Source organism: Pleionea mediterranea (assembly GCF_003148745.1).
GTDB lineage: Bacteria > Pseudomonadota > Gammaproteobacteria > Enterobacterales > Kangiellaceae > Pleionea > Pleionea mediterranea.
Genome location: NZ_QGGU01000013.1, coordinates 35,954 through 93,170 on the forward strand (window position 1 = coordinate 35,954; position 57,217 = coordinate 93,170).

Annotated in this window: 63 protein-coding genes and 2 riboswitches (1 of these 65 only partly in view); of the genes, 33 read left to right on the plus strand and 30 right to left on the minus strand. The window is 43.0% G+C overall.

Annotation, left to right across the window (positions count from 1 at the left end):
• The 11 genes from C8D97_RS18610 to C8D97_RS15980 form a co-directional block, all read right to left on the minus strand.
• On the minus strand, window positions 1–106 hold a 106-nt coding region (locus tag C8D97_RS18610; RefSeq protein WP_210204975.1), incomplete at its 3' end, for a histidine phosphatase family protein.
• Between the two features lie 54 nt (window positions 107–160).
• Entirely contained in the window at window positions 161–2,023 is a 1,863-nt protein-coding gene (locus tag C8D97_RS15935) for a TonB-dependent receptor domain-containing protein (protein ID WP_109764796.1), read from the minus strand.
• A gap of 67 nt (window positions 2,024–2,090) precedes the next feature.
• A riboswitch (cobalamin riboswitch) is annotated at window positions 2,091–2,244 on the minus strand.
• A 103-nt stretch (window positions 2,245–2,347) separates the two neighbouring features.
• Window positions 2,348–3,211 carry a cobalamin-binding protein gene (locus C8D97_RS15940; protein WP_109764797.1) on the minus strand — a complete coding sequence of 288 codons (864 nt, stop codon included), beginning with the start codon at window positions 3,209–3,211 and terminating at the stop codon, window positions 2,348–2,350.
• The gene (gene cobO, locus C8D97_RS15945) at window positions 3,208–3,801 is read right to left on the minus strand and encodes a cob(I)yrinic acid a,c-diamide adenosyltransferase (protein WP_109764798.1); all 594 of its coding nucleotides are present in this window, start codon (window positions 3,799–3,801) and stop codon (window positions 3,208–3,210) included. Before cobO ends, C8D97_RS15940 begins: the two co-directional genes overlap by 4 nt.
• 12 nt (window positions 3,802–3,813) lie before the next feature.
• The gene (locus tag C8D97_RS15950; RefSeq protein WP_109764799.1) at window positions 3,814–5,310 is read right to left on the minus strand and encodes a cobyric acid synthase; all 1,497 of its coding nucleotides are present in this window, start codon (window positions 5,308–5,310) and stop codon (window positions 3,814–3,816) included.
• The gene (locus C8D97_RS15955; protein WP_109764800.1) at window positions 5,303–5,977 is read right to left on the minus strand and encodes a histidine phosphatase family protein; all 675 of its coding nucleotides are present in this window, start codon (window positions 5,975–5,977) and stop codon (window positions 5,303–5,305) included. Before C8D97_RS15955 ends, C8D97_RS15950 begins: the two co-directional genes overlap by 8 nt.
• A gap of 4 nt (window positions 5,978–5,981) precedes the next feature.
• Window positions 5,982–6,503 carry a bifunctional adenosylcobinamide kinase/adenosylcobinamide-phosphate guanylyltransferase gene (gene cobU / locus C8D97_RS15960; protein WP_109764801.1) on the minus strand — a complete coding sequence of 174 codons (522 nt, stop codon included), beginning with the start codon at window positions 6,501–6,503 and terminating at the stop codon, window positions 5,982–5,984.
• Complete coding sequence (locus C8D97_RS15965) at window positions 6,500–7,333, minus strand: adenosylcobinamide-GDP ribazoletransferase (protein ID WP_109764802.1); 834 nt, start codon at window positions 7,331–7,333, stop codon at window positions 6,500–6,502. Before C8D97_RS15965 ends, cobU begins: the two co-directional genes overlap by 4 nt.
• On the minus strand, window positions 7,333–8,559 hold the full coding sequence (cobT, locus tag C8D97_RS15970) for a nicotinate-nucleotide--dimethylbenzimidazole phosphoribosyltransferase (protein WP_109764803.1): 1,227 nt from the start codon (window positions 8,557–8,559) through the stop codon (window positions 7,333–7,335). The genes C8D97_RS15965 and cobT overlap by 1 nt, the downstream gene beginning before the upstream one ends.
• 24 nt (window positions 8,560–8,583) lie before the next feature.
• Entirely contained in the window at window positions 8,584–9,621 is a 1,038-nt protein-coding gene (locus tag C8D97_RS15975) for a FecCD family ABC transporter permease (RefSeq protein ID WP_109764804.1), read from the minus strand.
• The gene (locus tag C8D97_RS15980) at window positions 9,618–10,478 is read right to left on the minus strand and encodes an ABC transporter ATP-binding protein (protein WP_210204972.1); all 861 of its coding nucleotides are present in this window, start codon (window positions 10,476–10,478) and stop codon (window positions 9,618–9,620) included. The genes C8D97_RS15975 and C8D97_RS15980 overlap by 4 nt, the downstream gene beginning before the upstream one ends.
• A 138-nt stretch (window positions 10,479–10,616) precedes the next feature.
• A riboswitch (cobalamin riboswitch) is annotated at window positions 10,617–10,795 on the minus strand.
• Between the two features lie 241 nt (window positions 10,796–11,036).
• Between C8D97_RS15980 and C8D97_RS15985 the strand changes: the two genes are divergently transcribed.
• From C8D97_RS15985 to C8D97_RS18215, 12 genes are all read left to right on the plus strand, one after another.
• Entirely contained in the window at window positions 11,037–11,393 is a 357-nt protein-coding gene (locus C8D97_RS15985; protein ID WP_146196168.1) for a hypothetical protein, read from the plus strand.
• A gap of 159 nt (window positions 11,394–11,552) precedes the next feature.
• Window positions 11,553–12,179 carry a hypothetical protein gene (locus C8D97_RS15990; RefSeq protein ID WP_109764806.1) on the plus strand — a complete coding sequence of 209 codons (627 nt, stop codon included), beginning with the start codon at window positions 11,553–11,555 and terminating at the stop codon, window positions 12,177–12,179.
• A 281-nt stretch (window positions 12,180–12,460) separates the two neighbouring features.
• Window positions 12,461–14,686 carry a trypsin-like serine peptidase gene (locus C8D97_RS15995; protein WP_109764807.1) on the plus strand — a complete coding sequence of 742 codons (2,226 nt, stop codon included), beginning with the start codon at window positions 12,461–12,463 and terminating at the stop codon, window positions 14,684–14,686.
• A 3-nt stretch (window positions 14,687–14,689) separates the two neighbouring features.
• Window positions 14,690–15,073: a hypothetical protein gene (locus C8D97_RS16000; RefSeq protein WP_109764808.1), complete on the plus strand. Its 384-nt coding sequence runs from the start codon at window positions 14,690–14,692 to the stop codon at window positions 15,071–15,073.
• A 148-nt stretch (window positions 15,074–15,221) separates the two neighbouring features.
• Complete coding sequence (locus C8D97_RS18210; RefSeq protein WP_170115277.1) at window positions 15,222–15,383, plus strand: hypothetical protein; 162 nt, start codon at window positions 15,222–15,224, stop codon at window positions 15,381–15,383.
• A 23-nt stretch (window positions 15,384–15,406) separates the two neighbouring features.
• The gene (locus C8D97_RS16010) at window positions 15,407–15,910 is read left to right on the plus strand and encodes a DUF695 domain-containing protein (RefSeq protein ID WP_109764810.1); all 504 of its coding nucleotides are present in this window, start codon (window positions 15,407–15,409) and stop codon (window positions 15,908–15,910) included.
• Window positions 15,911–15,978: 68 nt separating this feature from the next.
• Window positions 15,979–16,827: a hypothetical protein gene (locus C8D97_RS16015; RefSeq protein ID WP_109764811.1), complete on the plus strand. Its 849-nt coding sequence runs from the start codon at window positions 15,979–15,981 to the stop codon at window positions 16,825–16,827.
• Window positions 16,824–17,303 (plus strand): pilin, encoded by a 480-nt coding sequence (locus C8D97_RS16020; protein WP_109764812.1) that lies wholly within the window; start codon window positions 16,824–16,826, stop codon window positions 17,301–17,303. The genes C8D97_RS16015 and C8D97_RS16020 overlap by 4 nt, the downstream gene beginning before the upstream one ends.
• Before the next feature lie 120 nt (window positions 17,304–17,423).
• A complete protein-coding gene (locus tag C8D97_RS16025; RefSeq protein ID WP_170115278.1) occupies window positions 17,424–18,812 on the plus strand; it encodes an ankyrin repeat domain-containing protein in 1,389 nt (462 codons plus the stop codon).
• A gap of 61 nt (window positions 18,813–18,873) precedes the next feature.
• Entirely contained in the window at window positions 18,874–19,206 is a 333-nt protein-coding gene (locus C8D97_RS16030) for a YnfA family protein (protein WP_109764814.1), read from the plus strand.
• 517 nt (window positions 19,207–19,723) lie between these two features.
• Window positions 19,724–20,449 (plus strand): hypothetical protein, encoded by a 726-nt coding sequence (locus tag C8D97_RS16035; protein WP_109764815.1) that lies wholly within the window; start codon window positions 19,724–19,726, stop codon window positions 20,447–20,449.
• Window positions 20,450–20,462: 13 nt separating this feature from the next.
• A complete protein-coding gene (locus tag C8D97_RS18215; protein ID WP_170115279.1) occupies window positions 20,463–20,621 on the plus strand; it encodes a hypothetical protein in 159 nt (52 codons plus the stop codon).
• A 353-nt stretch (window positions 20,622–20,974) separates the two neighbouring features.
• Here C8D97_RS18215 and C8D97_RS16040 read toward each other — a convergent pair whose 3' ends face one another.
• The 5 genes from C8D97_RS16040 to C8D97_RS16060 are packed head-to-tail and all read right to left on the minus strand — an operon-like array spanning window position 20,975 to window position 23,535.
• Window positions 20,975–21,544, minus strand: a complete 570-nt coding sequence (locus C8D97_RS16040) for a thioredoxin family protein (RefSeq protein WP_109764816.1) — start codon at window positions 21,542–21,544, stop codon at window positions 20,975–20,977.
• Between the two features lies 1 nt (window position 21,545).
• Window positions 21,546–22,298 carry a M23 family metallopeptidase gene (locus tag C8D97_RS18470; protein ID WP_245411479.1) on the minus strand — a complete coding sequence of 251 codons (753 nt, stop codon included), beginning with the start codon at window positions 22,296–22,298 and terminating at the stop codon, window positions 21,546–21,548.
• Window positions 22,298–22,672 (minus strand): VOC family protein, encoded by a 375-nt coding sequence (locus tag C8D97_RS16050; protein ID WP_109764817.1) that lies wholly within the window; start codon window positions 22,670–22,672, stop codon window positions 22,298–22,300. Before C8D97_RS16050 ends, C8D97_RS18470 begins: the two co-directional genes overlap by 1 nt.
• Before the next feature lie 55 nt (window positions 22,673–22,727).
• Entirely contained in the window at window positions 22,728–22,958 is a 231-nt protein-coding gene (locus C8D97_RS16055; RefSeq protein WP_109764818.1) for a hypothetical protein, read from the minus strand.
• Between the two features lie 28 nt (window positions 22,959–22,986).
• Window positions 22,987–23,535, minus strand: a complete 549-nt coding sequence (locus C8D97_RS16060) for a DUF1285 domain-containing protein (protein ID WP_109764819.1) — start codon at window positions 23,533–23,535, stop codon at window positions 22,987–22,989.
• Between the two features lie 150 nt (window positions 23,536–23,685).
• On the opposite strand from C8D97_RS16060, the gene C8D97_RS16065 reads away from it, so the two are divergent.
• A complete protein-coding gene (locus tag C8D97_RS16065; protein ID WP_109764820.1) occupies window positions 23,686–24,909 on the plus strand; it encodes an alkane 1-monooxygenase in 1,224 nt (407 codons plus the stop codon).
• On the opposite strand, the gene tusA is transcribed toward C8D97_RS16065, so the two are convergent.
• Together tusA and C8D97_RS16075 are read right to left on the minus strand one after the other, a co-directional pair.
• Entirely contained in the window at window positions 24,910–25,140 is a 231-nt protein-coding gene (gene tusA, locus C8D97_RS16070; protein ID WP_109764821.1) for a sulfurtransferase TusA, read from the minus strand.
• 53 nt (window positions 25,141–25,193) lie between these two features.
• A complete protein-coding gene (locus tag C8D97_RS16075) occupies window positions 25,194–25,664 on the minus strand; it encodes a Spy/CpxP family protein refolding chaperone (RefSeq protein ID WP_146196169.1) in 471 nt (156 codons plus the stop codon).
• A 282-nt stretch (window positions 25,665–25,946) separates the two neighbouring features.
• Here C8D97_RS16075 and C8D97_RS16080 point away from each other — a divergent pair, with 282 nt between their 5' ends.
• Together C8D97_RS16080 and C8D97_RS16085 are read left to right on the plus strand one after the other, a co-directional pair.
• On the plus strand, window positions 25,947–27,287 hold the full coding sequence (locus C8D97_RS16080) for a M16 family metallopeptidase (protein WP_210204973.1): 1,341 nt from the start codon (window positions 25,947–25,949) through the stop codon (window positions 27,285–27,287).
• Window positions 27,271–28,653 carry a M16 family metallopeptidase gene (locus C8D97_RS16085; protein WP_109764823.1) on the plus strand — a complete coding sequence of 461 codons (1,383 nt, stop codon included), beginning with the start codon at window positions 27,271–27,273 and terminating at the stop codon, window positions 28,651–28,653. Before C8D97_RS16080 ends, C8D97_RS16085 begins: the two co-directional genes overlap by 17 nt.
• 1,006 nt (window positions 28,654–29,659) lie before the next feature.
• Here the strand turns inward: C8D97_RS16085 and fadA are convergent.
• A complete protein-coding gene (gene fadA / locus C8D97_RS16090) occupies window positions 29,660–30,820 on the minus strand; it encodes an acetyl-CoA C-acyltransferase FadA (RefSeq protein WP_109764824.1) in 1,161 nt (386 codons plus the stop codon).
• A 35-nt stretch (window positions 30,821–30,855) separates the two neighbouring features.
• Window positions 30,856–33,000, minus strand: a complete 2,145-nt coding sequence (fadB, locus tag C8D97_RS16095) for a fatty acid oxidation complex subunit alpha FadB (protein WP_109764825.1) — start codon at window positions 32,998–33,000, stop codon at window positions 30,856–30,858.
• 361 nt (window positions 33,001–33,361) lie between these two features.
• Here fadB and pepQ point away from each other — a divergent pair, with 361 nt between their 5' ends.
• The 8 genes from pepQ (at window position 33,362) to C8D97_RS16135 (ending at window position 38,763) form a co-directional block, all read left to right on the plus strand.
• Window positions 33,362–34,687 carry a Xaa-Pro dipeptidase gene (pepQ, locus tag C8D97_RS16100; RefSeq protein WP_109764826.1) on the plus strand — a complete coding sequence of 442 codons (1,326 nt, stop codon included), beginning with the start codon at window positions 33,362–33,364 and terminating at the stop codon, window positions 34,685–34,687.
• A gap of 159 nt (window positions 34,688–34,846) precedes the next feature.
• Entirely contained in the window at window positions 34,847–35,458 is a 612-nt protein-coding gene (locus tag C8D97_RS16105; protein ID WP_109764827.1) for a YigZ family protein, read from the plus strand.
• Entirely contained in the window at window positions 35,440–35,814 is a 375-nt protein-coding gene (locus C8D97_RS16110) for a SirB2 family protein (protein WP_109764828.1), read from the plus strand. The genes C8D97_RS16105 and C8D97_RS16110 overlap by 19 nt, the downstream gene beginning before the upstream one ends.
• 67 nt (window positions 35,815–35,881) lie before the next feature.
• Window positions 35,882–36,091: a hypothetical protein gene (locus C8D97_RS16115; RefSeq protein ID WP_109764829.1), complete on the plus strand. Its 210-nt coding sequence runs from the start codon at window positions 35,882–35,884 to the stop codon at window positions 36,089–36,091.
• Window positions 36,092–36,140: 49 nt separating this feature from the next.
• Complete coding sequence (locus C8D97_RS16120) at window positions 36,141–36,608, plus strand: hypothetical protein (protein ID WP_109764830.1); 468 nt, start codon at window positions 36,141–36,143, stop codon at window positions 36,606–36,608.
• Between the two features lie 26 nt (window positions 36,609–36,634).
• Window positions 36,635–37,441 carry an SEL1-like repeat protein gene (locus tag C8D97_RS16125; RefSeq protein ID WP_109764831.1) on the plus strand — a complete coding sequence of 269 codons (807 nt, stop codon included), beginning with the start codon at window positions 36,635–36,637 and terminating at the stop codon, window positions 37,439–37,441.
• 41 nt (window positions 37,442–37,482) lie between these two features.
• Window positions 37,483–37,947, plus strand: coding sequence for a DUF4262 domain-containing protein (locus tag C8D97_RS16130; protein ID WP_109764832.1), 465 nt, complete (start codon window positions 37,483–37,485; stop codon window positions 37,945–37,947).
• 162 nt (window positions 37,948–38,109) lie between these two features.
• Window positions 38,110–38,763, plus strand: a complete 654-nt coding sequence (locus C8D97_RS16135) for a hypothetical protein (protein ID WP_109764833.1) — start codon at window positions 38,110–38,112, stop codon at window positions 38,761–38,763.
• Window positions 38,764–38,804: 41 nt separating this feature from the next.
• Here the strand turns inward: C8D97_RS16135 and C8D97_RS16140 are convergent, their stop codons facing one another.
• The 4 genes from C8D97_RS16140 to C8D97_RS16155 all read right to left on the minus strand — a co-directional run bounded on the left by C8D97_RS16140 (window position 38,805) and on the right by C8D97_RS16155 (window position 41,921).
• Window positions 38,805–39,272: a methylated-DNA--[protein]-cysteine S-methyltransferase gene (locus C8D97_RS16140; RefSeq protein WP_109764834.1), complete on the minus strand. Its 468-nt coding sequence runs from the start codon at window positions 39,270–39,272 to the stop codon at window positions 38,805–38,807.
• A gap of 69 nt (window positions 39,273–39,341) precedes the next feature.
• On the minus strand, window positions 39,342–40,772 hold the full coding sequence (locus tag C8D97_RS16145; protein WP_109764835.1) for a DNA-3-methyladenine glycosylase 2 family protein: 1,431 nt from the start codon (window positions 40,770–40,772) through the stop codon (window positions 39,342–39,344).
• A 215-nt stretch (window positions 40,773–40,987) separates the two neighbouring features.
• Window positions 40,988–41,143, minus strand: coding sequence for a hypothetical protein (locus tag C8D97_RS18220; RefSeq protein ID WP_170115280.1), 156 nt, complete (start codon window positions 41,141–41,143; stop codon window positions 40,988–40,990).
• A gap of 91 nt (window positions 41,144–41,234) precedes the next feature.
• Window positions 41,235–41,921 (minus strand): DUF2987 domain-containing protein, encoded by a 687-nt coding sequence (locus C8D97_RS16155; RefSeq protein WP_170115281.1) that lies wholly within the window; start codon window positions 41,919–41,921, stop codon window positions 41,235–41,237.
• A 285-nt stretch (window positions 41,922–42,206) separates the two neighbouring features.
• On the opposite strand from C8D97_RS16155, the gene C8D97_RS16160 reads away from it, so the two are divergent.
• The 3 genes from C8D97_RS16160 (at window position 42,207) to C8D97_RS16170 (ending at window position 44,163) form a co-directional block, all read left to right on the plus strand.
• Window positions 42,207–42,914 carry a hypothetical protein gene (locus C8D97_RS16160; RefSeq protein WP_109764838.1) on the plus strand — a complete coding sequence of 236 codons (708 nt, stop codon included), beginning with the start codon at window positions 42,207–42,209 and terminating at the stop codon, window positions 42,912–42,914.
• A 176-nt stretch (window positions 42,915–43,090) separates the two neighbouring features.
• A complete protein-coding gene (locus C8D97_RS16165) occupies window positions 43,091–43,588 on the plus strand; it encodes a hypothetical protein (RefSeq protein WP_109764839.1) in 498 nt (165 codons plus the stop codon).
• A gap of 143 nt (window positions 43,589–43,731) precedes the next feature.
• Window positions 43,732–44,163 carry a hypothetical protein gene (locus C8D97_RS16170; protein ID WP_109764840.1) on the plus strand — a complete coding sequence of 144 codons (432 nt, stop codon included), beginning with the start codon at window positions 43,732–43,734 and terminating at the stop codon, window positions 44,161–44,163.
• A 592-nt stretch (window positions 44,164–44,755) separates the two neighbouring features.
• Here the strand turns inward: C8D97_RS16170 and C8D97_RS16175 are convergent.
• From C8D97_RS16175 to C8D97_RS16200, 5 genes are all read right to left on the minus strand, one after another.
• Window positions 44,756–46,123, minus strand: coding sequence for a GTPase/DUF3482 domain-containing protein (locus tag C8D97_RS16175; protein WP_109764841.1), 1,368 nt, complete (start codon window positions 46,121–46,123; stop codon window positions 44,756–44,758).
• Window positions 46,116–47,258, minus strand: a complete 1,143-nt coding sequence (locus C8D97_RS16180; RefSeq protein WP_170115282.1) for a DUF2868 domain-containing protein — start codon at window positions 47,256–47,258, stop codon at window positions 46,116–46,118. Before C8D97_RS16180 ends, C8D97_RS16175 begins: the two co-directional genes overlap by 8 nt.
• Before the next feature lie 305 nt (window positions 47,259–47,563).
• The gene (locus C8D97_RS16185) at window positions 47,564–49,945 is read right to left on the minus strand and encodes an amino acid permease (RefSeq protein ID WP_109764843.1); all 2,382 of its coding nucleotides are present in this window, start codon (window positions 49,943–49,945) and stop codon (window positions 47,564–47,566) included.
• Between the two features lie 980 nt (window positions 49,946–50,925).
• The gene (locus tag C8D97_RS16195) at window positions 50,926–51,804 is read right to left on the minus strand and encodes a pirin family protein (RefSeq protein ID WP_342587794.1); all 879 of its coding nucleotides are present in this window, start codon (window positions 51,802–51,804) and stop codon (window positions 50,926–50,928) included.
• A gap of 86 nt (window positions 51,805–51,890) precedes the next feature.
• Entirely contained in the window at window positions 51,891–52,508 is a 618-nt protein-coding gene (locus tag C8D97_RS16200; RefSeq protein WP_109764846.1) for an FMN-dependent NADH-azoreductase, read from the minus strand.
• Window positions 52,509–52,648: 140 nt separating this feature from the next.
• Here C8D97_RS16200 and C8D97_RS16205 point away from each other — a divergent pair, with 140 nt between their 5' ends.
• The 7 genes from C8D97_RS16205 (at window position 52,649) to C8D97_RS16235 (ending at window position 57,103) form a co-directional block, all read left to right on the plus strand.
• Window positions 52,649–53,575, plus strand: coding sequence for a LysR family transcriptional regulator (locus C8D97_RS16205; protein ID WP_109764847.1), 927 nt, complete (start codon window positions 52,649–52,651; stop codon window positions 53,573–53,575).
• The gene (gene murI / locus C8D97_RS16210; protein ID WP_109764848.1) at window positions 53,572–54,354 is read left to right on the plus strand and encodes a glutamate racemase; all 783 of its coding nucleotides are present in this window, start codon (window positions 53,572–53,574) and stop codon (window positions 54,352–54,354) included. The genes C8D97_RS16205 and murI overlap by 4 nt, the downstream gene beginning before the upstream one ends.
• Before the next feature lie 65 nt (window positions 54,355–54,419).
• Entirely contained in the window at window positions 54,420–55,010 is a 591-nt protein-coding gene (locus C8D97_RS16215) for an MBL fold metallo-hydrolase (protein ID WP_109764849.1), read from the plus strand.
• Between the two features lie 151 nt (window positions 55,011–55,161).
• Complete coding sequence (locus C8D97_RS16220) at window positions 55,162–55,725, plus strand: VF530 family protein (RefSeq protein ID WP_109764850.1); 564 nt, start codon at window positions 55,162–55,164, stop codon at window positions 55,723–55,725.
• Window positions 55,726–55,780: 55 nt separating this feature from the next.
• Complete coding sequence (locus tag C8D97_RS16225) at window positions 55,781–56,296, plus strand: hypothetical protein (RefSeq protein ID WP_109764851.1); 516 nt, start codon at window positions 55,781–55,783, stop codon at window positions 56,294–56,296.
• 2 nt (window positions 56,297–56,298) lie between these two features.
• Complete coding sequence (locus C8D97_RS16230) at window positions 56,299–56,721, plus strand: thiol-disulfide oxidoreductase DCC family protein (protein ID WP_109764852.1); 423 nt, start codon at window positions 56,299–56,301, stop codon at window positions 56,719–56,721.
• Window positions 56,711–57,103: a DoxX-like family protein gene (locus tag C8D97_RS16235; protein WP_109764853.1), complete on the plus strand. Its 393-nt coding sequence runs from the start codon at window positions 56,711–56,713 to the stop codon at window positions 57,101–57,103. Before C8D97_RS16230 ends, C8D97_RS16235 begins: the two co-directional genes overlap by 11 nt.
• 75 nt (window positions 57,104–57,178) lie before the next feature.
• On the opposite strand, the gene C8D97_RS16240 is transcribed toward C8D97_RS16235, so the two are convergent.
• Window positions 57,179–57,217 carry the 3' end of a GlsB/YeaQ/YmgE family stress response membrane protein gene (locus C8D97_RS16240; RefSeq protein ID WP_109764854.1) on the minus strand. It continues 213 nt past the right edge of the window, so the window shows 39 of its 252 coding nt (coding positions 214–252); the start codon falls outside the window, past its right edge — the gene reads right to left on this strand; it ends in the stop codon at window positions 57,179–57,181.

Consider the following 57,217-nt stretch of genomic DNA (forward strand, 5'->3'; position numbering starts at 1 on the left):
CCTGTTGAATGCCTTGCTCGGTTAATGGACTGTCGAGTCGGCCCTGCAATCGTTTTATACGATTCCATTCGGTTTCACCGTGTCGGGCAAGATAAAATGTTGTCATAGTGTTCTATAGATAAAAAAGCCCCTGAATATCAGAGGCTTTTATCATTAACGATTACTGTGGGTGATAGGTGAAACCAAGGTAGGCTTCACGTCCGATTGGGTTGTAGTTGTTCAGAGTGATCACTTCTTCGTCGGTGACATCATTAATGGTCAAACGAATGATTAAATCTTTGGTGGCCAGATAACCGATACCCAAATCAAGTTTGGTATAACTGTCGAGTGGCGTGCCATTATCATGTCGCTCACCAATGTAATTCAGTTTTGCAAACAGATTAAACGCATCTACGTCCGCAGACACCTGATAACCAGCCAGTCGTTTGGCACGTCGATTCAGTTGATCACCGGTTTCACCATCTTCGGCTTTTATGTAGCTGGCGTTAACTTTATGATTTAAATTGCCAGCGTTGAAAGACATTACCCAGTCAACGCCCTGTATCTCTGCCTTGGCAACATTTTCGGGCGTATAGAAAAAGTTTGCGTCCTGCCCCCAGACAATCAAGTCTTCAATAGTCATATCGTAAGCACTGACGATCATGGATTTGTTATCGCCAAACCATTTAAAACTGATTTCACGACTGTCGGAATACTCCGGTTTTAAATCTGGGTTTCCGGAAGAATATGGACTGGTAGGAAAATATAAGTCATTAAAGGTTGGCGCTTTAAAGCCTTTTGCCTGACTGATCGACAGCAGGTGACGATCACTGATTCGATATCCCACGCTTGCGTTATGGGTAGTTACCTTATCAACCGCTTCAACGTCATCGTGTCTTACCGATAATTCACCAAGCCAGTTATTTTGATTGTAAAGACCACTCATATAAATACTGTTGGTGGATCGTTTGGTTACCGGGAAATCGGTTGTTGATCCTTCTACATCATCGCGCAGCCATTCATAACCGGCGGTTAACTCAATGGCATCGGTCAGTTGATTGCTGATCAAGCCATTAATCTGTTGCCGTTCTGTTTCAATCACATTGCCTTTATCTTTTGGTATGCGGACACCATATTGAATGGTTTCATCGCGACTGCCTTTTACTGCCAGTTCGGAATACCAGTTATCCTGGGTGTAGGCGTAACGAATATTCAGCAAGCTGTTGGCGTAGTCGGATTCGATTGGATGAGGGTTATCGGTTGTAAAACCGTAATCAAACTCACTATTGCCTTCGTCGTGTTGAAGTATCCAGTCAAGCATCAGTTGTTCGGATAACTGGTAGTCGCCACGTAAGGCGGCAGAAATACGGCGGTAGCCGTCATCATCTTCTTCTAATGTATTTAATACATCAAAACCTTCCGAGTGTTCACTGCTGACGGTGAAGGTATTGTTTACTTTATTGTTACCAAAACCAACCGAGGCATTGCCGTGTTTGGCATTATTGGAGCCAATCGTAGCACTTACCTGATATTCGCCATGGTTCATGCGTCGGGTAAAAATCTGGATCACGCCGGTGAGTGCATCACTGCCCCATAAAGCAGCGCGAGGGCCTTTAACAAATTCAATGCGCTCAATTTGTGAAGTAGGAATATCGTTTAAGGGTTTAGTGCCCAGTGTTGCCGAGCCTACCCGAACGCCATCAATTAAAACTAAAGTGTGGCCACTGTTACCGCCACGAGTATAGAGTGAAGCGCTTTGGGCGTGACCACCGCTTTGTGTGAGATCAACGCCACTAAAGCTTCTTAGTAAATCGATGGTAGATTGCGGCTGAATTTGTTCGATATCATCGCGCGTTAAAATTTCGACGTGCGCCAGTGTGTCGTTGATATTTTGTGACACACGATTAGCAGTAACCACCAATGTTTGATCATCATTGGCTGATTTATTGTTTGACGACTGATTATTAGATGACTGATCAGCCGCAAATAGTAATGGTGTTGTAATCGCCAGTGCAATTGAACTGGCAAGAATGGTTTTGTTCATGGTTTTCCCCTAAAAGAAGTGCGCCCACCGCGCTTAGGTTGATTGTTTTGTATGGCAATCAATCCTATTAATTAATGTTAACTGAGCCGGTCTCCGGGCTTAAAGAAATGTCTTTCGACAGGTTTCTTATTACCGTTGCGGGGGCAGCGTTGGCTTTTCACCATCTTCCCGTTGTTTTTCGATTCCAGATATTTTTCTGAATAACTTTCACAGTAAGCTATCCGGTCGAAACACTCAGTGCTTATACACATTCCCTGTTGATCAGTCTCTATTGTTAAATGTGGTGTCACCCACCTCTAACACTCGCGACTGTACGAGTTGAATTTATCGTGCTGAATCAATGGCTTCACAAAGTTGCGACAGTCCTTCGACCGCCCGTGGCGCAAAGCGATGCAAAATATCGCCGCTTAAGGTAAACAAGCGGTTGTGTTTCACGGCTTCCACCATCGACCATTGTTTCCAGATACCGCGTTTGGCACCCACTTCGCCTGAATGGTGCGGAATGATAATGACTTGAGGATTTTTTACAAGCACTGATTCCATCGACACCGCCGGGTAGTCGCTGTTGGTATCATTAAACACATTGTTACCGTTGCAATCGGTGATCATGGTTTGTATCCAGCTGCCCGGACCAACGGTTCGTAGCGGGTCATGCCAGAGTTGATAAAATACATCGACTTTGGCGGTGTCTTTATATTTATTTTTTATCGCCTGATAACTTTGGTTTAGAGCTTGCGTCACTTCATGAGCTTTGTTCTGCAATCCGGTTAACTCACCCAGACGTTGAATGTCTTTGCCAATTTGCGGAATGTTTTTTGGCTGGGTGTAAAACATGTTAAAGCCAAGAGATTCCAGTTTTTTTAGATCGGTGATCTTGTTGCCGCTTTTCCAGGCGACAATTAAATCGGGCTCCATGGCAACCACCTGCTCCAGTTGAATGCCGGTGTAATTACCAATGCGTGGTATTTTGAGTGCCGCTTCCGGGTAGTCGGCGTATTCCACCGTACCAACAATGCGATCACCTGCGCCAATGGCAAAAAGCATTTCCACCGCATGGGGAGATAAGGCAATAATTCGTTCTGCCGGTTTATGCTCGCCAGTTTTTTTTGTGTTAACAGTTTCTCCTGTATCAAAGGCATTAGCAATCATCGCACTAATCAGCAGAGTAAAACTTAATAATAATTTCACCAGTCGACTCCTTTGCGTGCCTTAATGCCTTCACGAAACGCATGTTTAACGTCTTTAATTTCACTCACGGTATCCGCCATGTCTTTTAACTCGGTGATGGCGCCACGGCCGGTAACTACTACCGATTGATTTTCAGGACGATTGGCAATGGCGGATAATACTTCGTCTTTGTTTAAATAATCGTAACCCAGCATGTAGGTCATTTCGTCGAGCAGTACCAGATGAATATCCGGATCGGCCAAAAACTTCTTTGCCTGTTGCCAGACATTTTCGGCTGCAGCAATATCGGTTTCGCGGTTTTGTGTTTCCCAGGTAAATCCTGTGCCCATAACCGCAAATGGTACGCCGTGTTGTTCCAGTAAATCCCGTTCGCCGCAATCCCATTTGCCTTTGATAAATTGCACAACGGCGGCTTTATAGCCGTGACCAACGGCACGACAAACCGTGCCAAATCCGGCGGTGGATTTGCCTTTTCCTTTACCGGTAATGACCAACATAATGCCGCGCTCAATTTGCGCTTTTGCCACATTGGCATCCACTTTCTGTTTTTGTTTTTGCGCTTTTATTTTATGTTTTTCATTTTTATCCATAACAGATTCCTTTTAATGGTTTGTGATACCCGCAGCTGCATGTTCAATCATTTGATCAATATTTAAATGTTGTTCAAAACAGTCCGCCAGACGATCCAGTTGTTCGCGTCGTGTGTGATCCCAGTGGTGAATTTTATGACTGGATGCTTTACCACTGATCCAGTGGATCAGTTGATTTAAACATTCCGCGTGTTCAAACAAACCGTGTAAATAGGTACCAATAATTTGCTGATCGTCACTCACCACACCGTCGTTATAACAGTTACCCTGTTGATCGGTTATCTGTGCAAAAGCGTATTGCAATGCCGCGCCGTGCGACTGACCACAGTGAATTTCGTAACCGGATAACGCGCCCTGTAAATCACCAATGGCAAACTGACCGCTGACCTGCTTTAACTGTTTGTTGGGCAGCAATTCGGTATGCATTTCAATTAAGCCAAGCGCCGTAACTGATCCGGCGGTATCTTCAATGCCCTGTGGATCATCAATGCGGTTACCAAGTAACTGATAACCGCCACAAATGCCCAGTAGTTTGCCGCCGTAACGACAATGGCGTTTTATTTGTTGATCCCAGCCGTTGTCGATCAGGTGCTGCATTTCGGCGCGTACATTTTTACTGCCCGGTAAAATAATCAAATCGGCACCGTCAAGAGAATCGCCGCTTCGCACAAATTCCAGCCGAACGTCAGGATGCGCCGCCAGAGGATCAAAATCCGTATGATTGCTGATGCGTGACAACACGGGCACTTTGATCACAATATCGCCCTTGCTGTTGGGATCGATCCGGATGGCGTCTTCGGCGTCGAGTCTTAAATCGTGTAAATAGGGCAGCACACCGAACAAAGGTTTCTGACTGTAATCGGTTAGCCAGTCCAAACCGCCTTGTAGCAGATCAAGATTGCCGCGAAACTTATTGATGATAAAACCTATCACCCGATTTTGTTCCGAAGGCGATAATAATTTCAGTGTGCCGATTAGGTGGGCAAACACACCGCCGCGGTCAATATCGCCAATTAAAGCCACCGGACAATTCACCGCTTCGGCAAAACCCATATTGGCAATATCGTTTTTGCGTAAATTAATTTCTGCCGGACTGCCAGCGCCTTCAATTATTACAAAATCGTACTGCTGCTGTAATCGTTGATAGGATTCGAGCACCGACTGAAACGCCAGTTGCTTGATGGAACCAAACGAGCGCGCTTCTAAATGACTGACGGCCTTGCCATGCAGAATCACTTGCGAGCGTTGATCGCCACTGGGTTTTAATAACACCGGGTTAAAATCAATGTGCGGCTGCAGATCACAGGCAAATGCTTGCAGAGCTTGTGCGCGACCAATTTCACCGCCGCTTGCGGTGACGGCACTGTTGAGTGCCATGTTCTGTGGTTTAAACGGGGCAACGGAATAGCCGCGTCGTTTTAATACCCGACACAAACCGGCCACCGTTATGCTTTTACCAGCATCGGAAGTGGTGCCCTGGATCATTAACGCGGCGGATCGATTATTCATCCGTCGCACCGTTACTGTTTAGTGAGTGCCCTGTGTCATTGAGCAATTGTAATTGAGCAAAATACTGAGGCTGGTTGTGCGTGGGCGACTCGTTTTTAAACAAACGCAAATGCGTCATGCTGCCGTAATCAATCGAAAAACGTTTAAACTGATCGCCCTGTTGATAATCCATATTCAGACACCAGGCGACCAATGTGCGGATCACTCCCGCATGGCAAAGCACGACAACTCTCTTTTCGCTGTGTTGATCCAGCAGATGAAAAAGTGCGGTTAAAATGCGTTGATGAAAATCTTGCAGTGACTCGCCATCGGGTGGTGTGTGACGGTAGGGATCCTGAAAAAATCGTTCAACCGCTTGTGGCGATTCGCGGTGCAGCGTTTGATAGGCAATACCGTCCCATTGACCAAAGTGACATTCGCGCCATTGCGGATCAATGGTCAGCGGTATCGATTGTTGTTGCGACAACTGCTGTTGCGAAAATTCTTGAGCAAATGCCGCGCAGCGCGACAGTGAACTGGCGATCAAATGATCGAATTTTGGTAAGCGATTAAACGCTTCGGTCAGTTGTTGCCAGCCCGTGTCCGATAACGGCGAATCGGTGGCGCCAAGTAATGCCCCGGTTAACACCGGTTCACCGTGTCGAATTAAATAGAGATCAGTCACCATGGGATCAAAGCGCCTCGACACCGGGTTTAATGGATAACGGGCAACCGGCGACCACCAGAGTAACTTTGTCGGCCACTTGCGACAACGCCTGGTTTAGCCAGCCGGCCTGATCAACAAATTGCCGTGACAACTCACCCATGGGGATAACCCCACTGCCCACTTCATTACTGACAATAAAAACCGGTTGTTGCCGTTTAAGCAGTGCATTAATAAACAACGATTTTTCTTCCTGCCAGCTGGTGTCATCGTGACTGCATAACCAGTTGCTGAGCCATAAAGTCATACAGTCGATGATCAGCACCTGATCGTCAGTAATCGACTCCAGCTGTCTGGATAAATAAAACGGCTCTTCAATCAATTGCCAATGATCCGGTCGCGATTGTTGATGGTGCTGAATGCGCTCGCGCATTTCATCGTCGCCGCCAGTGGCCGTGGCAACATAGGTCACATGCTGATAATTATTTAACAGTGACTCGGCGTATCGGCTTTTGCCAGAACGAGCGCCGCCTAAAATTAAATGCATCATAAAAAAACTCCTGCTGATAACACGGCTAGGTAAACGGTCAGTTCGGATAATTGCTGAGACGCGCCCAATGTGTCGCCAGTAAATCCGCCTATCTGTTTTTTAAGTAGTTTAACCATCAGTCCTAAAAATATGACCAGTGCCACAAGCACTATCAGTGCATGTAACAACGAAAAACATCCGGCGATTAAAGCAATAGCAATGAAACCGGTGAACACACTGATGTTGCGATCCATACGACTGTTGTGTTCCGCCAGTGGTTTTGATTTGGCTTGTTCGCTGTCGGAAACATAAGGCAAACAGCGCATCACTAACGTTGCCAGCGTGCGACTTAAGGTATGGGCGGCTATTAAGGCAATCATTACCAGAATAATTGGGCTGGTGACATTGGTGTGCGCACTGATAAAGGCAATGTCCGACAATAATAAAAACTTTAAGGTCAGAACAAACCAGAGCGCGAGTGAACCGTAACTGCCAATGCGTGAATCTTTCATAATTGAAAGTTTTTGCTGCTGGGTCCAGCCGCCGCCAAAACCATCGGCAGTATCGGCCAGGCCGTCTTCATGAAACCCGCCAGTTAATAAAAAACCAAAGCCCATGGAAATAACCAGCGCAACGGGCAAACTGGAAAAACTGGCAACAGTAAAAAACACCAGTGCGGTTAACGCACCGATCAATAACCCCACCAGGGCAAAATAACGACTGGCTCGATTAAGGTGTTGTTGCGAAAACGACACCGACCCGGGGATCGGAATGCGGGTAAAAAAGCCAAGCGCCAACCAGAACAGGTTAAGCTCTGCCGCGAATTTATTTTGGCCAGATTGCTCGGACATTAAACCGCTTCCACACCGGCCGATTCAAAGCTGGCCATATCGTTATAAAAAGCAACGGCGGCACGCAATAAAGGTATTGCTAGTGCAGCACCGGTGCCTTCACCCAATCGCAAATCCAGTGACAATAAACTGGTGGCGCCCAGATGTTGCAGCATCCGTTGGTGCCCTTGCTCGTTGGATTGATGGCAAAACACCATATAGGCTTTTGCTGCCGGACATATACCAACCGCCAACATGGCGGCTGCCGTTGCGATAAAGCCATCCACCAGAATTACCCGTTGTTTTTCGGCCGTGCCGAGCATGGCGCCAACCATTTGCACAATTTCAAAACCGCCAACCGAGGCCAGAATATCCAGAGGGCATTCGAGTTGGTCGCGATGTAAATGCAGTGCCTGTTGTATCAGTTGTGTTTTTTTAATAAACGCCGAGTCATCTATGCCGGTGCCACGACCGACGCATTGATTGACCGGCAGCTTTAATAACGCCGCCATAATGGCCGATGCCGATGACGTATTGCCAATGCCCATTTCACCAAACGCCAGAACATTATTGTTTTGTTCAATGTGCCTATAGGCAATATCACGACCCCTGAGCATTCCGCTTACCACTTGTTGCATCGACATGGCTGCTTGTCGGGTAAAGTTGTGAGTGCCCCGACCGAGCGACTGTTTAACCAGCTGTGGGTGTTGCACCGGCAGTAATAAACCGGCGTCAATTACGGTTAACGCAATATCAAAACTGCGACAAAAACAGTTAATGGCTGCGCCGCCGTTTAAAAAGTTAACGACCATTTGTTGCGTTACCGCCGATGGTGCAATGCTGATGCCTTCTTCGGCGATTCCGTGATCACCGGCAAACACCAGCAGCCCCGGTTTAATGCTGTCGATGCGATCCGGTTGTGCTGTTAGCGTAGAGACTGATGATGCATGGTCGCTTTGATTTTGAGAGGTTGTTCCTTGAGAAGACTCTTCAACAGATGACTGTTCATCAGATGATTGTTCAAAAGAAGACTGTTCAAATGACGATTTTACAAACGATGATTTTACAAACGAAGATTGCCCAAGAATCAGCGCCAGTTGGCTGGCCAGTGTTTCCAGTTGGCCAAGTGCGCCAGGCGGTTTGGTTTTTTGATCGATGCGCTGTTGAATGTAGGGTAACGCTGTGCGATCCAGTTCCGGCACTTGAAAAGTTTCGGCGGTGATCATTGGTTGAGTCGCAGTATTCATTGAGTTGATCGTCTTAATCCGGATTTATTTGTTGATGGTTTGCTGACTGCGTGACTTTAAAATCACAAAGAAAAACAAGCTGCCTACGGCCGAGGTCACCACACCCACCGGCAGTACCTGATGTTCCAGCAACGAACGGGCGATCACATCCACCCAGATCATAAAGGTGCTGCCCAGCAGCAGACACATCACTAAAATGCGATGAATTTGCGCGCCAACAATGAAGCGACAAATATGCGGGATCATTAAACCCACAAAACCTATGCCGCCCACATGGGCAACTAATACCGCAGTAATGGCGGAGCAGATAATTAACATTCCGAGTCGCAAACGGCTGACCGGTACGCCCAGTGTATGGGCGCTCTCGTCACCGGCCTGTATCGCCGATACCCAGCGGCGAAAAATAATAAACAACAACAAACCAAACGCGACCATGGTGTAGGGCATCCAGAGTTCTTGCCACTGGCTGTTGGAAAAGCTGCCCATCATCCAGAACAACAAGGTGGCGGCAATTTCAGGAGATGAGTAATACAGGATCAAACTGGTAAAGGCGCTGAGCATAAAGGACACGGCAACCCCGGCGAGCAGTAATCGCTCCACATGAGACGCCGAGCGCCCGGCGAGTGTCAGCATTAGCGCAACGGAAATTGCGCCGCCCACCAGTGCGCCAAACGTTATCGAGATCACCGCCGCCGGTAATAACGCCATCACAGTAACCGCACCGAGTGCAGAGCCAGAGGAAATACCAAACAGGTAAGGATCGGCCAATGGATTACGGGTCACACTTTGCAGCATCGCACCTGTAATGGATAATCCGGCGCCGGTAATCAGTGCCATTAATACCCGCGGTAAACGGATGTCCCAGACAATCTTTTGTTCAATGCTGTTGATATCGCAACTGCTTTGGCAAAACAGTGCGCTTACTACCTGACTCAAAGATAAATCGACACTGCCAATGGATACCGCGTAGGCCACAGTAAAGATCAATAACAGGATGCTGCTGATAATCAGTATTGGGTAAGGTAGCGTAAATCCCTGTTGGGCTGGCTGCTGCGTACTCATGATGACCGCTCCGGATCAGACGGGCGGTTTGAATTGCTAGCGTTGTCCAGATCAAACGAACTGTCTAAATCAAAGGAACTGTCCAAGTCAAAAGTAATGCGCGGGCCATTATGAAACGGGTGTGGGTCAATTTCCGCTTTAACGCCAAACACCTGCTCAAGATTGGTCTGGGTCAGCACCGATTGATAATCGCCATTGGCGACAATGCTGCCGTTGTTCATCAGAATAAAACGATCACAAAAACTGGCGGCTAGATTTAAATCGTGAATGCTAACCAGCACGGTAATGCCAAGACTTTTAGCCAGTGCCAGTACTTCAAGCTGGTGGCGAATATCCAGATGATTGGTGGGCTCATCCATCAGCAATACTTTGGGTTGTTGAACAATTGCGCGAGCAATCATGGCGCGTTGTTTTTCACCGCCCGACAGAGAATTAAAATGTTGCTGCAGCTTGTCGGCCAAATCCACCTGAGCGGCGGCATTGGCGATGCGTTGACGATCCTGCTGATTATCAAATGACAGCAAACGTTTATGAGGCGTTAAGCCCATGCTAATCACTTCGTAAACACTCAGCTCAAATTGACTCAGTGGTTCTTGCAATACTACGGCAATTTGCTGTGCCAAAGCCTGACGGGAATAGTGTTCCAGCGGTTGCTGCATAAAACGCAACTGGCCAGAATAATTGGTGATTTTGCGGTACAGACAACGCAGTAAAGAAGATTTTCCGGCACCATTGGGCCCAATCAAGCCGACAAACTCGCCCTGTTCCACGCGAAAGCTTAATTGCTGCAAAATAAATTTATCGGATGCCTGCCAGCTGAGTTCTTCAGCTTCAAACACCGGAAATGATAACGCCACGTTTAATCCCGACCGTCGGTTTAATCACATCAGACTTGCAAGCATGGGTCGAAAAGCAGGGGAGGGAGGATCTGGTCGCCAATTGGAGTTGGTTCACAGCACCACCGAGTAACCCGCTCGGACAATACTTACACAAGACTGTACACAGTCTTTCCGGCAGGTCTCCTGGCTGGTAGAGGTATCCTCCAGAGCCCTTCCCAAAAGCCGAAGCCTTCAGTGGGACTATCTTTCGCTCTACTTACAGTTGCGGGTACAGCCTCGGCATTGAACCGAGTTCCCTATTAAGTGCTGCGCACACCGAAAAAAGTGCGGCGAGTATAACACATACGGTATTTGGCTAGCATATGAAAATTGAATTAAGCGGTCGTGGAATAGTGTATTCGGGTAAAACCTAAAAATTGATAAAACAGAGCTCAATAAACTTTATTAATACCATTGCTGACAAAAAAGTGCTCTATGTACATCAAAAATAAGCTAACCAGTTGAGTTAACGGTGACTTTACGGTTCAATGGGTTTTTTTTCAGGGTAACTAAAAGCCAGCGTTCAGATAACAACTTATGATGCGTAAATCGATAGTAATTATTAGCACATTTTTAGCAATGTTCGTTTTTGGTATGGTTGCTTACCATTATTTATCCCCGAAAGTAGTGGTAGAAAATAAATCAGAAACGACTTATAAAGAATTAATAATTACCTTACCTAAAAGTGGATTATCATTTGGTCCAATTTTGCCAGGTGAGTCGAGTACTATTTATTATTCTCCTCAGGGAGAAAGCGGCGAATTGAAGTATCGGCTGATATTTGAAAATAATACTGTTGCCAAAGGAGTGATACCATATAGTAAGCGTATTGAATGGGGAAGAAAAGTAAAGTTTGTCATCAAACAAAGTCATAATGTGACTGTTACAAACTAATCAATATAAAGGAACCTCACACCTTCTAAAGTAAAAGAAAGTTATTAACCCCAAACGTTAAATGGAGTCGTTAAGTATTTTTTGTTAAACACTTAAGATGTTTTATTTCTATAAGATAAAACATTTCCAATTACAACTAAAAATGAAAAAAAGTTAACAATGATAAAAACAATAATCATATTGATCGCGATGGGATGCTTATTAGGATGCTCACAACAAAAGCTAACGATATTTTACGATGAAAGCTACAGCAGTACTGCTCATACCGTTCAACAACAATTAAAGAAACAACAAAATAACTTAGAAATCGAGATTAAACTGGTCGATTTTTATCATGATTTTCGATTAGTCACCTTAATTCATGGTGCAAATGTAAATTGGCAACCGGTTGCTGATACCGTCCATCAATTAACCGGACTATATCCGGGTATCTATCCTGCAGCCATCGGAAAACATTTTTATCACTCAGGTCAAATGGGACTTTATCTGGTGAGTTCTTTTAAAACAGAAAGGCTATACAGTTGTTTGGCCAATAACGCTTTTTTTGAAATAACCGGCAAGCCAGGCTCATCCGTAATGGAGGTCACTTTGTTTGGTGATCAAGAGTCTGATGATAAAGTCATTAAGGTTTCTAATGTAAAAGTTCTTGATGGTGTGATTACCTATCACCATGCCGATATTGGAGATGTTTCACTGTATCCCAAAGGCAAGCATTTCAAATTAAAGTCGAAAGATTTTCGCTGCAATTTTAATATGCGAAATTTACCAGTTTTAAATGCAAGCTAAACGGAAAACACGAGCCAAAATAATAGTACGACAATAGGTACTAAGATAGCCGTAACTAGCAATAACCATCATAGTCAGTAGTCGTTAACTTATTGACTATACAGTACTTAGTTTGAGACTAAGTAGGTACCTCATTTTAATAGCGTCTCAATTAAAAGTGTTTTCAAAAACATGTAATTAATAAACTTTATTTACTGGGTGTGGGTGTTATTCTTAATATCATGATTAAACGCTACTGATTAACGGCATGTGGCTTGTTTCAATACTCTAGGGAGTTTGTCATGCGAAAGCACTTAACTTATTGTTTTTTAATAATATCTTTATTATCACTTAGCTGGTCGTCGTCAACCCATGCCGAGCGTATAGTAACAATGGATGCCTTACCAACGGAGCAGAAGCCAGTAAGTGTCCGGTATAAAAGCCTGGTCAATGACGCCCCCGTTTATAGATTACCTAAACTTAATATAAACGCTCTAAATAAAGCAGCAAGCGCTAAAAAGCCGGGTACTGGTCCGTTTGAGTTTGCGAAACCCGTCGCGTTTAAATCGTCTATTGTGGACAAAGGCGTATGGAGTGAGGTAGGTGATACAGCCGTATGGCAATTAACGCTACAGTCCATTAATGCAAAGTCGCTTAATGTCGGTTTTGACAATGTCTTTTTACCTCAAGGTGCCGTTATATATCTCAGCAGTGGCGATATGAAGCAGGTGGTTCGGTTTGATGATTCTTATAATAAAGAGCATGGCCAAATATGGACACCGGTATTTAACCATCAGAAACTTAATATCGAAGTAAATGTGCCGCGTTCATTGAAACAACACACGCGATTCAATATTAAATCGGTTAATCAGGGATTCAGAGATTTTAATGCAAACGCTGATCTTAAATCGGGTGACTGTAATATTAATGTTGTGTGTCCACAGGGTGACAACTGGCGTGATGAAATTCGTTCTGTTGCTCGGTTTGTAATTAATGGCAGCGGACTTTGTACCGGAACTTTGATTAATAGTGCTGTGAATTCAAGCAGACCTTATTTTATAACAGCCGATCATTGTGGTATTACTCAAGGTACAGCACCATCGCTAGTGTTCTACTGGAATTTTGAAGCGTCGCAATGCGATATGAATACCAACGAAGCTGATGGTCAGTTAGAAGAATTTCAATCGGGATCTTCATTCCGTGCCGCATGGGGAGGTTCAGACTTTGCTTTGGTTGAGTTGGATGAAAAACCAGACAATAGTTTTCAAACACACTGGGCCGGTTGGGATATTTCCGAAAGTGCGCCAAATTCTGCGGTTGCCATCCATCATCCTTCCGGTCATGAAAAGCGAATCAGTTTTGAAAACGACAGTTTAACCATCACTCAATACGGCAGTAGTGCGAGTAACGCAAATGGAACACATTTACGTGTGGGCGCCTGGGATGAAGGTACAACGGAGCCAGGTTCATCTGGTTCGGCAATCTGGAATGCAGACAAGCGTATGGTGGGAACACTAACAGGTGGCGGAGCATCTTGTGATGCTCCCGATGAAGCCGACTGGTATGGGCGTATGGCCGTTCATTGGTTGGGTAACAATACTGCAGCAACTCAATTAAAAGTTTGGTTAGACCCAAACGATACAGGGGTGACAAGTGTTGATGGATTCGATGGGTGTAATGCGCCAACAGCGCAAGTAACACTGGATGCGGCTACCCTTGAGCTTGGTGGAACTTTGAATGCAAGTGTCACCGCGTCGGGTGGTTCTGACAGTAATTACAACTTTAGTTGGGATTTCAATAATGACGGTGTCGAAGATGCAGCCGGAGAAAATGCTTCATTTGTTTATGATTATTTCTATCAGGGCAATGTTACTGCAGTAGTAAGTGATAGCACAAACTGTGCAGTCAGCGTAAGTTCGTCTATTGTTGTCACTAACTCTGGTGACGAAGTTTTTACGGCAAACGGTGAGATACCTGAAGGTTGGGAATCATCGGCTTCATCGAATGCGCCTTGGCAGATTAACTCAGACGAGACTTATGAAGGATCTGTATCTCTAAAGTCAGGCACAATTAACGATGAACAAACATCAGCTATTCAAACGACTTATGATTTTGATCAATCATCTGGCAATTTCATATCTTTTGCCGTGAAAACATCGAGCGAGCAAGGATTCGATTTCTTTAAGTTCTATATTGATAATCAAGAAATGTTATCAGTATCCGGAAATTCAGATTGGCAAACATATCGGTTTGATCTAGAACCAGGCATTCATGAGCTTCGCTGGAGTTACGAAAAAGATGAAAGTGTTTCGGAAGGATCCGATACAGCTTGGATAGACGCTGTAACCGGAATTACACTTGAAGCTGGAAGTGGCGGCGGTAATGATGGTGGAGACAATGGAGGAAATGATGATTCTGGCGATGGTGATAGGCTTAATGATAGTGGTGGCGGTACTATATACTGGGTTCTTTTATTGCTTATTTCGTCATTGTTCATTAAGCAATTATATCGTCAAAAAGGAGTATAGTTTATGAAGTATTTAATGAAGCTATGCGTTATTGTATGTTCAGTATTTTGTTTAATGGCATGCAAACCTTCGATCTCAAATATAGAGAGTGGTGCAATGACTCAACCTACTCCTAAAATAGTGATTTATGATAAAAAGAAAAAGGTCAAAAGAGGTGTTGTTAGCGATCCAGAAGACGCTGAAAAAATCGTTAAAATGATTGAGCAGAGAGAAAAGGTATTGTTAAAACGTTTGCCTATTTTTAAATATGAAATTGAAATTGCCAATAAAGGTAAAAATATTATTTGGCTATTCTCAAAGGATGGTATTATTCAAAGAAAAGGCGCTAAGGGAAGTGAGCTCCATCAAATTAAAAAGCCAGAGTTGATCGCAAAATATATTAAATGATTTTTTATAACACGGAAGAAGTATTAAAGCCATTGAGTAATCAGTGGCTTTGTTTTTAAATATTAGTATTTTTAAATAGCTAAGGAATAGACGATTTATAATGGAACTTAATAAATGTAAAAGTTGTGATAAGGAACTACCGCTGCACGTGGGTAAAGATCATACCCAATGTGTATTTTGTGGCACTATCAATAATACCGAATCCAAAACTACAAGAGTTAAAGTGTCTTCATCAGGAAAAAAGAAATCCGGCGGCGGTTCGGACGGTGGTATTTTCAGTGATGGTTCCTCCACATTGTTTGGTGATTAATAAAAATTGAAAACGGATTAATAATGAAAATATCGTTCAAATTTGTTCTAACGACCATTTTATTAATAGCAACAAGTATTAGTGCGCAAGAGAAGCTTGGGGTTATTGGTAAAACCTACGAAGATGGTGCACCTGTAATTTTTAAATTCGTCAATGAGCTACCCTCGAAAGCTATCCGGGAAAAACTAACTTGGCTAACAGTGATATCCTGGAAGTATGATGGCACCAGTAATAATGGAATGCCATTAGAGGAAGAGAATAAAAAAATGTTGATGCTGGAAGATACTATTCAAAAAGATATAGAAAAAGAAGGCATTTTGCGTCATGCGTATAGTCGAACAGGAAATAATCTAAAGGAGCTTGTGTATTACATACATGATCGAGAAGAGTTTATTCAGATGTTGAATCAGAGCTTATCCAGTCATCCCCGTTATGCAATTGATATTGATTTTTACGAAGATAAAAAATGGGAAGACTTTAAAAAACTGCTTAATAATTTTTCTAAGGTAAACAATAAGCAGCAGTAAGTTAAATGTTAAAGTTTTTTGAGTATTAAAATAAAACAATAAGTAGGTAGTTAAGTGCGGAGAAAATTATGACATGGGACTTGTTTGGCTATATATGTCGAAAATCCAGCGTTGATTGTAAAGACAATGAGCATATTAGAGAGTGCATTAAGCGGGTTAAGAATGAAAAAATATGTGAAGTGTATAGTGGTAATAAACCTATCAGAGGATTGCCAAAATTAATTATCAATAAAATAGAGCAGATAGAAGATCCATCCAAAGCTCGTAAAGTCATTGATATTTATAAAGATCTAAGATTAAACAATAGTTTTGAAATCCCTAAAAGGTTTAAGCGGGTGTTTTCATATTTATTTGTAATATTTATAGTGTTTTGCAGTATTGCTGGTGTTTATCATCTAAAGGTTTTGCCTTCTTTTATCGATGCATTTAAAAACTTCAACTTGGAATTACCCGAATCTATTTTACTTTATCAGCAGTACTGGATTTATTTTGTTCTAATAATCTTATTGTTATTTATATCAGCATTAATTATAGGACTTAAAATACGAAGTTTGCTTCAATTTACAGAAGATGTAGAGCGTGGAGTGTTATTTAATTACTTACTATTTAAAAGAATTAAGACGTCATATTTACGTATAGTTGAAATAGCTCTTTTTCCACTGCAAGAAATAAGAGGTGTTGGTAATCAAAATAAAAATTTAATCATCGATCATTTAAACTCAATTAAAAAAACCAAGCTGAATCTATCAGTCGAAATGAGTGCACTAATAGATATTGAGTTAAAAAGATTGTTAGATAATTGTGAAGCACAGATGAAAGTTGTTTCTGTTGTTATTGCTTCACTTATACTTGTGGCAATTTTTTGTTTCATTATAAGTGCTTATTCACCAATGTTTATAATAGGAGATGTTATATGAAGCACATTAAAGGATTTACACTGATAGAGTTGATGGTTGTGGTTGCTATAATTGGAATTCTTGCTTCAATTTCATTGCCAGCTTATCAGGACTATATTCAACGCAGTGAAGTTGTTGAGGCAATCAGTATGGCGGGTTCGATGAAAGAAAATGTCACAAACTACTATGCTGATAAGTTGGAATTCCCAGAAGATAACGAAATGGCAGGACTACCGGCTTCAAATCTGTTAATTGGTAATCGTATTACTGGCGTGGTAATAGAAGCTGGAGCAATTCATATCACAATGGGTAACAAGATAGCGGCACCGCTTAGGGGAAAAACACTATCATTTAGGCCTGCAGTTGTTACAGGCAGTCCTAAAAGTCCTATATCTTGGTTGTGTGGTTATGATAAACCTGTCGATGGAATGGAAGCGGTAGGTATAAATAAAACAGATTTAGAAAATAAGTTTTTACCTGCTGCATGTCGTGGTTAGTTTGTCATTATGGGTTATTTAATAAAAAAATAGGAAAGTACATTGAAGAAAATTATTGCAATAGTTTTAGCCGCCATTACTTACTGCCAATATGCAAATGCCATTGTCATTCGGCACGATGTGGATGATAAAGAGTATCTTAAGCTGGGGGAGCAGTATTCGCCTTCGGTGGGTTATGTTGCTGGTTGTGCAGCAACTTTAATTAATGAAAATTGGTTATTAACGGTAGCTCACTGTGTTGAAGGGAATGAAGATAATATTTTTTATGCAAAACACATGGGGCAGAAATACAGAGTCGAAACAATAATAATTCATCCTAAGTTTAATCGTAACAATGACGAGCAATACGATGCTGCAATGGTGCAATTAAAGGATCCTATAATGAACGGTTTGCCAGCCAAGCTGTATCAACAAAGTAATGAAGTTGGTCAGCCGGTAATATTTGTTGGCAGAGGCACATACGGTAATGGGCGTGATGGCTTGATTACTGACGATTTTCAACAACGTGGTGCCACAAATACCGTTATGGACGCAAACGAATATGTAATTGGTTTTGAATTTACTGCTCCGGAAAAAGCAGCAACTCCTTTAGAAGGGATTAGTTCGAGAGGTGATAGTGGTGGTCCGGCCTTTGTTGAATTAAACAGCGAGCGTTATGTGATCGGTATTAGCTCGTATCAGGTGGGTAACGGGAAGAAAGAAGGTCACTATGGTGTATTAGAATATTATACCCGAGTTTCTACCATTTACCCGTGGCTTAAATCGGTCGTCAAAAATACAGCAGTAGCTAATATACCAAAGCATGCGATTATTGATGCAATCTTGGATGATAATAATGATTCTTTTGAAAAAGCGATTAATGCGTATAAGGTAAATGGTAAGGCTGATATTGAAAAAGCATTAGTTGATAAAGAAATACTCAGTGAAGCTTTTTATCAAACGGTTAAACTAAATCGTATCGACTACGCTACACAACTGATTGAGAATGGGGTCGATTACTTCTCAATTATAATCGATAAAGTGTCTTTATTTGACTTTGTATTACAAAATAGACGAAAAGACTATTTTGTAATACTACAGCAAGCTGTTAACAAGCAAGAAAAGATGTTTCCTAAAAACAGTGCCGTTCTTCCTTTGTATATTGCGAATTTTCTTAAAGACGATGTTTTATTGAATGGTGTTAAGCAGTTGTTACAACACGGTGCCAATATAAACGCTAAAACTAATGCTGGCGATACAGCGTTAATCATCACTGGTTGGAGTACCAATAATATAACTCTGATAAAGTATTTAGTAGAAGCCGGAGCGGACTTGAATATTGCAAACAATAATGGTGATACACCACTGATGGATGCAGCTTATCTGGGTAAGCTAGGTACACTAAAATACTTATTAGATAAAGGTGCCAATACAGAATTAAAAAATAAACGCGGGTTTACAGCTCTGGATCTAGCAAAAAGTAAGCAACATCATGATGCAGTTAAAATATTAATGGCGCATAAAAAATAATAAAAATGTTGAAAATAAATAATATTTAAAACATAGCGCTAAAACACAAGGGAACAACGTTTTGCCAGAATTTAAAACAGTCGGTCTATTTTTAGTGACAGCACTAGCAGAAATAGTCGGCTGTTATTTATCGTATCTATGGTTACGTGAAGGTAAATCGGCCTGGCTGTTAGTGCCTGCCGCTCTAAGTCTGGCAGCCTTCGCCTGGTTACTTTCATTACATCCCACTGCTGCTGGCAGAGTATATGCAGCATACGGTGGCGTGTATATCTTTATGGCAATTCTTTGGCTGTGGTTAATTGATGGCATACGACCAACTGTCTGGGATCTTGTTGGATCAGGTGTAGCACTTATTGGTATGGCTATTATTATGTTTGCTCCTCGCGGTAATTAATAATGATGTTGTATTCTTCGGTAAAATTACTCAATCGAAAAAGAAACCTGTAGATGATTATAATGGGAAGCATTTATATTCCAGGAATTACTTTATTATTGACGTTATGGATGTCTATAAAGGTGAAGAAATTCCAGCCAACTTAAAGTATTGGGAACAAACGAGTTGCTTGAGTAATATATCAGTTGAAGTTAGTAAATATTATTTTTTTCATTGCGAATAAAAATGAAGATGGAAATATTATATATGTAGACGTTCTCGACTATTTAAAAAACTTGGGTGCTGGCGCATTTAAAGGACTTAAAAAGCCAATCAAACAATATGAATAATACTCTCGATGAGGTAAGTCGACATCTACTTGTTGTCGCTTCATTGTTATTCGTTATGAATGAGGGCTAAAATCATTATATTTAATCTCAATTAGCTATAAAAAATTAAGCCGTTTTACTGAATATTAATTGAACAATTTTACTGAAAAGGAGTAAATTAAAAATCCCAAAGCAAAGGAGGCTGTAAAATGAAATACCCCAAACTATTAATACTTGTTGGCTTATCTACAGCAATAATTGCTTCAGAAGTCGACATTCCCAATACATTTGTTGCCGGTACACCTGCAAGGGCTGGTGAAGTGAATGAGAATTTTACGGCGGTGGAAGCGGCTGTAAATGACAATCACACTAAAATCACTGCGAACGAAGCGGCTTTGGCGAGTAACAGCTCTGCCATTAGTGCTAATTCAACAGCAATTTCGGCAAACACCAATGCAATTGCAGCAATCAATGAAACACAATCCTATATTTATCCAGTCAATGTTGCGTCTGTAAACAATGCCGGATATCCAAATTTACGAATCAATTCTTCAGGCATGTACAATTCTACTGATCTAACGGATATTGTTTTCGCACCTATAGTATTAAGGCAAGGCGCTACGGTTACTGATATGTATTGCCTGGTTCGGGATAATCATAATACGGCTAACTTTAGCGGTGGCCGCATTTTGTTAATGCGAGTTAGTTTAGAAGAGGGCATGTCGCCTGGAATTTATGAAGAAATAGTGGATATCGACTTAACAACAGCAGGATCTTTGGCTGGTTTACGTCGACTAAATGATGAAGATGGTGTAGTGGAAAACGCCGTGATCGATAATAACCAATATATGTACTATGTTCGTTTCTGGATTCAGCGAACACAAGCCGTTTCTAATTTAATGGTATCCGGTTGCCGAATAAGTTATGAAGCATAAGAAGGAGGCTATTGTGAAACAGATTTCATCAAGTTTTTGGTTTAAGCGAACATGTATTGCAATTATCTTATTGTCAATAATAAATTGTGGCGGATCAAGTTCAAGTCAAGAAGTGTCTGATCCAAATCTTACTTGGGATGAAGCCAACTGGGACGAAAAAAATTGGCTATGAAAAATTGAATAATAAGTTGAATAACGACTAATGCTTTTTTCGGAATTGCCAGTGGTAAGTTTGCACCACCGAGTCAAGTGCCCTTTATGCAAAGAGCATATAAGTACGCTTATTATTAAAGATAAGTTTTCATGCCCAAGTTGCTTAAAACTGCTTAAATCTAACCATCGTTATTGTTTAAGGCGCGCTATTTTGCTGAGTTGCGTCTTGTACCTTATTCTGTTTATTGCTTTGAGTTTAATAACAATGAGTGAAACATTTACATTATTGTTTTCTTTGATTGCTTCAGTATTTCCATTGTTATCAGGTGTTATTTACTATAAAAATTCGTTAAAAATAACCTTAGATTAACTTCACTGATTTATAGCAGCAGTAATATCCGCGGCCCAGTTGGTATCCGGTCGTTCTATAAAGCGGCCAAGCTCTTTGCCTTGTTGATCGATAACAAATATTGTTGGCGTATATTGAATAGCCAGTCGATGAGGATTGGCCGCTTCAGGAATTTGTTTGTTGTAGCCGACGGCAACAAGGGTGGTTTTTATGGCTGTATTATTAGCGCTGTCTATCAGCTTTAATATCCGCGGCACTTCTCGCTGACTGTCATGGCACCAACTACCAAATACAATCACTAACTCGGTGGCCTGTGATAATTGTTGCAACGCTGAACGATCCTCGGGTGTTACCTGATATTGCTGGTAAGCCTTAGAGAATGTTGGGTAAGCATCAAACAATTGTTGCTGTGTGATGGCGCCCAATGCATAAGGTAAGCGGCTGCTGGATGAGCGATGGTTTGATTCAGTGGACTGTGGCGGTTGATGGTTAGACGGAGAGGTAGAGTCTGCCAAAGATGAGCTGGGTAATTGACTGCAGGCCATCAAGCTAACACTGAATAAAAACAGTAATGCGCGAAAAGATAATTTCATATTAATTCTTTATCAGATAGTGATTAGGATCCAAGTAAAACATTTTTTTCCAGCCTTGAGTAGTGGCATCTGCGTACCAAAAATATGGGAGCAAGCTGAATACCGTAAAATGCAGATGCGGCGGTTTATTTTTCGCATTGCCGGTTGCGCCCAGAGTGCCTAATGGATCGCCGGATTGATAAAACCATCGATCAGTATTAAAGGAAGCTAGATGGGCGTAGTAATGTATTTTCCACTCAGGGCCTAATAACACCACTACTTTGCCGCCTTTGGCAAATTCACCACGGTATAACAGCAATCCATGATTCGCGGCGACAACCTGTGTATTTGACGGACCGAAAATATCAATGCCTTTATGGGTGATCGAGCTGCCCCAGGGCTCATACCAAAAGGTTTTTGGATGCCAGTCATTACTGTTTGCACCCATAACCGGTATGCGCCAATGGTTCGGTAAAATTAGACCCGTTATTAATACGATAAATGGCAAGAGCCAGCGCTTTTTTTTCCACCATGATTTTGAGGGTGATTTAGAGGAAAACTCTGAGCTTTGAGTTTTTTCCAGATCAGAGTGGTTAGCAGAATATGTTTCAGGATCAGGAACAGTATCTAAATCGATTTCAAAGTCTGTGTTTGAGTCGGTTTTTAACTCTGTTGTCGACTTGGAAATTGTTTCGGGATCGATTACTGGATCATCATCGGGCGTCGCTAAAATAATTTCAGTGCCATCCTCTGGCTTATTAAATTTTGATACCATTACAGCTGTACAGTTTCTTCGGAATGAAGGGCAACAGTATTGCCTTCACTGTCTTTAATAATCGCACGACTGCCGTGCGGGCCAATCGAATGGGGTTGCTCAATAACTTTACCCCCGGCAGCCTCAACTTGATCCACAGCATTTTGCAAACGGCCGTTGACGTTAAAATAGATTAACGTGGAATCGGTTAGTGGCTGAAAATTATCTTTAGGCACCAGGCAGCCCGATACATCATTGCCTTCGTGTGGAAATACGGCAAAACGGAATTGCTCGAATGTTTCAATGGTGGGTTTTCGATCCAATACTTTGTGATAAAAGCCCACGGCGCGATCGAGATCGGCCACACCCAAATCTACCCAGACAAAATTGTTCATGGTTATGTACCTTTTAGATTGTATTGGTTAAAAATTATAGAAGTCATCATAAAAATTATCGTTGCTTATTGGACAGGTGTTGCTTCCACAGGGGCAGCAACCAGTTAAACAAAGAGCCCACCGCGACAATAATGGCGCCTATCATAAACAGTTGTTGATTGATCACCACCGTGAGCAGTTGCCATTGTGCAAACTGATGCAACATGGTTAAGGTGATAATAATAAAGCCAATCGAGTAACAGTATAAAGATAACGTCGGTGGTTTTTTAAATGTAAATTTGATCATGATAGTGGTGACTTTTTAGCAAAGTTGGTTAATTAACCCTGCCCAGCGAAAAGGTTTCGCCCAGGCTTTTAATGGTCAGCTCGGTTGAGTCATTGGTGGTTTGTTGATCCGCCAGTTCCACCATCTGATAAAACACATTGCGGCTGATCAATGCGTCCAGATTTCGCCTTACTCGAATGTAGGGTGAAGGTTCCTGAGTATTTGGATCCACTTTAACGCGAATAGGGTGATCATTTCCGGCAATAAAACGGTTGCCCACATTATCGGTAAAAATTAACTGTTGTGTACCGTTTTGCTGCTCCACATCCATTAACACCGCCAGAAAAGGCGCGTCTTCAACGGTAATGCCAATTTTTTCAACCGGCGTCACCAGATAATACTTATCATCGTCTTTGCGGATCACATTAGAAAACAGCTTCACCAGTTTTTTGCGGCCGATGGGTGTGCCCATATAATGCCAGCTGCCATCGCGCTTAATCACCATATCGATATCGCCGCAATAGTCAGGGTTCCATTTTTCAACAGGGGGTAATGACTCATCTTCCAGTTGTTGAGCCAGTTTGTTGATATCCGTCATAACTTGCTCCTGTGTGATGGTTGGAAGTAATTTAGCCCAGTCACACCAGTTTACGCTGATTAAGGACGATAAAAAAGACGCAAAAGGCCAACGATAAGCGCTTGCCCGAAGCGGCAAATTTGGTCAAAATATCTTCAACGGAGGACTGTTATGTCATTTGCTAATCCATTTGCTTCACCCAGATTTAATAAGCAGTACGTTGCCGAAAACGGTGACACCTACATTGATAAAAAGCGTTGGCTCTGGTTGTTGTCGGTACTGGTGCCGCTGCTAACCTTGCTCGGGCCTTTGCTGTATATCGAAAGCGGTAAAGAATGGATGTTGTGGATCCCCATGGCGATTTTTTACCTGCTGATCCCACTGGCAGACTGGTTTATTGGTGAAGACAGCAATAATCCGCCTGAATCGATTGTGCCGCAGCTTGAGGCTGATGTTTATTATCGATGGATCACCTTTTTACTGGTGCCGGTACTTTTGTTCGGATTTGCCTTTACCGCCTGGTTTGTAAGCAGTTACCCACTTAGCTGGTCCGGTTGGCTGGCGGTGTTGCTGGTGAATGGATTTATTTGCGGTTACGGCATAAATCTCGGGCATGAGATGGGGCACAAACGATCCTTAAGTGAACGTTGGGCGGCCAAAATTGCATTATCACTGAGCGCTTACGGCCATTTTAATGTGGAGCATAATCGCGGCCATCACACCGAAGTGGCGACACCGGACGACGTGGCATCATCAAAACTGGGTGAAACCATTTACGGTTTCTATATCAAAGAATACCCGGGGGCTTTTGTCCGTGCCTGCCGGCTCGAAAAACAACGACTGAATCGAAAAGGGCATTCATTCTGGCACCCGGATAATGAAGTGATCCAGGGCCTGTTACTGACCACCTTTATTTATGGCGCTCTGACCCTGTGGCTCGGTTGGTCAGTATTACCTTTCTTGTTGTTAACAGCATTATGGGGTGGCTTTCAGCTAACTTCGGCAAACTACATTGAGCATTACGGATTACTGCGCAAAAAGCAGCCGAATGGACGATACGAGCGCTGCCAGCCGCGTCATTCCTGGAACAGTAATTTTTTATTATCGAACTGGAGTCTGTTTCATTTGCAGCGCCACTCCGATCATCATGCCAATCCCATGCGACGGTTTCAGGCATTGCGCAATTTTGAAGAAATTCCACAATTGCCCGCCGGCTATTACGCCATGTTTTTGCTGGCCTATGTGCCGCCTTTATGGTTTAAGGTGATGGATAAACGGGTGATTGCGTTTGCTGATTGCGATCCGGAGCGATTAAATCTGCTGCCGAAAAAAGCGGAGAAATACCTGAGCCAGTTATCTCAGCCTGATACATCAGGTAAACCAGCCTCTGATTGATCAGGCTTTTTTAATAACAAAAATAAACCGATTCTCTTTTTGCTGCTGATCCAGCAGTTTATGATCCATAAACTGGCAAAATTTCGGGACGTCTCTTTGGGTTGATGGATCATCAGCCATAACCGTCAGGCTTTCGCCCGATGACAATTCGCGCATCTTTTTACGGATCATCATTACCGGCTCCGGACAGCGCAGTCCCAAAGTATCTAAAGTGTGATCAGAATTGTTCACAACGGCTCAACAATTGGTGAATAAAGGCGCTAGTTTACGATAACTTGCGGGTTTTATCGATGATTGCGTCGTTTAAACCACAGATGTTGCATCACTTTATCAAACTGCGTTTTCTGTTCGCCATCGAGCTGTTGATAAAAAGGCGTGATCACAGCGAGCAATGTTTGAGTTTCCTTGAGTCGGGTTTCCAGATGACTGGATCGAAGTGTAAGGGTATCAACACTATTTAAGGATTTAATCTCTTTCAGCTTTAGGCGTTTTTGCTGCCGTTGTTCAATCTGCTCTAAAAACGTCACTTTAAAGCGCAACCAGGTTTGTTGTTGTGCTGGTTTTAGCTTTAGGTGCTGGTTCAAGTTATCGAGAAAAAGCTCAGATTCCTGCAGCGAAGCACTTTGAATGTTAGAAAAATAGCGGGCAAATTCTTCATCGGCAAAATCCACATTTAATTCCGACACAGAAAAACACAGGTTGGCCCAGCCAAACAGAGCAACAGTCATCAATAACAATCGGGGTTTACGGCTCAAAATAACCTTCCAAAAATAATTCCTTCTTATGAGCTTGAAGTATAGAAGCTACAAATAAAACTGGTTATGGATTATTACCCTTTTCTGTGTCAGATATTACCTACAAAAAAGAGCGAGTTTCGAGTTTCGAGTGTCGAGTCTCGAGTTACGAGTTTCGAGGTGTGTTGGGTGTAGAGTAGCAAAAGTAAATCGCGGTTACATTTAGTGGCATTATTCAACTTTAGTTTTATTCTGGGCAGGTTTACAATCCTGCTCACTATTAATAATAAAAGGAATGATATTTTGAAGTCTTTTCTTGTAGGTTTCTGCTTGACACTTTGCGCACTGGCATCCCCCTGGCTTTTGGCGACCAAAGCGTCGGATGTGAAGTCATTTACCCTGAAAAACGGTATGAAAATAATGGTGTTGGAAGATGACTCCATCCCTAATGCCAATATGTATCTGTTCTGGAAAGTCGGATCGCGCAACGAGTATCCCGGAATCACCGGTATTTCGCATTTCTTTGAGCATATGATGTTTAATGGCTCAAAAAAGTACGGGCCTAAAATGTTCGATCGAACCATGGAAGCCGCCGGTGGCGCCAATAATGCCTACACCACCGAAAACCTGACGGTTTATACCGACTGGTTTCCGGCAGACTCACTTGAACTTATGTTTGATCTGGAAGCGGATCGCATTGAGCATCTCGACATTGATAAAGACGTGGTGGAAAGTGAACGTGGTGTGGTGGCATCGGAGCGACGAACCGGTCTGGAAAACTCAAATTTTCGTGCAATTTCCGAAGAAGTAAAAAATGCTGCGTTTCGTGCGCATCCCTACAGCTGGTCGGTGATTGGTCACGAGAGTGATATTGAAAACTGGACCTTAAAAGACTTGCAGCAATATCACAAAACCTATTACGCACCGAATAATGCGGTTGTTGTGATCAGCGGTGATGTTCGTTTAAAACAGGTTAAGGCATTAGCAAAAAAATATTTTGAACCGATTCCAAAAGGTCCTGAGCCACGTCCGATTCATACCGTAGAGCCTGAGCAAAAAGGTGAGCGTCGAGTGTATTTGCATAAAGCCTCTGTGACGACGCCTAACCTGTTGATGGGCTGGCATGTCCCTGAAACAACCCATGATGATTTTTATGCATTGGATATTTTAAGTGACATTTTGTCCGACGGTAAAACCTCGCGTTTGTATCAGTCTCTGGTCGATCAGCAGCAATTGGCAACCCAGGTCTTTACCTATATGCCAATGAGTCTCGATCCCAATTTATTTTACACCTACGCGGTGGCGAATGAGGGTGTGACGGCGAAATCATTGGAGCAGGGTATTATAAACATTATTAACCAGATAATGACCGAAGGCGTTACCGACAAAGAACTGGAAAAGATTAAAAATAAAAAAGCAGTGGATTTTTACCGTTCGATGCAAACCATCAATGGTAAATCTAACCTGATTGGTACCTACGAGTTGTACTTTGGCGATTACAAGCGATTGTTCAAAGCCCCGGAGTATTATCAAAAAGTCACTAAACAGGATATTCAGCGAGTGGCAAAACAATATTTGATCAAGGCTAACCGAACAGTGGGTGTATTAAGTAATAAGGAGGATACTCATGAAAACGATCGCTAAATTCAGTACCGCAATTTTATTAGTGATTGTCAGTGGGGTGTTATCCGCTGCTTCATTTCAATTGCCCGCTTACCAAGAGATTACTCTGGATAATGGGTTAACGCTATTATTAATGGAACATGATGAAGTGCCATTAATTAATGTTGAAGTGCGAGTTAAAGCAGGCGCTATTGATTCCGATATTAAGGGGTTGGCCAATGTGACCGCTGAAGCATTAACCTTTGGTAATGCCAATCGCAGCAAACAGGAAATCAATGATGCGCTGGATTTTACCGGCTCCAGTTTTTCAACTTGGTCCGATAAAGAATTAAGTGGTGTAAGCGCCTCGTTCCTGAATAAAAACACCGATTTGGTGCTGGAAATTTTAGAGAACACCTTAAAATCGCCAAAATTTGAAAACCAAGAAGTCGAAAAGTTTTTAAACCGTTATGCAACGGAGTTGCAGCAAAAACAGGAAAGTCCCCGACAAATGATCGGCGACTATTTTAATGCCCTTTATTTTGCACAACATCCCTACGCCATTTCGAGTGATGCCGATAAAGCCTCGTTGAAAAAAATTGATCGCACCGCGATTGAAAACTTTTATCAGCGTTATTATCAGCCAAACAATACCGTTATTGCTGTCGTGGGTGATTTTAATAGCAAAGACATGGCAAATAAAATTACCAAGCGATTCAGCAACTGGAAAAATAAACATAAGCAAAACACCAGCGATATAAAGCCCTATTCGCCAGAGGCTGAAGCTCAAGTTTTACTGGTGGATAAAGACGACGCCCGCGAAACTACATTTATGATTGGTGGTAAAGGTATTGCGCGGGGTGATGAAAACTATGTGGCATTGCAAGTATTAAATACCATTTTAGGTGGCCGGTTTACCTCCTGGTTGAATGATGAACTCAGAGTGAATAGCGGTTTAACTTATGGTGCACGCAGCCGTTTTGCAACAATGAAAGAAGACGGCACCTTTGCTATTTCAACCTTCACCAAAACCGATTCAACCGAGCAGGCGATTGATCTGGCGCTTAAAACTTATCAACGACTCTGGAAAAAAGGGATTGATCAAGCAACACTTGATTCTGCCAAAGCTTACGTTAAAGGGCAGTTTCCACCGCGTTACGAAACCGCCGGACAACTGGCTGATTTATTGGTGAGTATGAAAGTTATGGGTATTGATGCCAGCTTTATTAATGAGTTTAACCAGTCCGTTAATGCCTTAACCCTTGAGAAAACCAAGCAGCTGATTGAGCAGTATTTTCCTAAACAACATTTGCAGTTTGTGTTAATTGGTAAAGCCGATGATATTCGTGATGTGGCGAAAAAATACGGGAAGGTTATTGAGGTTAAGATGGGAGAGCCAGTTAAGTAGTTTTTTTTGATTTTTGTTAAGAGTTAATTGAGAGGCCTCCCAATGGAGGCCTTTTTTCTATTTGAGTAAATGCAAGGACAGAGTCAAAAGCGTTTCGCATCGCTGCGCTTTCATGGCCGTTGATTGTTCCATTCATAAACGGCATTTCCGACATCCATGTCGGTCCGACTTACTTTTTGCAGGAGCCCAAAAAGTAAGCAAAAAGACTTGCCGTTACCACGGGGGTATTTGCTTATCATGAGTTTTATGTTCGATGTATTTCTATGCGATGTGCAGTGACTTCAGTCTGCTGACGCGAGGAATATAAGTACGATCGTAAGTGAGAGAACTGAAGTGTTTTACTACTTAGATTTAAATTAAAAGTTGTGAAAAGTCTTAACGTCCATAAACTTGCTAAACTCAAAGACACTCGTGAGTGTATGTCTAGAAATTCGCGTCAGCAATCAACCGGCAAGTTTTAGTTTCAATGTTTGCTTATACATTCCGGCAATGATGAGCAAGTTGCTAGCGCAGCGACAAAGATTTTTTGCTTCCTTTTGTATCAACTGACAAAAGGGAGGCGCCGAGTGGCGAAATGCAAGCTATCCGACTAGCATTTAGATTAAAGTACAAAATGCTTCTTCAATTTAAAAGATAAAAAGCCAAAAGCGTTTCGCATCGCTGCGCTTGCATGCGAGTTCCTTTTTCCAAGAGCTGAAAAAGGAACCAAAAAAGCCCTTATCCGTTACCACGGGGGTATTTGATCTGAATGTATATCGAAGTCAAAGTAATTCTGAAACACTAAGTGTTGATATCGAATTGCTGACGCGAGGAACATAAGTACGATTGGAAGCGAGTGACTTTAAGTGTTTTACTACTTAGATTTGAATTAAAAGTTGTGAAAAGTCTTAACGTCCATAAACTTGCTAAACTCAAAGACATTTTTCTTTAACTTTACCACACACCTAAAACAAAAAAGCCGATTCTAAACTCTTAGAATCGACTTAAAACTTAAAACTTAAAACGATCAGACGCGTTCAAACACCGTCGCAATACCCTGACCTAACCCAATACACATAGTCGCTACCCCTAACTTGGCGTCTTTGTTTTCCATTAAACGTAATAGTGTAGTGCTAATGCGCGCACCGGAACAGCCAAGTGGGTGACCCAGTGCAATGGCGCCGCCGTTCAGGTTTACTTTTTTATCCATTACATCGAGCAACCCTAAGTCTTTCAACACTGGCAATGATTGCGCCGCAAATGCTTCGTTTAACTCAAACAAATCAATGTCATCAACGGTTAAGTTTGCGCGCTGTAATGCTTTCTTTACCGCAGGTACAGGACCGTAACCCATAATCGCAGCATCACAACCGGCAGATGCCATGGCGCGAATTTTTGCGATGGGTTTAAGGCCGAGTGCTTTTGCTTTTTCGGCACTCATTACCAGCATGCCGGAGGCACCATCGGATAATGCGGAGGCGTTACCCGCCGTTACTGTTCCGGTGGGATCAAAGGCCGGGCGTAGTTTACCCAGATCTTCAACGGTCGACTGCGCGCGGATCACTTCGTCGTGGGAAAAGGTTTTTAAAGCGCCGTTGGCGTCGTGCCCCTGAGTGGCGACAATTTCGGCGTCAAACCGGCCTTCATCGGTGGCGGCTTGAGCTTTTTGATGGGAGGCGTAAGCGAACTCATCCTGTTGCTGTCGGCTAATACCGTGCATTTTGCCAAGCAGCTCCGCGGTGTAGCCCATAAAGCCGGAACCCTTTGCGGCAAACTTGGCCATTTGTGGTGCAAAGTCGACACCGTGTGTCATGGGCACATGCCCCATATGCTCTACGCCGCCAATCATGTAGACATCACCGTGTCCGGTCATTATGCCCTGTGCTGCGGTATGCAATGCCTGCATCGATGAACCGCACAAACGGTTGATGGTTTGCGCCGGTACCGTGCGAGGAATATCGGTCATCAGCTGGGCATTACGGGCAATATTAAACCCTTGCTCCAGTGTTTGTTGAACGCAGCCCCAGATAATGTCTTCAATATCTTTTGGATCCAGTGCCGAGTTGCGCTCCAGTAAAGATTGCATTAAATGAGCCGACAGTTCTTCGGCTCGAACGTTTCGATACATGCCACCACGCGATTTGCCCATTGGGGTGCGAATGGCATCGACAATAACGACTTCAGTCATAATAATTCTCCTGCAAAATTCAGTTGGCCACAGGCTTACGCGCTGTAAAAAGTTTTGCCATCTTTCGCCATGGCTGCCACACCTTCTGGTGCCGTGTAGGCTTCGCCCAGGTGCTTGTATTTTTCGGCTTGTTTTACCAGCGTTTCGATCCCTACTTCGTCGGCGTATTTTAATGCGCCGCCTCTAAAGGGAGGAAAGCCAAGACCGTAAATAAGACCCATATCGGCTTCGGCCGGTGTTTCGATAATGCCTTCTTCAAAGCAGCGAGCCACTTCAAATATCATTGGGATCATTAAGCGTTCAACAATTTCTTCGTTGCTGAATTCTTTACCCGGCTTACCAATAATGTCGAATACCGAGTCGTCGACGTCTTTTTGAGGACGGCCTTTTTTATCTTTCGAGTAAACGTAAAAGCCGCTGCCCGATTTCTGACCGTATTTGTCTTGCTTATAAAGTTGCTCGATGGGATCTTTGTCCAGCGCGCTCATACGATCGGGGAAGCCTTCGGCCATCACGCCAACACAATGCACAGCAGTATCAATGCCAACCACATCCAGCAAATAGGATGGACCCATTGGCCAACCGAATTTTTCCATCACTTTATCCACCTGACGGAAGTCGGCGCCTTCTTGCAGAAGCTGACTAAAGCCACGGAAATAAGGGAACAACACGCGGTTAACAAAAAATCCGGGGCAGTCTTTAACCACAATCGGTGATTTACCAATGGCGCTGGCGTAGGCGACAACGGCGGCGACGGTTTCGTCACTGCTTTTCTCACCGCGTATCACTTCGACCAGTGGCATTTTGTGAACAGGATTAAAGAAGTGCATGCCGCAGAAGTTTTCCGGGCGTTTTAAATTTTTCGCCAGTAAATCAATGGAGATGGTTGAGGTATTGGAGGTTAGAATGGCGTCATCGGCAATCAGTTGTTCGGCTTCACACAACACCGCATCTTTTACCTTTGGGTTTTCAACCACGGCTTCAACCACAATGTCCACCGGCTTGATGTCGTCATAATTTAACGTGGGTTTAATGTTGGAAATGGTTTTGGCCATTTTCTCGGCGCTGACTTTTCCAATTTTCATGCCTTTACCCAGGATCTTCATGGCTTCGCCCATGCCAAGGTCAAGCGCATCCTGTTTGATGTCTTTCATTACCGCAGGTACGCCTTTAACGCTGGACTGATAGGCAATGCCGCCGCCCATAATGCCTGCGCCTAAAACACCAGCCTGTTTAATGGTTTTGCTGGCGGCTTTACCGGCAATTTTGGCTTTCTTCTTTAATAGCTGATCGTTAAGGAAAATCTGGATCATGGCACTGGCCTGTGAGGTTTTTGCCATATTCACAAAACCGTCGTGTTCAATTTTTAACGCTTCTGCCTGATTTAATCCGGCGCCTTCTTCAATCACCCGAATCGCTTCCATTGGTGCAGGGTAGTTTTTACCCGCTTTCGCACCGACCATGCCTTTTGCTGTGGTAAAAGCCATGGTGGCTTCCAGTTTATTCAGTTTAAGCGGCGCTTTCTTTTGTTCGCGGCGTTGTTGCCAGTCGAGTGATCCGTTAATGGCGTCTTTCACCATTTGTAATGTAACTGCCTGTAATTGATCCGCTTCGCAAACAGCATCAATGGCACCCACTTTTAACGCGGCATCGGGTTTGCTGGGTTTGGCTGTGGCGATCCACTCAATGGCGTTATCACTGCCAATCACTCGTGGTAAACGGGTAGTGCCACCAAAGCCCGGGATCAATCCAAGCTTGGTTTCGGGTAAGCCCACTTGCGCATCGGTGGAGGCAACACGCAGATCACAACATAAAATCATTTCCATGCCGCCGCCCAGGGCAAAACCGTTAACGGCAGCCACCGTTGGAAAGGGTAAATCCTGAAAGTCGGTAAAAATCTGGTTGGCTTCTGCGGTCCACTGCAACAGCTCTTCTCTCGGGTTGGCGAACAAACCCTGAAATTCAGTAATGTCTGCGCCCACAATAAACACACCTTTACCACTGGTAACGATGGCGCCTTTGACATCTTTATTGGCTTTTAACGCTTCGGTAATGGTTTTCAGTTCATTAAGCGTTTGTTTGTCGAACTTGTTTACAGACTCATTTTTGTTGTCAAAGCAGACGTTGGCAATGCCATCATCAAGCATTTGACAGGTCAGTGACTGGCCTTCGAAAATCATATGTTTGACTCCATCCTTTACAGAGAAATGGGCTAAAAGCCCTTAAAATCATAGGGTTAATAGCATTAAATAGAAGAAACAGCGTCTATTTTTAACGGTTTATTGCACTGCGATAAAGAATTAATACTAACACAGTGAACTGGTCAGACAAGTGCTGCTGAGAGCCTCTTGTTTTGCGACTTATGCGCTTAGGCGAATGGTCGATACCCGACCCAGCCGACAGAGGCATTAAGTGTGGCCTAAACAGGGGCGTTAAAAATAGATAATAGGGGACAGGGCAAACAATAACCAGCGGTTTTCCCCGTTGCCGCAATCTGTATAATGCTGGGCTAGTTTCAGTCATTTTAAAAGTAGGTAATTCATGAACAACGACGTTTTTGCCAAGTTCGATGAGCACTTTGATGCTTTACTCGGTCGCTACCAAAGTTTATTGGCGGATCATAAATACGACTATGCGGTGATCCCATCGGGCATGCCGATCCGTAAGTATCTGGACGATATGGATTACCCCTTTAAAACCAATCCGCACTTTAAAGCGATTTTGCCATTGGCGGATCACCCGCATTGCCAAATTGTTATTCCACAATCGGGTAAGCCGACGCTGTGCTACTACCAGCCAGTGGATTTCTGGCATACGGTGCCTTCTGATCCGGAAGGCCCCTGGACCAGGTTCTTTGATATCAAAATTATTGCCCGTCCGGCGGATGCACTGGCGCATATACCGAAAAAGGGCCGGGTGATTTTGCTGGGTGAACAACAGGGCGTGCTGGATGCGGTGAGTTTTTCTGCGCATAATCCGGAAACCATTGTTTATCCGCTGTACTGGCAGCGTGCCTATAAATCCGATTACGAAATCGAATGTATTATGCAGTCGAACATCATTGCGACACGCGCTCACAATGCCGCACGGGATGCGTTTTATAACAAAGAGTCGGAACAGGGCATTCAGCTGGCGTATTTAAAAGCGGCAAAGCAGCTGGAAAATGATATGCCCTACGGCAATATTGTTGCGCTGAATAATAATGGCGCCATTTTGCATTACACCGGTTGCGAAGGCGAAGTACCTAAACAGCATCACTCGTTTTTGATTGATGCCGGTGCTCAGTTTCATGGCTACGCCTCAGATATTACTCGTACCTATTCGTTTGCGAAAAACGATGAGTTTGCCGACATGATCAAAACCATGGACGACATGCATCTGGGCTTGCTCGATAAAATAAAACCGGGTGCGTCTTACGTTGACCTGCACATAGAAGCGCATCATAAAATTGCCGCTATCTTAAAACAGTATCAATTTGTTGATATGGAGCCAGCCTCGCAAGTTGAAGCCGGTATTACCAGCGTGTTCTTCCCTCACGGACTGGGTCATCAATTGGGATTACAGGTCCACGATGTGGGCGGCCATCAAACCAATGGCAACGGTGGTACCACTAACCCACCGGCGGAGCATCCCTTCTTACGCAATACCCGCGAAATTGAAGCGTCACAGGTGTTAACGGTGGAACCCGGTTTGTACTTTATCGATTCGCTATTGGCGGATATTAAATCGTCGGAGTTTGATAAGCAGGTTAACTGGAAAAAAATTGACGAGTTTAAAAAGTTTGGCGGTATCCGAATTGAAGACGACATAGTGGTCACCGACAAAGGGCATCGCAATTTAACTCGCGAAGCGTTTGATAAACTTTAAGCGACGCTTATCCTCAACCAATCCGGTAGATAACGAATGTTTTATAGCAATCATTTATAAAGACAGCATAAAACACAGCGTTATGAAACAGGGTTGGTTGAGTTAGCCAACCTCCGTTAACACACTAAGATCGACTACCTATAAGAAAACCAAGCCAATATGTCTGGATACTCGGTACCATCATCACCTGTTGAAGTGGAAGAAGTGATCAAAGGCAGTCGCTTTATAACCCGCGCCGAAAATGTCGCCACGGTTGATGCAGCAAAAGACTACCTGCAATCCTTAAGAGACGCAGAGCCAGACGCCACGCATCATTGCTGGGCTTATATTGTCGGCGATCCCAACAGCACAACCTTACTCAGTTGCTCCGACGATGGCGAACCGGCTGGCACTGCGGGTAAACCCATGCTGAATATATTGCAGCACTCAGGTGTCGGCGACATTATTGTGGTGTGTACCCGTTATTATGGCGGCACAAAACTGGGAACAGGTGGCTTGGCTCGTGCTTACGGCGGCGGTGTAAAGCTGATCATGGAACAGCTAACAACAACCGAAAAAATAGAAAAAGCGGCACTGCAAATAGTTGGCGCTTATGAATGTGGAAAAGATATTGAGCACGAATTAAAACAGGTGGATGCCACCATTGAGAATATTGAATATGATGCGGCAGTCACTTATCGGGTATCATTACCACTGAATAATAAACAACAATTAACCGAACAACTTAAGGTTCGATTTGGGGAAAAAGTACAATGGAAATCTATCCAATAGCGAAACACATTCACATGACCTTTGCCGGCTTATCCTTTCTTGGATTTGTCATTCGAGGCTACTGGATGATCAGCGGCTCAAATTTATTGCATAAAAAGCCGGTTAAAATTTTACCGCACATTATTGATACCATTTTATTATTGTCAGCTGCAGTATTAGTGGTGCTAACTGGCTTATACCCACTGGCGGTAGACTTTGTAACGCTAAAATTATTATTGCTGGTGGCGTATATTATTTTGGGAACTTTTGCCCTTAAACGGGGTAAAACCAAAGCCATTAAAGTGGCTTCCTTTGTTGCTGCGCTGGTGATCTTTTTATCCATATTCGCTGTGGCAATGCATAAACCGGTTTTTTAAGGTGACTTAATAAAGTCTGATACTTAATATTAATAATGACTAACATTAAGAATGATCTATATTAAAAATGATCAATATCAAGCTTAGGCCACTGATTATTTCATTGCTAATAGGCAGTGCAGTAGCGGTGGCTTTTTATTTTATCGACAAAGGCGTAGCGGCTTACCATTCCGTTGGTGAGCTGGGCGAAGGTTTTGGCGATATACTATTAACGGCAAAATGGCTGATTATTGCAGGTATTATTGTAAAAGGCATATTGTTAAGTTTAAAAAAATAAACACTCAAATACCGGATGATAATGAGCAAATTTGGACTGACAAACAATCATGATTGAATCCATAGGAAAAATCTTTTCAACGTTATCCACCGCGGCTAAAACGGCAAAAGCATTGCAAAAGATAATCAGCGATGTTGACGGCGATGAACGTATCTTAATGGAAGAGATCAAAGAAAATGCCGGCTTATGCTGGTTGGTCACCAAGCGAGAAGTTGAACCCGCGCGAGTGATTAAAGAATTACAAACCGCAGAGTACGATAGACTGTTAAAAACAGACTTTGATTTTAATCGTTTAAAGCGAAAGAAAATTAAAGCCAGCCAGCGCTATAAAGGCACCGATCTAAAATCCTTTATCGGCAAAGACACCTACCATCTGGTTGAAAACATCTACGATCGGATTAAAGAAATGAAACGCATCCACAGAATTGATAATAACCTGGAACGCATTCGCTGGACGGTTCGATTCAGTAATTTGCATAAACGGATATTGTTATTGCTGGAGCATTTGAAGGGTTGAATTAATGTGAATCAATGGGATGAAACGTGAAGAAAATCTTATTTATTTTAATGGTTGCTTTAGTATTTGGTTGGATTTATCTAAAAGCTAATAAAAAGCCAAATGCAATTGATAGAGTAGAACCTGATAATAACGTTTTAAATTCAGAAAGCTTTGATTCCATAACAAAATCAAAAACCAAACATAAAAATATCGATAAAAAAGTAGAGCCGTCTTTATCGAATTATAAAGATATTGTTATAACCGATGAAGAAATACTTGAGTTAATTAAATGGAGTCAAAATCGAGGCTATTGGGGAAAAGAAAACCCTTATCATGGATATTCTTTCGATTCTTTAAAGAGCATGGCTGATTTGGATGACCCTTTAGCGCAATACATGGTAGGGCGAGAATTACGTTCAAAAGGTAAACTAAAAGAATCAAAAAAGTATTTTCAGCTTGCAAGTATTAACGGATTAACCAGTTCCTTGGTCGAGTTGTCATCTATAAGTAAAGTGCAGTACCTTAATAACTACCTAAGTGGTGAATATAATAGTAATGAACTAATTTCGGCTTATGCTTATTTAAAGGTTGCAATAAAAAGGGGTGATCCAAATGCAACAACGTTATTGGAAAGTTTGTCGCTAACGGAACAGTCAAAGTTAAGCGATGCACAAAGAATCAAAGTAGAAAGCAAAGCAGAAGAAATTTATAGTGAGTTACTACAAGCACGACTAGCCAAAGGAATGAACGACTTTGATAATAGTATTCCCGATTCACTTTGGAAGGCTCAGCAAAAATTTTTGAATATGCAAAGAAAATTGCGTCAAGCAATTGATGATGTTGAGTATTAATTTGCATTACTATTACTAGAGCATTTTAATGGAGCCATGCTATGGATGAAAATGATTTAAAAGCGCTTAATAATATTGAAGAATATGGATGTCATGTACTTAAAGTTATGGAAGGAGAGGGCGAACCATCATTTTCTTACTCAATAGGTATTAATAAAAAGCAAAATAAACCAGATGTTGTGGTACTAGGTTTGAATTCTGAACTAGCTCATTCAATGGTCAATAACTATAAAGATCGTGTAATTGAAGGAGAGGTATTTGAGCCAGGTAGGTACTATTCAGATTTTCTTGAAGGCTTTAAAGTATGCTTCATAAAAGTATCTAAAAAACATTTTGAAAAATACTTTGGCTGGGGTCTTTGGCTCCATAATGGAGACGATTTTGATATGCTACAAATAGTTTGGCCAACGACAGATGGTAAGTGGCCTTGGGATAGAGATAAATCAGAGTTTTACCAATGGGCACAGCCAATATTAAATGAAGAAGGTGAACTAAACGCAATATAATAAATAGTGTTTATAAATTAAATTTTTCACTATATTAGCTCCAGAGATAGTTATTGCCAATAGAACGACAATTTCGCAAATTAATTGAATTTTACTCAACCAAATGGGCACTTCTTCGTTAAGTTATTAACCGACATACATAAAACCTCATAAGGAGCGCCAATGTTCAAACACATACTGGTCAATGCTCAAGCCTCAAAAACGGTTCAGTTTTTAAAGACGATTCTAGTCAATCATCCAAAGCGATTAATGATCATCTCGTTAATGCTACTTGGCCTTTCGGCCTGTGATAACACCACGGTTTCCGCCAGCAGTGGCGAGCGCTATGTGTTTTTTGTGCAGTACACTAACGCAGCCTTTGGGCAGGATTTTCGAGCGCTTTACATTAATAGCGAAGGTGAAGTGATTAAAGCGGAAGATTCCGTATTGCCGGAGTTAACCTTGGATGGCAGTTATACCCAGCAGCAGCTGGATTATTATTACTTTCCCAATCAATCGATACAGGCGCAATTGAGTGCACAACCAATGGATGATCTGGTTGATGCAAGCCTTACGGTTGATGCTAATGCACAAGAGCTGGTGACCAATTCTGCTTGTCCCGATGCGGGCGTGTTTCGCTATGGCTTTTACAGTTACAACAGTGTCGATGAGCTTTACACTGAAATTTTGTTATTCGAAACAACCGCAGAGGGTATTCAGTTGAACACGTCAACTGGCGCGCAAACCATCAACGAAGCGTTAATGACTTTTGCCACCGAGGCTAACATTGCCTATCCTTCCGTTGGTCCCTGTGGTGGATACTGGAGTTATGAATAGAGTTATCAATAAAGTTAGCTATAGAACGTTATTGGCAAAAACTAAATAACGCCTTCGTGTTTTAACAGCCACTCTTTTCTATCCAATCCGCCAGCGTAGCCGGTGAGTTTGCCATTGCTGCCAATAATTCTATGGCAGGGCACAATAATCGAAACCGGATTTTTTCCGTTGGCTGCTCCCACGGCACGTACCGCTTTTGGGTTGTTAAGTTTTTGCGCCAAACTGCCGTAACTGTCGGTGTGACCAAAGCCAACGGTTAATAATGCCTGCCATACCTGTTGTTGAAAGTTGGTGCCATGAAGATCCAGCGTCACATCAAAGGTCTTTCGCTTACCGCTAAAGTATTCCGCCAGTTGTTGTTTTACCTTATCCAACACAGCGCAACGCTGTACCTTATGATTGGTGTTTTTAAAATACAGAGACGTGACGCCCTTATCACTGGCCGTGAGCTCAATGGTGCCAATGGGTGATTGAAAATAATCTATATAGGGCTGCTTTAATTGATTCATGCTCGTATGAAGTTCCTGATGCGTAATTTAAACGAATGACTGAAGCGTATTTATTTAATGCAAATAGAGTCAACGCGTATCGGATTGTCGACTGAGAAAATCCCAAATCTGAAACGTCAGATAGCTGCGCCACGGTGCGGCGTTATCGGGATCAATTGCCAGCTGATGATCCCTGAGTGCGTTTTTTACACCCAAATCGTCCCCCAGCCATATATCAGGATCTTTAACGCCCCGCAGTTTTAAATAGTTCAGTGTCCAGGGGCCGATGCCTTTGATCTGGGTAATATCATTAAGCACACTTCTATCCGTGTCGATTTCATTGCTGTGCGTTATATACCACTTTGCAAATTCAATTAACGATGTTTTGCGTCGGCCGGGCATTTTAAGAAACGACAAATCTGATCCGGCAATGGCATCTGGTGTTGGAAACAGTTTTTTATCATTCGAAAAATCATCGCCCAGATGATCGACCACCTGAGTCACCAGATTGTGCGCCGCTTTTACCGAAACCTGTTGGCCCAATATCGCCCGAACGCCGGCTTCAAACAGACTCCACACACCGGGAATTCGAATACCGGGTTTGATTAACGATGGCGTTAACACTTGTGCCAGTTGTTTATCAATTTCAACACTGTTGATGTGCAGATCAAACAGCTGCTTAATTTTATTGACGATGATCATGGTGTGTTTCGGTTGATTGATCTCAAGTGTTAATTGCAATGCGTGTTTACCGGCAATGGGACTGATTTCAAACTGCCCCTGTATATCGTCTTTGTCAGCAGCAGAGTAACGAAACGTTCGGCCATAGCCAGTTTCAGTTACCCATTCCAGAGAAGGGATTATCCGGTGCGATAAAAACCGCTGCATGTGCGGCCAGTCGAATGGTGGTCGATAATACAGAGTTAACCGACAACCGGGTTGTTGGCTTTTGGTTTGTTGACGGCGAATATTACTGGGGCTGAGCGCAAAGTTTTTCTTAAAGCAATCGTTAAACCGACGGATGCTGTTAAAACCACTGGCCAGTGCAATGTCGGTAATGCTCAGGCTGGTGTTATGTAACAGCTGTTTTGCAAACAGGCATTGTTGATACAGTGCGTAGGCTTTAGGCGATATGCCGAGATAGCTTTGAAACAGTTGCCGCAAATAGCGATCACTGATGCCAAGCCGTTGTGCCAGATGTTCGGTAGAGTGTTGCTGTAAGGCGCCTTGCTCAATCAGCAACATGGCCCGGCGAAAGGATGTTTCGGTGCCCATCCAGGCGGGTGAGCCGGGAGCACTGTCGGGGTGACATCTTAAGCAGGGGCGAAGGCCGGTATTGGCGGCTTCAATGGCGCTGCCAAAGTACACTACGTTGGTTTCTTTCGGTGACGTTGCCGGACAAATGGGGCGACAATAAATCCCGGTGGTTTTAACGCCAGTAAAAAACAGGCCATCAAAACGCGGATCGCGGGCCAGTCGAGCCTTCTGGCAAATTGTGTTGGTGAGTTTTAATTCGGTCATGGAGCCATTCTAAACCAGATTTCATATCAAACTAGCCAAAAACGGAACTGAACCCATATTTGTAGAATATGAGTTTAGTGAAAACAGAGTTTCGCCTTTTTCGGCGACCTTCTTTTTCTGGCAGTTAATTGCTCCTGCATTAACTGCATTTACTACATCCATGTAGCTCAGCCAAAAAGAAGGCACAAATTCGTCTGGAACGAATTTGAACAGCGTTAGCTGGCCTGAAAGGTGGAGGGCAGGATGCCCGGAATAAAAGGCCCTACGCTCCAGCAATTAAGCCCTGCGGGTTCCTCAAAATCACTCATACCTATCAACACACCGTTATTGACAGCCTTCCATGGCTGACAATAACTTCCACTGGCGTCCATGCCAGTGGATGTGTGCGGTATGAATGATTTTGAGCTTAATTAAGTCTCTTCAAAAAAACTTTAAAGGAAAAGATGGAAAGATATGTCGGTGTTAGTCTTCCGGAGACATGGATTTTGCGAGATGACTGAATACCACCTGCGGATTTTCTTCCAGCAGATCGTCGTCTTGCTCAATCACAATGACAAACTCATCATCGGTATTAAATTGTTGCAGTTTGTTCTGGCTACGGATCTCTATGCTTGCGGGCTGCTCAAAGGTAAATTTAATGGCTTCCATAGTTGGTGCAAACATAGAGGCCATGCCGCCCATTTCATCAATAAAGTTATTGGTGTCATCTAAAATTAAAAACAGAGTGCGGTAATCCACCTGTTTTTGTTTTGGCGCTTCTACACCAAAATTAATGCTAAAGCTAACAGCACCTTTTGGTTGATTAATTCTTAACGTCATATTTTCCGCTTGTTCTTCAGTAACCGCGGGTAATTCGACCGTACCATCTTCTGCAATGGCTATCTGGGTTTCGGTTTTTGTCTCGGTATTGTTATCAATAAGCGTTAGCGTAACATCGCTTAAATTTAGTCCTTCTTCTTTAACCGTGAGTGCATTTTTTGAATAAATGTAGGGCGACTTAGCGCGCTGAAATATCGACAGATATTCATTAGGTTTGCTGTATTCAATATCCCTGTAGGATTCATCTGCACATACTTTTTGAACTAATCCAAGAGAAAGCCCAACAATTAAGCAGCAGCGAAGCAAAAATCGAATGGTTAAGTGTTTCATGAATTGCATTGTCCTTATTGGTAATAATTGAGTAATTAACAGCTTAGTAATAGAGAGCTAAGCGATAGTTAAGTTCCCTAGTCTACGCAAACTTAACTGAATAAAGGGTGAATGCTGCTAAAACAGAAAGGGCGATCTAAGCGTGTATTGTCAGGAGTTAATAAAGATTGGCAGGGTTTATAGGCGGTAAAGTGATGTAGTTATGGCATTGACTTCTGATTATAGTTGGATGAGTATTAATTAACTCTAAGTTTAAGCAAGCACTTGAATTTCGGATATTTAATAATGGATGAAACGGAAAAACTTGTAGAGAAGCATTTGAAATACTACGGATATTCGCAAATTGACTTTGAGCCAGATGGCAATGTTCCGCCTGATTTTTTAGTTGATAATCGAATTGCTATCGAAGTTCGCCGTTTAAATCAAAACCATTTCAATGGTAACCATGTCAAAGGCTTGGAGGAAGTTTCTATTCCACTTTGGCATCGCTTCAAAGCTCTAGTGGAGTCCTCTGGGGCTCCACTAGATGGAGATAGTTGGTTTGTTTATTTGCGGTTCAGTAGGCCTGTCGAAAAATGGAAGACGCTTAGAGTTACTCTCGAAAATGCTTTAGATAATTTCAAAAATACCTCTGATAAAAGAAGTCGAGTCATTGCTAAGGGTAAAGGTTTCGAACTTGAAGTTTGGTGCCGTACCGATGTTCCCCAAGATACGATGTTCGTCATGGCTGGATGTTCTGATGAAGAGTCTGGCGGCTGGTTGCTCCCGCAAATGCAGATCAATCTAGAACATTGTGTACAGGAGAAATTGAAGAAGATAAGTAAAGTAAAAGAAAAATATCCTGAATGGTGGCTGGTACTCGCAGATCATATCGGCTTTGGCCTTGATGTATCCGAGCGTGATATTTTTCGTAACCAAGTGTCAGTCGATCATAACTGGGATAAGATAATTCTAATAGATCCAAGAGATCACACTAGGTGGTTTGAAATCTAATAATGTGTCTATGATCATCAACATTGCTGAACTATCGTTGTTGTCTGTCATACTCCAGTTAATATAGTGCTAACTCGCAACATATGTATCTCTTAGCCTATGAATAATACTATGCAATTAAATAGGTGAGCCATTAGACTAGTGATGTAGATTTTATGTGTAATTAAGGTGTCGTGATGAAAAAAAATGTATTTCTATCTGTACTCTTATTTGTTGTTCTCTTTGGGTGTTCAAAAAATGGTACTTCAACAGATGAAATAGTCGCACTTAAAGAGTTGGAGAATCTTGAGGAAAGCAAGAAGTGGGCGTTAATGACGGGAAAGTGGTATGGGAATCAACCAACTAAAAGTGGCGGAAGACGTGAGCACATAACAGATAGATACGCAGATGGCACATACAAAATCACGTACCGAATATATGAAAATACTGGTGCCTTAAAAGAAGGCGCTGAAGTCGGTTACTGGGGTGTTTCGGGACCTATTTACTTTTCAATATTCAAAGGTTGGTTAAAAGATGGCAAAGTGACTCCAGCGTTATCGTCAAATCCATATAATTATGATGCTTACCTAATTATCATCCTTAATGATAAAGAGTTTAAATACAAACATTTAAGTTCTGGTAACGTTTATACCTTAATCAGAGTTGATAGCGAGTACCAGCTAGGGTCAAAGTAGCGCAAAGTATGTGCAAGTAACTTTCTATTGACTTTCAAACAGTAAGAAAAAATATCCATTGCTTAATTTGTTTGTTGTCACTGGAGACCATGAGTGAAGCCGCAACATCATCAAACAACCATTTATAGCGGGCGTTAAATACTATGAACGGAACTCTAAAAAATATAGTTGTTCTAGGAACAATGGTTCTTATCATTTTTATTTTTATAGGCGCCTATCAGATACAACTTGACAGCGAAACCAAGTCAAACGCAATTAAGCGTGTTCTTGCATTAGCTGAAACGAATGCTAAGTCACACATCAAATCAGGCAATATCGTTCTTCTAGCTGCATCGCACGGATGGGGGCCAAATGATATTCCTAGTTTGGATATGAGCTTATATGACTCTTGTGTATCCGAGGTTGTTGAACTAAAAGTCTACAGAGAGTATTCGGATGTGCATTTACCGGATTCACGTGAAGAAAAATTTAGACGATACTCTGAAGATCCGGAAAGTACCTATGAATATGCAGCTCACTTTAATCATTTGATTCTTGAACATATAAAGAATAGTGAAATTTTGAAATGTATTTAATAAAAGCATTTAAGGTGATACTTTGAAAAAGCTACTGCTAAATGTTGAAAATCTATATTTAGTAATAATTGACGTTGTCCTTGGCGAGATAGTTATTCCTGAAAAAAGAAGTCCAATTGCACTTCAGAAGCCCCGTCGAACAATTAGTCGTTGAGAAATATGAAATTAATCACCAATCTTAATCCTGGATTTATAATATTCTTTTTACTAAGTTGGCCAGTTCTACTGACTCCGTCGTTTACTCTTATAGGACCGCATGCTCGTGGTGCCGAATACACACAAGCTCAATTTTCAGGTTTAATCTATACTGCTTTGTTATTTTTATTTTGGCTGCTTATTTTCCTAAGCCCATTGTTTTCAATAAAACTTAAGCGGTTAATATTAAAACCTGAATGTCAGGAAAAGGTTTTAATAACGATTCTTCCATATCTCTTTATATTTAGCGCACTATTTATATCTGTTTCTTATGAGGTGGTAAACTTGCTATGAAAGACTGTTTTCGCTTTTGGTCAAAAGGAAAAATATAAAATTAGATTGTTCTTCTCATTAAAATTTTCAGATTAAGTATAGACATCCTTAATTCAACAATTCTTCAATCAAAAAGAAACGCGATCACTGATTCCAGATCATCCACTGGTTTTTGTTTTACCAGTCGTTCACAGGCTGTGTGTAATTCTTTTTGGCTCGACTTTTCCAGCGTGGCGACTCTGTCTTGAAAGTCGGTGGCATTAAATTGTAAGGCTGTACGATTGGCGTGATTTAACTGAGAAATCTGCTGGTATAAAAAAATAAAACGACCCAGTATTACGTAGGGAAAATTGCGGTTTTTAATGGGACCAATGCAGGCCTGATAACCGCCCAGCGGTAATCCCTTAAGGCTAATATCCACCAGCTTATCGGCACCAAACCAGGCGCTACCAAATCCAACCAGCCCGCCGCCTATGGCACCCAACATAAAACTGTGACCAGCCAGTGCAAAATCCACCGCTGCGCCACCAACCGCGCCGGTCATGGTGGCGGCGTACATCAATTGTTGTTTATTTAAACCCCAGGCAAACCACTCGCTGCAATCAAACAGGTCGGGTGGTAAATCCAGATGATCCAGATCGATGTCTACCTGAAAATGCGCGTAGTTGGCGAGCAGTTCTTTAATTGCGGTTTGTTCGCGCTGTTTCATCCAGTGTTGGTAGCGTTTTTCAAGAACCGGTTGAACCTGTTTTGCCTGTGCCTTGTTTAAAACTTTTTGGCTTTGTTGATAGTGGCAGAGATCATCCACCAGTCGCGCCAGTATTTTAATGCTGGTGTCGCGTTGTTCGTCACGTTTGTGAACCAGATCGTCGGTAATTGCGGTGAGGGTGTTTGCCCAGTCGGGATTAAGGTGGGCAAACGTTTTTAATAATTCGACCTGTTTGTCGAAGTCGGCTTTCATTGGGTTAAACACTCGCACCGATTTAAAATATTGCGCCAGCGCGTTTTGCCATTCGGTAATGTGATCGGTGTTTTCAATTGGATTAATCAGCGCCATGCTGGGTTGACCGGTCCAGCGCAGAATTTCCATTTCAGCATCGTACTCTGCGCCATAGGGGCGAGAACCATCCACCACATACAAAATAGCGGCGCCATTAATAATTGGTTTTAGTAGAGCCACTTCGTCTGGAAACTGTTGCTGACACACAGGATCATCAACAAATTTGGCAACCGCCGCGGCGCGCTCGTGGGCGTTCACCTGTTGCTCGTTCAACCATTTTAAAACTTTAATCGGGCGTTGAAAGCCGGGGGTATCAATCAACTGATAACGTCCGTGCAGAGTTTCAACGGTAATGGGATCGGCGGTTTGCGTGGTGCCACTCTGACTGGATATGACCACATCGTCGTTATGGGACAGCGTTGAAACGATGGAAGATTTGCCTTTGTTGGGATGACCCACAACAGCAAATTGCGGTAATGAATGATCAGTCATGAGTAGTGATCCATTGCTCGGGCAGGTAGAGCCGCCATTGATTAAGCCCGGCGGCAAATCGTCGCCATTCGTTTAAGTGTTGAGTTTCGGGCGGTAGCAGTTGGTGCTGACGGTAATTCACCGGCAGCAAATAGCCCTGACCGGTTTTTAAATAGTCTTCAAGTTCCGCCATGGGTGGTTCCCAGGCTTTTACCAGAACCAGTTGTTCACCGCTGTGTTGCTCCGCCTGATGTTGTTGTTCATCGCTGGCCAGAGGCCCTGCAAACAGTTCTGAGGATTGACGGCATTGCGACGGCAATTGTTGCTTGATGGGATCACTCAAACCGGCCCAGTTGGTTATCGCTAAATGGCTGGGCAGTGTATGGGTGATATCACTTAATGTCGGCGAGGAAGGCTGACGACGTTGGTGCTGTTGCCACTGTTGATCAAGCTGGGTCTGAATATCCTGTTGCGACTGACGGCTTAACCAGAATCGGGTAACCAGAAACAGAACCCCTCTGGCGAAAAAGGAATAAACCAGTAAGGTGGCGAATACAAACGGCCACCAGTTAGCAAACGCCAGCGTATTCGGGTCGCTCGTCAGTGCGCCCTGTGTCAGCTGGGTCAGTCGTGAGTCCTGCGTCGCCTGTAGCAAGGCCAGGTCTGGCTGGGCGGCTTGCCAGAACCACCAGGGCGAGGCAATGGTGTTTAACATCGGCAACAGATCGCTGGCGTCCAGTAAGGTACTGCGCCAGACAAAGTTGATGTCGGTAACCAGCAGCAATAAAACAAACGTGAGCATACTGGCTACTGCGTAGGCTAAAGCGGCGGCCTGACTTTGCATAAACAGCCAAAGCTTATCCAGTCGTTTTTGTTGCAGCTGATGCAACACCCGCGATTGACTGGCGGATAAAATCGGCAGCTTGCTGGTCAGTCTGGCAAGGTTGATGCCTTTACCGGTGATAAGTGAGCCAATGGAGATCACAATGCTGAGCAGAGGGATAAACACAAACACCAGCAACAAATACAGCACATTAACGCGCCCTTGCTCGTCACCACTGAGCGCCGCAAAGCTGAGTAAAAAGCCAAGCGCGAGGCCAGTGAATAAAATCGGCCAGGAAAGTTTATAAATGGGTTGCGGCTGAGATGACTGCACAATTCACCGTTGATTTAGAGTTATCGTAAACGTGATTTAATAAGCACGCTAATGAACAAAGGTAATGCTTTAAAATAAAGCATTAAAAGCTATTTTAGCGACTAACCTTTTCATTATAAAAGATTTTTCATCATAATGGGTGGCGCAAGGGGTGGCGCAGGCAAAATCGCCAAGGGTAAAGTGTAAGCAGCCGTAAACACGATTAACTATCCTTATCTTTAAATAGTCACCAATAAATAACCATCGATCGGGTATTACCGGCTGTGGTCGCGGTTTATATCGTTATCTGCCTTTTCAGTATCAGTCTAGTCAGAACCGGATTCCTTAGAACCAGATTTCGAAGAACCGGAATTTGAAGAATCGGATTGTGAAGAGTTAGCACCGTTTTTATTGTCCTGCTCACTGTCATCATCCGGATCGGGATCCAGCTCAAGCACTTCGCCTGCAATGGTAAAGGCCGTGGGTGGAAAGTCGGTTAATAATTCTTTTATATCAATGTTAAATCGGCCTCTGAAATTATCGCCGTCCAGCTCGGCGGGAAAAAACACCAGTTGAGAATCTTTCGATTGCTGCTTAATGGTTTCAATTGTGATCTCATCCAGAGTCTCTATAGAGGCTTCAATTCGAATGGTTTCCAGAAACTCTTCAAACTCATGTTCGGTGCGGCCTTTGCCGTCTTTTTTTGCCTGAGCCAATACGCGGATCTGCGCGTGTGACCAGGCTTCGGTACGGGTGATCAGATAGCTGAACAGCAACATTAATTTTGAAGTTGCACCGCCCACCCACCAGATATCGATTTGTGGCGGTTCATCGCCATTATTATTAACTTTTTCAAATGACTTAAACTCTGCCGCAAGCGCCACCACATTAAATCCGGCATTTAATACGCAGTTGATATTGTCGGCGTAGTTTTTCTGTTTGTCGCTTTGCAGGTTATCCGCCACCGACAGCCAGTTCAGTAAAATGGTGTTGGCTTTTATTGGACCGACGCCGTAAGCCTGCAGCAGAATTTTCAGTCCGGTGGAAAAATCCGGCGCCTCTATCACCAGTGGAAAAGCCTTTGCTTTCGAGTCATCAATCGACGCCTGATACTCCTCGAGTACTTTGTCTCGATCGGGTTTTTGCTGGTCTTTTTGTTGTCCGTTTTGTTTATCTGTTTGCTTACCTTTTTGATTATTTTTTTGTTCCAAAATTTGAACCATGGTGGTGACACCACTGTTGCCTTCTATCAAGGCAGAAAAAAACAACAGGGCGCGACGATGATCCGGCTCTTTGGAAAAAATTAAGGTTTGTGGTCGCCAGTCACCCGGATGTTCCGGTAATGAGTTGACTTTTATCAAGTGCTCGCGAATATGTTTAAAGTGCGCGCCTCGTTGATGATCGGCCCACCGATGTTGATGCTGTGTTTTTTGCAGGTAATGAAAAATACCAAACAAAACCGAAGCCGCAACAATGGATGCGGTCGGGTTGATCGCCAGCATAACCACCACGCAGGCAATGGCACCGGCCAAACTGACGTATTTATGCGACAGTTTAAAATTCGGTCGAAACGATGGGTTGGCAGTGTCGGAAGCAAAAAAGGTTGCGTAATTAAGTAGCGCATAAGACGCGAGAAAAAACATGGTAATGATGGGCGCCAGAAAGTTCAGGTTGCCCAGTGCAATGGCCGTTAGCGCAATCGCCAGAGACGCCAGAATAGCATTGCGCGGGTTATCGTCTTTGCCGTGACCTTTGGCAAAAATCGATAAGTTGGGAATAAGCCGGTCTTTGCCCATGGCTTGTAACACCCGGGGCGCGCCAAGCATGGATGCCATACCGGAAGACGCCGTTGCCGCAATCACACCGGCAGCCACCAGGATGCCCACGGAGGATAATTCGCGCATCACGTAATAATTGTTTTTGAGTTCACTGAGTTCGCTGCCACTGGCAAGAAAAAACGCCGTGGCCAGATAAATCAACATGGACACCGCAATGGCTAAAAAGGTACCCAGCGGGATCGCCTTGGAAGGATCTTTAAGATCACCGGACATATTTAATCCCTGAGTAAAGCCCGAAATTGCCGGGAAAAACAGCGCAAAGGCAATCCAGAAAGATTCGGACTTTTGTTCCAGTACCCAGTTTTCTGCCAGTCGCTCCTGACTGAAGTTTTGCACGCCGCCCCAAAAAAACGTCAGTAAACTCAGGCCAACAATCGCCATAACCACAAATTGCAATTTGGTCGCCCAGTCGGCGCCTATCCAGGCACTGACAAACAATAACAGGGTAACGGCAAAGGCTATTTTGCGCGCGGTGATCCACTCTGGCCAGTCGTTAATGGTCACCAAAACTTCACCCAGACCAATGGTGTAAAACGCAATGGCAACCGAAATGGAAATAAACAGTGTTAAACCAAGTGCTCCACCAAACTCAGGGCCAAGGGTGCGAGAAATCACATAATAAAAACCACCGCCTTTAACCCGTTTGTCGGTGGATATAACCGCAAGCGATAATCCGGTAATGGTGCAAATGGTAAAGGCGATCAACATGATGATTAATGTTTCTGCCAGTCCCACCATGCCAACCACATAGCCGGTACGCAAAAATAAAATAATGCCCAGGATGGTCAGTACACTTGGCGTAAATACACCGGCAAACATGCCAAATTTTGACGATTGCTCGGCTTCACCAAAGGTAAACGATTTCTTCACAAATAAACCTCAAACAATTCAGTTACGGGTTATAGAGTGTTGATCATGATTTTTACTATACGTAAGTTTTGTAAGAAAGGATATGGGGCGGGGTGAGTGATAATGGTGAATACTTAGCTTTCAAAGGCCACAGACACTTCAGATTGTATCTAGAGATTCGTGTTAAAAAGTCAAGTTCAAGAGCGTTTCGCATCGCTGCGCTTACATGGCCGTTGATTGTTCCATTCATAAACGGCATTTCCGACATCCATGTCGGTCCGAGTTCCTTTTTCCAAGGCCGTTAATGCAGGAGCAATTAATTGTCAGGAAAAGTGGGTCGCTAGTGGGCGAAACCCAGACGATAAGGTTGGCAATGATTTCTTGAGAAAAACTCAAAGTCAAAAGCGTTTCGCATCGCTACGCTTGCATGCGAGTTCCTTTTTCCAAGAGCTGAAAAAGGAACCAAAAAAGCCCTTATCCGTTACCACGGGGGTATTTGATCTGAGTGTATATCGAAGTCAAAGTAATCCTGAAACACTAAGTGTTGATATCGTATTGCTGACGCGAGGAATATAAGTACGATCGGAAGCGAGTGATTTTAAATGTTTTACTACTTAGATTTAAATTAAAAGTTGTGGAAAGTCTTAACTTTCATAGAAGTGTTAAACTCAAAAACACTTCTGAGTGTATGTCTAGAAATACGCGTCAGCAATCAACCGGCAAGTTTTAGTTTCAATGTTTGCTTATACATTCCGGCAATGATGAGCAAGTTGCTAGCGCAGCGACAAAGATTTTTTGCTTCCTTTTGTATCAACTGACAAAAGGGAGGCGCCGAGTGGCGAAATGCAAGCTATCCGACTAGCATGTAGATTAAAGTACAAAATGCTTCTTCAATTTAAAAGATAAAAAGTCAAAAGCGTTTCGCATCTCTGCGCATGCATGGCCGTCGATTGTTCCGTTCATAAACGGTATTACCGACATCCATGTCGGTCCGAGCTCCTTCACTCGGTTAGTCTACCATTGCGATAATCACTCACGGCTTGTTCAATTTGTTCCGGAGTATTCATCACAAACGGTCCCCAGTTGGCAATGGGCTCATTCAATGGTTTTCCGGCCAGCACCAAAAAGTGACTGCTGTGTTGCGTTGGATTGTCGATGGTAAGTTGATCGCCGTTGCCGGTTTGTGCCATTTGCTGCGCGTTAATGTGTTTATCACCAAGGGTCACGCTGCCTTCGTAAACATAAACCATAACTGCGTGCTCGGCGGGCACTGGCAAATTAAATTGTTCGCCGGCTTTTAAAGCAACGTCTAAATAAATTGGCGCGGTACTGATACCACTGACGGCACCTTGTATCGGATTTTGACTAGAGGCGTTATGATTCGCATCATCAGGTAGGGTCAGTTCGCCAGCAATCACTTTTACCGTGGCGTTTTTGGTCTCAACCACCGGAATGTCTTTCGACTTGATGTCTTTGTAATGGGGATCGTTCATTTTTTCTGCCGCTGGCAGATTGATCCAGAGCTGAAACCCGCGCATTTTTCCTTCAACCTGTTGTGGCATTTCCGAATGAATAATGCCCCGTGCTGCGGTCATCCACTGCACATCGCCGGACTGTAATAGACCTTCGTTATCCATGTGATCCCGATGCAGCATATTGCCCTCGAGCATATAGGTCACTGTTTCAAATCCTCGATGCGGATGAGAAGGAAATCCGGCGATATAATCATCGGCGTTGTCGCTGTTAAATTCGTCCAGCATCAGGAAAGGATCGAAGGCTTTAAGACCGCCATTGCCAATCAGCCGGGTTAATTTAACGCCGGCGCCATCGGAAGCGGGGCGGCCAGTGATAATATGGGCCACATTACGTTGTTTCATCATGACTCTCCTTAATAAAGATTCTATTCAAGCAATTCTCTATACAGATAATTCTCTATACAAGTAAACTCTCTGTTCAAACACATGCTTTATAAAGCAATCGAACTGCCTTGCGTGAGTTGGTTTATGTGAGCACTGGCTTCTGACAGCGCCCGGGTTTTGGTTGGTTCACCCATATTCAATCCTTCGGCGTATATTACCTCGATACTGGTGATGCCTAAAAAGTTCAAAAAGGTTTTAATAAAAGGGATTTGGCTATCGGCCGGACTGTCTTTGTATTGACCACCACGGGTCGCTAACAGATACACGGTTTTATCGCCAAGTAATCCTTCGGGACCTTGATCGGTGTATCGAAAAGTAACGCCAGCCCGGGCAATAAAATCGAACCAGGCTTTTAGCATGGAAGGCACACCAAAGTTGTACATGGGCAGGCCAATCACCCAGAGATCCGCTGCTTTGGCATCGGCAATTTGTTGGTCGGCGTAAGCGACTATCTGCTGTTGCTCCGGGGTTTGTTCTTCAGGGGCTTGCATCAGCGCTTGCAGTGCCTTGCCATCAAAGTGTGGGACAGGCTGCTCGGCGAACGACTTTTTAATAATATGCGTGTTGTTGGCAGTGGCTTTAAGACGAGCCAGCAGTTGATTGCTTAACTGACTGGATACGCCATTTTCGGCAAATAAGCTGGATTCAATATGTAGAATGTTCATCGGTCACCTCATGTGGTTGAGCGGTTTAAGTTTGTATATCCTCATGATATATTCAAATAATCGATTTTAAATGGTTTGAAATAGATGGTTATTATCGATTTCTTAGATTGAATAAGCTGTTTAACCCGTGAGTGGACCCTATGAATCTTTCACCGAAAATCACCCTGGAACAGTGGGCATCGCTGGTGGCGGTGGTCAATGAAGGCAGTTACGCCAAAGCCGCCGATCTGCTGAATAAAAGTCAGTCCACGGTGAGTTACGCCATTTCTCGCATCGAAGAGCATCTGGGTGGCCAGGTATTAAAACTGCATGGCCGCAAAGCCGAGCTCACCGATTTGGGCAAGGTGATGGTGCGTAAGGCAAAAAAGCTACTGGAAGAAGTGGATGGCATTGAGCAATTGGCGCAATGCGTGTCTCGTGGCTGGGAAGCGGAAGTCAGTATTGCGGTGGATGTGATTTATCCCATCAACGAAGTGCTCGATGTGATCGAACTGTTTACCGAGCAGGGTGAAACCGCGACACGGGTACGATTTTTAGAAACCTCCCTGTCCGGAACCGATGAAGCCCTGCTTGATGGCCTGGCCGATCTGGTGATTGCACCAAGAGTACCGCCGGGATTTATTGGCGAGCAGTTCGACAGCATTGAGTTTCTGGCAGTGGCGCACAAGGATCACCCATTGCATAGCATTGATCGCCCCATTACCATTCATGATCTCGAAAGCTATCGTCAGGTGGTGTTGCGTGATACCGGCACCAAACGAACTCAGGATGCTGGTTGGCTGGGCAGTGAACAACGCATAACCGTGTCGCATTTTTCAACCTCGGTTAATGTGGTTAAGCGGGGTCTGGCGTTCGGCTGGTTGCCCACCGGATATACTCAGGCCGAATTGCAAAGCGGTGAGTTAAAACCGCTGAATCTTGAACAAGGCGCAAAGCGCAGCATCAACTTGTTTTTAATTAATGCCCGAGGTGAACGGGCAGGACCAGCGGTACGATTATTAATGGAATTGTTTTTAAAGCAGAGCAAGCAAAAAGCCTTGGCCAAAAAAGGAGCGCGCACCGAATGAGTCAGAAAGTTCTGGTGATGGATTCCGGCATTGGCGGTTTAACGGTTCTGCAACACATTCAACAGCAATTACCGCAAGTTCATTGCCATTATCTGGCGGACAATGATTTTTTTCCTTACGGCAGTAAAACCGAACTGGAACTGGAGCAACGTATTGAACAGTTGTTGTTAACATTACTGCATAACCAACATTTTGATGCAGTAATTATTGCCTGCAATTCTGCCAGCACTGCGGTACTGGATTATCTGCGTTCGCGTTTTAAGTTTCCGATTATTGGCGTGGTGCCCGCCATTAAACCGGCAGCGCAATTAACGCAAAACAAAACCATTGGCTTGTTGGCAACCGAAGGTACGGTAAATCGACCCTATACCGATCAACTGATCAATGATTTTGCTAGCGATTGCAAAGTGATCCGCATTGCTTCGGCGGAGCTTGTCACCTACGCCGAAATGAAAATAAACGGATTACCTGTTGAGCGCTCGGCATTAAAAGCGGTGATCCAGCCATTCGTTGATGAGAATGCCGATGTGGTTGTGCTGGGTTGCACCCACTTCCCGTGGTTTAAGCAGGAGTTTTCCGAAATTGCGCGCTACATTCAATGGATTGATTCTGGCGATGCCATTGCCAGACGACTGAAACAGGTGTTAAAAGAAACCGAGTCCGTTGCAACAGAGTCGTTGACCGATCAGGAAATTTCGCGATTTTATTTTACCGGCAAGTCATACCCGATTAAGTTAACCGAAACCTTCGAAATGGAACCGGAAAAACTGTTACCCTGACCGTGTAAATCTATAATCATTAATGGCTGTTTTTAAAGGGGACTGTCATTAAAGGAGAGTCATTCATGAAAAAATGCCATAACGATAAATTTTATTGCTGGACAGAGTTTAATCCAGAGCGTGATATCGATTTTCACAGTTATGTATGGGTGCGTGAGCAGGGCAATGTTGTGATCGATCCTTTGTCCATTTCATTACATGACTTAAAACATTTGCAGTCACTGGGTGAGACCAGCCATGTGATAGTAACCAATTCCGATCATATTCGTGATGCAAAAAACCTGGCAACAATTCTCGAAGCAAAATTAATTGGCCCAAAAGGCGAGCAGGCAATTTTTCCAATTGAGTGTGATGCATGGCTGGGTGAAGGCGATACACTTATCGACGGCCTGCAGGTATTCGAAATGCAGGGCTCAAAAACACCCGGAGAGCTGGCACTGTTAATTGATAACACCACACTGATTACCGGAGATTTAATTCGATCCCACCAAGGCGGTCGTTTGTGCTTACTGCCCGATAAAAAGTTAACCGATAAAGCTGCCGCCAAAGCATCGGTTAAAAAGCTGGCTCAAATAGATTCGATAAAGTCAGTATTGGTGTGTGATGGCTGGCCGGTGTTTAATGGCGGTGTCAGTTTACTTAAAGATATTTTGTAAATACTCAACTAATTGAACTCAAATGAATAACTGGTAAATAATATAGAAGGCTTTAACAAAATGGCATACTTTGAAAGTGAAACCATCAAAGGCTATAAGACCAAAAGACGTGTATACTTAAGTTAATCAATAGTTAAAGAAATTAATTGCTATGTCGAATGAAACAGAATATCAGAATAACCCGCTACAAGGCGTTGGTTTACAAACCATATTGACAGAAATTGTTGATCATTATGGTTTTAAAATTTTATACGCGTATTTAAATATTAACTGCTTTAAAACCAATCCCAGTATTGAGTCGAGCTTAAAATTTCTTAAAAAAACCGACTGGGCGCGTGAGAAGGTTGAGTCATTCTATTTGTATAAGTATAAAAACTTGCCAAGAGCATCAGCCAAACAGTTTGAGTTACCACCAAGGGATCGCATTATTCCGGAGGATCATAAACCCGGAAAACCTGCTGAGCTGACTTTAAAGCAAGCAGAGAATATTCGTGAAATGCGTATCAAACGCGCGGAGGAAAAAGAGCAAAAAATGGGCAACCGGGCATACGCTCATAAAAAACCTCGTCCTAATAAAGCTGAGAACTTAAAAACAGATAACGCAAAAACAGAGAATTCAAAAACAGAGAGCTCAAAAGCAAAGAATACAAGAACAGAAACTTCAAAAAGCAGCAATCAAGACAGTGATGATCCCTGGGCGAGCTGGAAAAAGTAAGTGTAAACTCAAACAAATAGTTATTCAGTGATTATAATTATGATAAGAGCTAATTATGAATAAATATGTTATTGCCATTGCAGTAATCGCAAATCTTAGCTTCCTGTGCGGTCAGGCGAATGCCCAAAATAAAAATGCATCAGCACTTAATCGCGCTGTTGTAAAAACGACTGAAAGTGATCCTTTACAACCGATTACTCATTTATTTGATGCAATGCGTGAACACGATGGTAAAAAGTTCTTATTGCAGTTTTCTAAGAACGCTATTTTGCAACGAGTCAAACAAGACGGCAGCATTCAGACGTCGAATCTAAAGCAGTTTTCAGAATCCATAGCATCGTCTACCAATTCACTGGATGAACAGTTACTTAGTGTGTCACTGCACAAGCAGGGTAACCTTGCATCTGTCTGGACGCCTTATATTTTTTATCTGGATGGTAAAGTTAGCCACTGTGGTCACAACAGTTTTCAGTTAGTAAAGTTTGCCGGTGAGTGGAAAATTCAGTATTTGATTGATAATGTTTTTGATGGAGATTGCGACGACTTTTCACAGCGATTTAAAGTTAAGTAGTTATGCCTTCAGCTATTGATTCAAAGGATCAAATTATATTATTCGATGGTGTATGCAAGCTTTGTAATGCCTGGATAAAATTTATCATTAAGTACGATAAAGAAAAGCAATTCAAATTATGCAGTGTTCAATCGTCACAGGGTAAAACCTTGCTCAAACGGTATGGATTACCCACTGATCATTACGAAACCATGGTTTTGGTAAAAAATAAAAAGGCATATCAAAAAAGCAGTGCATTTTTAAAGGTTATTCAACAAATATCATACCCCTGGAAAGCCTTAATGATTTTTAAAGTCATTCCAGAAAAACTGCGGGATTGGCTGTACGATCGTATCGCTTTAAATCGATACAAATTATTTGGCCGATACGATCATTGCCAAATCCCTTCGGCCGAACATTCGGAGCGTTTTATTGATGACAAGTGACTTATCCAAACATATTGAGTGCATTTGTCGATATGGTTTAGGTTTTTTATTTGTATACCATGGCTTAGCTCCAAAAATCATTTGGTTAAGCCCTGTAGAAATTAGTTTGGTAGAAGCTAGCGGTTCACCTTTTTCTGCAACATGGTTATCTCCACTGGCAGGCGTTTTAGAAATACTTTTGGGAGTAAGCATTATTTTATTCAGGCGTATTCTAGCGCCTGTTTATATCGCAATAAGTGTATTGATTATGCTACTAATTTTTGTGGCGTTTACTATCCCTACCTTACTTATTGAAGCCTTCAATCCCATTTCGACCAATGTATTAGGTATAGTGTTAGGTTACTTAGTGATTAAACTACATTACTATAACGTCAAAAATTGATTTGACGTTATAGTTTTTAGGTGCGTTTTACCACGGCGGTTATGTCTTTATCTAAAATAATTTAACTCAAAAAAGCTAAGCTTTTTTAATCAGTCGAACTATAAATAGTAATAA

Excerpts from the sequence above, each read along its gene's own strand:
- C8D97_RS15935 (WP_109764796.1), bottom strand. The coding sequence starts at position 2,023 with ATGAACAAAACCATTCTTGCCAGTTCAATTGCACTGGCGATTACAACA.
- cobO (WP_109764798.1), bottom strand. The coding sequence starts at position 3,801 with ATGGATAAAAATGAAAAACATAAAATAAAAGCGCAAAAACAAAAACAG.
- C8D97_RS15950 (WP_109764799.1), bottom strand. The coding sequence starts at position 5,310 with ATGAATAATCGATCCGCCGCGTTAATGATCCAGGGCACCACTTCCGAT.
- C8D97_RS15955 (WP_109764800.1), bottom strand. The coding sequence starts at position 5,977 with ATGGTGACTGATCTCTATTTAATTCGACACGGTGAACCGGTGTTAACC.
- cobU (WP_109764801.1), bottom strand. The coding sequence starts at position 6,503 with ATGATGCATTTAATTTTAGGCGGCGCTCGTTCTGGCAAAAGCCGATAC.
- C8D97_RS15965 (WP_109764802.1), bottom strand. The coding sequence starts at position 7,333 with ATGTCCGAGCAATCTGGCCAAAATAAATTCGCGGCAGAGCTTAACCTG.
- cobT (WP_109764803.1), bottom strand. The coding sequence starts at position 8,559 with ATGAATACTGCGACTCAACCAATGATCACCGCCGAAACTTTTCAAGTG.
- C8D97_RS15975 (WP_109764804.1), bottom strand. The coding sequence starts at position 9,621 with ATGAGTACGCAGCAGCCAGCCCAACAGGGATTTACGCTACCTTACCCA.
- C8D97_RS15985 (WP_146196168.1), top strand. The coding sequence starts at position 11,037 with ATGATGCGTAAATCGATAGTAATTATTAGCACATTTTTAGCAATGTTC.
- C8D97_RS15990 (WP_109764806.1), top strand. The coding sequence starts at position 11,553 with ATGATAAAAACAATAATCATATTGATCGCGATGGGATGCTTATTAGGA.
- C8D97_RS15995 (WP_109764807.1), top strand. The coding sequence starts at position 12,461 with ATGCGAAAGCACTTAACTTATTGTTTTTTAATAATATCTTTATTATCA.
- C8D97_RS16000 (WP_109764808.1), top strand. The coding sequence starts at position 14,690 with ATGAAGTATTTAATGAAGCTATGCGTTATTGTATGTTCAGTATTTTGT.
- C8D97_RS16010 (WP_109764810.1), top strand. The coding sequence starts at position 15,407 with ATGAAAATATCGTTCAAATTTGTTCTAACGACCATTTTATTAATAGCA.
- C8D97_RS16015 (WP_109764811.1), top strand. The coding sequence starts at position 15,979 with ATGACATGGGACTTGTTTGGCTATATATGTCGAAAATCCAGCGTTGAT.
- C8D97_RS16020 (WP_109764812.1), top strand. The coding sequence starts at position 16,824 with ATGAAGCACATTAAAGGATTTACACTGATAGAGTTGATGGTTGTGGTT.
- C8D97_RS16035 (WP_109764815.1), top strand. The coding sequence starts at position 19,724 with ATGAAATACCCCAAACTATTAATACTTGTTGGCTTATCTACAGCAATA.
- C8D97_RS16040 (WP_109764816.1), bottom strand. The coding sequence starts at position 21,544 with ATGAAATTATCTTTTCGCGCATTACTGTTTTTATTCAGTGTTAGCTTG.
- C8D97_RS18470 (WP_245411479.1), bottom strand. The coding sequence starts at position 22,298 with ATGGTATCAAAATTTAATAAGCCAGAGGATGGCACTGAAATTATTTTA.
- C8D97_RS16050 (WP_109764817.1), bottom strand. The coding sequence starts at position 22,672 with ATGAACAATTTTGTCTGGGTAGATTTGGGTGTGGCCGATCTCGATCGC.
- C8D97_RS16055 (WP_109764818.1), bottom strand. The coding sequence starts at position 22,958 with ATGATCAAATTTACATTTAAAAAACCACCGACGTTATCTTTATACTGT.
- C8D97_RS16060 (WP_109764819.1), bottom strand. The coding sequence starts at position 23,535 with ATGACGGATATCAACAAACTGGCTCAACAACTGGAAGATGAGTCATTA.
- C8D97_RS16065 (WP_109764820.1), top strand. The coding sequence starts at position 23,686 with ATGTCATTTGCTAATCCATTTGCTTCACCCAGATTTAATAAGCAGTAC.
- C8D97_RS16085 (WP_109764823.1), top strand. The coding sequence starts at position 27,271 with ATGAAAACGATCGCTAAATTCAGTACCGCAATTTTATTAGTGATTGTC.
- fadA (WP_109764824.1), bottom strand. The coding sequence starts at position 30,820 with ATGACTGAAGTCGTTATTGTCGATGCCATTCGCACCCCAATGGGCAAA.
- fadB (WP_109764825.1), bottom strand. The coding sequence starts at position 33,000 with ATGATTTTCGAAGGCCAGTCACTGACCTGTCAAATGCTTGATGATGGC.
- pepQ (WP_109764826.1), top strand. The coding sequence starts at position 33,362 with ATGAACAACGACGTTTTTGCCAAGTTCGATGAGCACTTTGATGCTTTA.
- C8D97_RS16105 (WP_109764827.1), top strand. The coding sequence starts at position 34,847 with ATGTCTGGATACTCGGTACCATCATCACCTGTTGAAGTGGAAGAAGTG.
- C8D97_RS16110 (WP_109764828.1), top strand. The coding sequence starts at position 35,440 with ATGGAAATCTATCCAATAGCGAAACACATTCACATGACCTTTGCCGGC.
- C8D97_RS16115 (WP_109764829.1), top strand. The coding sequence starts at position 35,882 with ATGATCAATATCAAGCTTAGGCCACTGATTATTTCATTGCTAATAGGC.
- C8D97_RS16120 (WP_109764830.1), top strand. The coding sequence starts at position 36,141 with ATGATTGAATCCATAGGAAAAATCTTTTCAACGTTATCCACCGCGGCT.
- C8D97_RS16130 (WP_109764832.1), top strand. The coding sequence starts at position 37,483 with ATGGATGAAAATGATTTAAAAGCGCTTAATAATATTGAAGAATATGGA.
- C8D97_RS16135 (WP_109764833.1), top strand. The coding sequence starts at position 38,110 with ATGTTCAAACACATACTGGTCAATGCTCAAGCCTCAAAAACGGTTCAG.
- C8D97_RS16140 (WP_109764834.1), bottom strand. The coding sequence starts at position 39,272 with ATGAATCAATTAAAGCAGCCCTATATAGATTATTTTCAATCACCCATT.
- C8D97_RS16145 (WP_109764835.1), bottom strand. The coding sequence starts at position 40,772 with ATGACCGAATTAAAACTCACCAACACAATTTGCCAGAAGGCTCGACTG.
- C8D97_RS18220 (WP_170115280.1), bottom strand. The coding sequence starts at position 41,143 with ATGGACGCCAGTGGAAGTTATTGTCAGCCATGGAAGGCTGTCAATAAC.
- C8D97_RS16155 (WP_170115281.1), bottom strand. The coding sequence starts at position 41,921 with ATGAAACACTTAACCATTCGATTTTTGCTTCGCTGCTGCTTAATTGTT.
- C8D97_RS16160 (WP_109764838.1), top strand. The coding sequence starts at position 42,207 with ATGGATGAAACGGAAAAACTTGTAGAGAAGCATTTGAAATACTACGGA.
- C8D97_RS16165 (WP_109764839.1), top strand. The coding sequence starts at position 43,091 with ATGAAAAAAAATGTATTTCTATCTGTACTCTTATTTGTTGTTCTCTTT.
- C8D97_RS16170 (WP_109764840.1), top strand. The coding sequence starts at position 43,732 with ATGAACGGAACTCTAAAAAATATAGTTGTTCTAGGAACAATGGTTCTT.
- C8D97_RS16175 (WP_109764841.1), bottom strand. The coding sequence starts at position 46,123 with ATGACTGATCATTCATTACCGCAATTTGCTGTTGTGGGTCATCCCAAC.
- C8D97_RS16195 (WP_342587794.1), bottom strand. The coding sequence starts at position 51,804 with ATGATGAAACAACGTAATGTGGCCCATATTATCACTGGCCGCCCCGCT.
- C8D97_RS16200 (WP_109764846.1), bottom strand. The coding sequence starts at position 52,508 with ATGAACATTCTACATATTGAATCCAGCTTATTTGCCGAAAATGGCGTA.
- C8D97_RS16205 (WP_109764847.1), top strand. The coding sequence starts at position 52,649 with ATGAATCTTTCACCGAAAATCACCCTGGAACAGTGGGCATCGCTGGTG.
- murI (WP_109764848.1), top strand. The coding sequence starts at position 53,572 with ATGAGTCAGAAAGTTCTGGTGATGGATTCCGGCATTGGCGGTTTAACG.
- C8D97_RS16215 (WP_109764849.1), top strand. The coding sequence starts at position 54,420 with ATGAAAAAATGCCATAACGATAAATTTTATTGCTGGACAGAGTTTAAT.
- C8D97_RS16220 (WP_109764850.1), top strand. The coding sequence starts at position 55,162 with ATGTCGAATGAAACAGAATATCAGAATAACCCGCTACAAGGCGTTGGT.
- C8D97_RS16225 (WP_109764851.1), top strand. The coding sequence starts at position 55,781 with ATGAATAAATATGTTATTGCCATTGCAGTAATCGCAAATCTTAGCTTC.
- C8D97_RS16230 (WP_109764852.1), top strand. The coding sequence starts at position 56,299 with ATGCCTTCAGCTATTGATTCAAAGGATCAAATTATATTATTCGATGGT.
- C8D97_RS16235 (WP_109764853.1), top strand. The coding sequence starts at position 56,711 with ATGACAAGTGACTTATCCAAACATATTGAGTGCATTTGTCGATATGGT.